The organism is Saprospiraceae bacterium, assembly GCA_016710235.1.
GTDB lineage: Bacteria > Bacteroidota > Bacteroidia > Chitinophagales > Saprospiraceae > Vicinibacter.
The window spans coordinates 2,796,685-2,854,355 of the sequence record JADJLG010000001.1 but is presented as its reverse complement, the minus strand read 5'-3'; the positions used below and the strand labels follow the sequence as shown (position 1 = coordinate 2,854,355).

General features: G+C 36.6%; 43 protein-coding genes (2 of these 43 only partly in view). 22 read left to right on the top strand and 21 right to left on the bottom strand.

From position 1 onward, the window contains the following. A protein-coding gene (locus tag IPI99_11265) for a fibronectin type III domain-containing protein (GenBank protein MBK7341098.1) crosses the window boundary here: on the bottom strand, nt 1-839 show its start. The gene continues 1,765 nt to the left of window position 1, outside the view; the window shows 839 of its 2,604 coding nt (coding positions 1-839); it begins with the start codon at nt 837-839; the stop codon falls past the left edge of the window. Nucleotides 840-1,152: 313 nt separating this feature from the next. Here IPI99_11265 and IPI99_11260 point away from each other — a divergent pair, with 313 nt between their 5' ends. Both IPI99_11260 and IPI99_11255 read left to right on the top strand, forming a co-directional pair. Further along, on the top strand, nt 1,153-2,127 hold the full coding sequence (locus tag IPI99_11260; protein ID MBK7341097.1) for a zinc-binding dehydrogenase: 975 nt from the start codon (nt 1,153-1,155) through the stop codon (nt 2,125-2,127). Beyond that, on the top strand, nt 2,120-2,674 hold the full coding sequence (locus tag IPI99_11255; GenBank protein MBK7341096.1) for a metallophosphoesterase family protein: 555 nt from the start codon (nt 2,120-2,122) through the stop codon (nt 2,672-2,674). Before IPI99_11260 ends, IPI99_11255 begins: the two co-directional genes overlap by 8 nt. Before the next feature lie 306 nt (nt 2,675-2,980). Here IPI99_11255 and IPI99_11250 read toward each other — a convergent pair whose 3' ends face one another. The 4 genes from IPI99_11250 to IPI99_11235 all read right to left on the bottom strand — a co-directional run bounded on the left by IPI99_11250 (nt 2,981) and on the right by IPI99_11235 (nt 8,436). Beyond that, nucleotides 2,981-4,750, bottom strand: coding sequence for a sensor histidine kinase (locus IPI99_11250; protein MBK7341095.1), 1,770 nt, complete (start codon nt 4,748-4,750; stop codon nt 2,981-2,983). A gap of 26 nt (nt 4,751-4,776) precedes the next feature. After that, nucleotides 4,777-5,430 carry a response regulator transcription factor gene (locus IPI99_11245; protein ID MBK7341094.1) on the bottom strand — a complete coding sequence of 218 codons (654 nt, stop codon included), beginning with the start codon at nt 5,428-5,430 and terminating at the stop codon, nt 4,777-4,779. 277 nt (nt 5,431-5,707) lie between these two features. Then, nucleotides 5,708-6,424 (bottom strand): RluA family pseudouridine synthase, encoded by a 717-nt coding sequence (locus IPI99_11240; protein MBK7341093.1) that lies wholly within the window; start codon nt 6,422-6,424, stop codon nt 5,708-5,710. Next, the gene (locus IPI99_11235) at nt 6,424-8,436 is read right to left on the bottom strand and encodes a bifunctional riboflavin kinase/FAD synthetase (protein MBK7341092.1); all 2,013 of its coding nucleotides are present in this window, start codon (nt 8,434-8,436) and stop codon (nt 6,424-6,426) included. The genes IPI99_11240 and IPI99_11235 overlap by 1 nt, the downstream gene beginning before the upstream one ends. Nucleotides 8,437-8,512: 76 nt before the next feature. Between IPI99_11235 and IPI99_11230 the strand changes: the two genes are divergently transcribed. Together IPI99_11230 and pyrF are read left to right on the top strand one after the other, a co-directional pair. Beyond that, entirely contained in the window at nt 8,513-9,601 is a 1,089-nt protein-coding gene (locus tag IPI99_11230) for an Mrp/NBP35 family ATP-binding protein (protein ID MBK7341091.1), read from the top strand. Nucleotides 9,602-9,616: 15 nt separating this feature from the next. Further along, nucleotides 9,617-10,435 carry an orotidine-5'-phosphate decarboxylase gene (gene pyrF, locus IPI99_11225; protein ID MBK7341090.1) on the top strand — a complete coding sequence of 273 codons (819 nt, stop codon included), beginning with the start codon at nt 9,617-9,619 and terminating at the stop codon, nt 10,433-10,435. Here the strand turns inward: pyrF and IPI99_11220 are convergent. Further along, complete coding sequence (locus IPI99_11220; protein ID MBK7341089.1) at nt 10,425-11,834, bottom strand: GIY-YIG nuclease family protein; 1,410 nt, start codon at nt 11,832-11,834, stop codon at nt 10,425-10,427. The genes pyrF and IPI99_11220 overlap by 11 nt on opposite strands. Nucleotides 11,835-11,853: 19 nt before the next feature. On the opposite strand from IPI99_11220, the gene IPI99_11215 reads away from it, so the two are divergent. Both IPI99_11215 and IPI99_11210 read left to right on the top strand, forming a co-directional pair. Then, the gene (locus IPI99_11215) at nt 11,854-13,089 is read left to right on the top strand and encodes a DUF1343 domain-containing protein (GenBank protein MBK7341088.1); all 1,236 of its coding nucleotides are present in this window, start codon (nt 11,854-11,856) and stop codon (nt 13,087-13,089) included. A gap of 443 nt (nt 13,090-13,532) precedes the next feature. Continuing rightward, nucleotides 13,533-18,686 carry a T9SS type A sorting domain-containing protein gene (locus IPI99_11210; GenBank protein ID MBK7341087.1) on the top strand — a complete coding sequence of 1,718 codons (5,154 nt, stop codon included), beginning with the start codon at nt 13,533-13,535 and terminating at the stop codon, nt 18,684-18,686. Between the two features lie 138 nt (nt 18,687-18,824). On the opposite strand, the gene IPI99_11205 is transcribed toward IPI99_11210, so the two are convergent. Beyond that, on the bottom strand, nt 18,825-19,337 hold the full coding sequence (locus IPI99_11205) for a hypothetical protein (GenBank protein MBK7341086.1): 513 nt from the start codon (nt 19,335-19,337) through the stop codon (nt 18,825-18,827). After that, nucleotides 19,338-20,426, bottom strand: a complete 1,089-nt coding sequence (gene ychF / locus IPI99_11200; GenBank protein ID MBK7341085.1) for a redox-regulated ATPase YchF — start codon at nt 20,424-20,426, stop codon at nt 19,338-19,340. A 195-nt stretch (nt 20,427-20,621) separates the two neighbouring features. Between ychF and IPI99_11195 the strand changes: the two genes are divergently transcribed. Further along, nucleotides 20,622-21,134, top strand: a complete 513-nt coding sequence (locus tag IPI99_11195; protein ID MBK7341084.1) for a DUF479 domain-containing protein — start codon at nt 20,622-20,624, stop codon at nt 21,132-21,134. Here IPI99_11195 and IPI99_11190 read toward each other — a convergent pair. After that, the gene (locus IPI99_11190; protein ID MBK7341083.1) at nt 21,112-21,768 is read right to left on the bottom strand and encodes an outer membrane beta-barrel protein; all 657 of its coding nucleotides are present in this window, start codon (nt 21,766-21,768) and stop codon (nt 21,112-21,114) included. The genes IPI99_11195 and IPI99_11190 overlap by 23 nt on opposite strands. A gap of 32 nt (nt 21,769-21,800) precedes the next feature. Continuing rightward, the gene (gene ubiE, locus IPI99_11185; protein ID MBK7341082.1) at nt 21,801-22,532 is read right to left on the bottom strand and encodes a bifunctional demethylmenaquinone methyltransferase/2-methoxy-6-polyprenyl-1,4-benzoquinol methylase UbiE; all 732 of its coding nucleotides are present in this window, start codon (nt 22,530-22,532) and stop codon (nt 21,801-21,803) included. Between the two features lie 179 nt (nt 22,533-22,711). Here ubiE and gyrA point away from each other — a divergent pair, with 179 nt between their 5' ends. From gyrA to IPI99_11170, 3 genes are all read left to right on the top strand, one after another. Continuing rightward, nucleotides 22,712-25,216, top strand: coding sequence for a DNA gyrase subunit A (gyrA, locus tag IPI99_11180; protein ID MBK7341081.1), 2,505 nt, complete (start codon nt 22,712-22,714; stop codon nt 25,214-25,216). Between the two features lie 84 nt (nt 25,217-25,300). Further along, entirely contained in the window at nt 25,301-26,614 is a 1,314-nt protein-coding gene (locus IPI99_11175) for a tetratricopeptide repeat protein (GenBank protein ID MBK7341080.1), read from the top strand. A gap of 55 nt (nt 26,615-26,669) precedes the next feature. Continuing rightward, nucleotides 26,670-27,155: a nucleoside triphosphate pyrophosphohydrolase family protein gene (locus IPI99_11170; protein MBK7341079.1), complete on the top strand. Its 486-nt coding sequence runs from the start codon at nt 26,670-26,672 to the stop codon at nt 27,153-27,155. A gap of 75 nt (nt 27,156-27,230) precedes the next feature. Here IPI99_11170 and IPI99_11165 read toward each other — a convergent pair whose 3' ends face one another. Next, a complete protein-coding gene (locus IPI99_11165; GenBank protein ID MBK7341078.1) occupies nt 27,231-27,809 on the bottom strand; it encodes a hypothetical protein in 579 nt (192 codons plus the stop codon). Between the two features lie 26 nt (nt 27,810-27,835). After that, nucleotides 27,836-28,462 (bottom strand): hypothetical protein, encoded by a 627-nt coding sequence (locus IPI99_11160; GenBank protein MBK7341077.1) that lies wholly within the window; start codon nt 28,460-28,462, stop codon nt 27,836-27,838. Between the two features lie 179 nt (nt 28,463-28,641). On the opposite strand from IPI99_11160, the gene IPI99_11155 reads away from it, so the two are divergent. Continuing rightward, nucleotides 28,642-29,424, top strand: a complete 783-nt coding sequence (locus IPI99_11155; GenBank protein ID MBK7341076.1) for a hypothetical protein — start codon at nt 28,642-28,644, stop codon at nt 29,422-29,424. A 433-nt stretch (nt 29,425-29,857) separates the two neighbouring features. Here the strand turns inward: IPI99_11155 and IPI99_11150 are convergent, their stop codons facing one another. Beyond that, nucleotides 29,858-32,887, bottom strand: a complete 3,030-nt coding sequence (locus IPI99_11150) for a PKD domain-containing protein (protein MBK7341075.1) — start codon at nt 32,885-32,887, stop codon at nt 29,858-29,860. 115 nt (nt 32,888-33,002) lie between these two features. On the opposite strand from IPI99_11150, the gene IPI99_11145 reads away from it, so the two are divergent. Continuing rightward, nucleotides 33,003-33,656: a hypothetical protein gene (locus IPI99_11145; protein ID MBK7341074.1), complete on the top strand. Its 654-nt coding sequence runs from the start codon at nt 33,003-33,005 to the stop codon at nt 33,654-33,656. A 20-nt stretch (nt 33,657-33,676) separates the two neighbouring features. Here IPI99_11145 and IPI99_11140 read toward each other — a convergent pair whose 3' ends face one another. Both IPI99_11140 and IPI99_11135 read right to left on the bottom strand, forming a co-directional pair. Continuing rightward, the gene (locus tag IPI99_11140) at nt 33,677-36,118 is read right to left on the bottom strand and encodes a TonB-dependent receptor (protein MBK7341073.1); all 2,442 of its coding nucleotides are present in this window, start codon (nt 36,116-36,118) and stop codon (nt 33,677-33,679) included. A gap of 122 nt (nt 36,119-36,240) precedes the next feature. Next, nucleotides 36,241-36,765 carry an ATP-binding protein gene (locus tag IPI99_11135; protein MBK7341072.1) on the bottom strand — a complete coding sequence of 175 codons (525 nt, stop codon included), beginning with the start codon at nt 36,763-36,765 and terminating at the stop codon, nt 36,241-36,243. Nucleotides 36,766-36,769: 4 nt separating this feature from the next. On the opposite strand from IPI99_11135, the gene IPI99_11130 reads away from it, so the two are divergent. Genes IPI99_11130 through IPI99_11100 form a run of 7 tightly spaced genes read left to right on the top strand, consistent with a single transcriptional unit; the run spans nt 36,770 to nt 44,277 of the window. Continuing rightward, entirely contained in the window at nt 36,770-37,327 is a 558-nt protein-coding gene (locus IPI99_11130) for a hypothetical protein (protein MBK7341071.1), read from the top strand. Between the two features lie 38 nt (nt 37,328-37,365). Then, nucleotides 37,366-38,253: a GTPase Era gene (gene era, locus IPI99_11125; protein MBK7341070.1), complete on the top strand. Its 888-nt coding sequence runs from the start codon at nt 37,366-37,368 to the stop codon at nt 38,251-38,253. Next, a complete protein-coding gene (der, locus tag IPI99_11120; GenBank protein MBK7341069.1) occupies nt 38,250-39,551 on the top strand; it encodes a ribosome biogenesis GTPase Der in 1,302 nt (433 codons plus the stop codon). Before era ends, der begins: the two co-directional genes overlap by 4 nt. A 4-nt stretch (nt 39,552-39,555) precedes the next feature. Then, nucleotides 39,556-40,089: a dTDP-4-dehydrorhamnose 3,5-epimerase gene (gene rfbC / locus IPI99_11115; GenBank protein ID MBK7341068.1), complete on the top strand. Its 534-nt coding sequence runs from the start codon at nt 39,556-39,558 to the stop codon at nt 40,087-40,089. Further along, the gene (gene rfbD, locus IPI99_11110) at nt 40,086-40,964 is read left to right on the top strand and encodes a dTDP-4-dehydrorhamnose reductase (GenBank protein ID MBK7341067.1); all 879 of its coding nucleotides are present in this window, start codon (nt 40,086-40,088) and stop codon (nt 40,962-40,964) included. The genes rfbC and rfbD overlap by 4 nt, the downstream gene beginning before the upstream one ends. Next, nucleotides 40,961-43,669: a gliding motility-associated C-terminal domain-containing protein gene (locus IPI99_11105; GenBank protein ID MBK7341066.1), complete on the top strand. Its 2,709-nt coding sequence runs from the start codon at nt 40,961-40,963 to the stop codon at nt 43,667-43,669. Before rfbD ends, IPI99_11105 begins: the two co-directional genes overlap by 4 nt. Before the next feature lie 5 nt (nt 43,670-43,674). Beyond that, on the top strand, nt 43,675-44,277 hold the full coding sequence (locus IPI99_11100) for a riboflavin synthase (GenBank protein MBK7341065.1): 603 nt from the start codon (nt 43,675-43,677) through the stop codon (nt 44,275-44,277). Nucleotides 44,278-44,285: 8 nt separating this feature from the next. On the opposite strand, the gene IPI99_11095 is transcribed toward IPI99_11100, so the two are convergent. The 6 genes from IPI99_11095 to IPI99_11070 all read right to left on the bottom strand — a co-directional run bounded on the left by IPI99_11095 (nt 44,286) and on the right by IPI99_11070 (nt 51,395). Further along, nucleotides 44,286-45,428, bottom strand: a complete 1,143-nt coding sequence (locus tag IPI99_11095) for a hypothetical protein (GenBank protein MBK7341064.1) — start codon at nt 45,426-45,428, stop codon at nt 44,286-44,288. Nucleotides 45,429-45,438: 10 nt separating this feature from the next. Continuing rightward, nucleotides 45,439-47,253, bottom strand: coding sequence for an ABC transporter ATP-binding protein (locus IPI99_11090; GenBank protein ID MBK7341063.1), 1,815 nt, complete (start codon nt 47,251-47,253; stop codon nt 45,439-45,441). Nucleotides 47,254-47,277: 24 nt separating this feature from the next. Further along, nucleotides 47,278-48,621, bottom strand: coding sequence for an acetyl-CoA carboxylase biotin carboxylase subunit (gene accC / locus IPI99_11085; protein MBK7341062.1), 1,344 nt, complete (start codon nt 48,619-48,621; stop codon nt 47,278-47,280). A 19-nt stretch (nt 48,622-48,640) separates the two neighbouring features. Continuing rightward, a complete protein-coding gene (accB, locus tag IPI99_11080) occupies nt 48,641-49,156 on the bottom strand; it encodes an acetyl-CoA carboxylase biotin carboxyl carrier protein (protein MBK7341061.1) in 516 nt (171 codons plus the stop codon). A gap of 4 nt (nt 49,157-49,160) precedes the next feature. Then, nucleotides 49,161-49,727 carry an elongation factor P gene (gene efp, locus IPI99_11075; GenBank protein MBK7341060.1) on the bottom strand — a complete coding sequence of 189 codons (567 nt, stop codon included), beginning with the start codon at nt 49,725-49,727 and terminating at the stop codon, nt 49,161-49,163. A gap of 141 nt (nt 49,728-49,868) precedes the next feature. Continuing rightward, on the bottom strand, nt 49,869-51,395 hold the full coding sequence (locus IPI99_11070; GenBank protein ID MBK7341059.1) for an OmpA family protein: 1,527 nt from the start codon (nt 51,393-51,395) through the stop codon (nt 49,869-49,871). Between the two features lie 372 nt (nt 51,396-51,767). Here IPI99_11070 and IPI99_11065 point away from each other — a divergent pair, with 372 nt between their 5' ends. From IPI99_11065 to IPI99_11055, 3 genes are all read left to right on the top strand, one after another. Continuing rightward, nucleotides 51,768-55,205: a T9SS type A sorting domain-containing protein gene (locus tag IPI99_11065; GenBank protein ID MBK7341058.1), complete on the top strand. Its 3,438-nt coding sequence runs from the start codon at nt 51,768-51,770 to the stop codon at nt 55,203-55,205. Then, complete coding sequence (locus tag IPI99_11060) at nt 55,205-57,427, top strand: S46 family peptidase (GenBank protein ID MBK7341057.1); 2,223 nt, start codon at nt 55,205-55,207, stop codon at nt 57,425-57,427. The genes IPI99_11065 and IPI99_11060 overlap by 1 nt, the downstream gene beginning before the upstream one ends. Nucleotides 57,428-57,625: 198 nt before the next feature. Beyond that, a protein-coding gene (locus IPI99_11055) for a DUF2116 family Zn-ribbon domain-containing protein (GenBank protein ID MBK7341056.1) crosses the window boundary here: on the top strand, nt 57,626-57,671 show its beginning. It continues 335 nt past the right edge of the window; only the first 46 of its 381 coding nucleotides appear in the window; the start codon lies at nt 57,626-57,628; its stop codon lies off the right edge, out of view.

The following is a 57,671-nucleotide window of genomic DNA, read 5'->3' as shown; positions in this document are numbered from 1 at the left end:
CAAACATAGATTTCAGAGATTGTGGTGTTGATGCTCTCGTTAGCATAAAGTGTCGCTACATTATTGTAAACTGCTGTAATCCAGTTAACAGTGGCATTGACAGAGCCTTTATTTGTATAAAGAGCATAGTCACATTCTATATAGACTTTTACGCAGTCACCTGCAGCACGCCCTTGTATCTCATTGTCTTCTGGATCAAAATCATTGCCTGACAATTTTTCTGTTTCACATACAAAATCCGGTTTCTTAGTGGCATCGCGATCATTATACATAATGAATTTTCCGGGATGTAGCTCCGAATTTTGAACCACTATATTGCCAAAATCTAAACTCAACATGCCAAATACCTGACCTTCAAAAAAACTAAAAGCAGCTATAGATTCCGGTTGTCCTTGGACTATACCTCTATAGTATCTTGATGCTTTAGAGGCCACTGGTTTATTGTTCCCGGTGGTCACTCTGAATCCGTCGGCTATTAATTCATACTGCTTGAGTTCTAGCACAATCTTTTTACCGTCCCAAGACGGAAGTACCAATTCAATGTTTGTCAGATTTTGTGATAAAATATAGGAAAGTGAATTCATCCTGTCTTCACACAGAGTCCACTTGTTCATACCATCGACCGGACTCATTTGGACTTGGGAATCAGAAAACAATTCAACCGAAATGAAACTATGCTGATTCAGCCGATCTGCATAAATTTCTTTAGCAATAGGAGATAGGAGGTCTATTTCATTGATATTGTGGTGAAAAATTTGGGCATTCAAGGATAGATGACCTGCCCAAATCATCGTGGAAAACATAAAAACAACAATAAAACGAATAGAAAATCTGTACATATAAATAATTTTGAGGTTGAAAATTCTGAAATTATGTACGGATATGCTTGGGAGCGAAATACAGTGCAAGATTAGGCCATTATTGTGAATTATCAATAAGGGTAAACACTCATTTTGATAAAATCCGTATTTCTCTGGATAAATTTCAATAGGTAGAGAATTGATTATATATTTATATTTAATACATATTAATTATTTAATTATATAGGATGTTCAAATTTTAAATCATGTAAATGAATACTTAGGTTTATATGAGCTTTATTTACATTACAATCGGATTTTATCCTATCTTGGAAAAAATTAAAATAAGTAAATGAAAGCGGCCATATTGCACGGGATAAAACAAAAGTTGAATGTTGAAGAGACTGAATTTGGTCTTGTGAATTCAGATCATGTAGCAGTTCAGGTTTTGTGCGCCTCCCTCAACCACCGTGATTACTGGATTCAGCAGGGAAAATATGCAGGTTTAAAATTTCCAATCATTTTAGGTTCAGATCTTTGTGGTGTATATAATGGAAAACGCGTTATAGTGAATCCGTCCCAAAACTGGGGATCAAATGAACATTTTCAAAGCAGCCAGTTTAGGATTTTGGGCTTACCTGATTCAGGAAGCTTGGCAGAATATGTATCTGTACCGAAGAATACAATACACGAGACTCCTGCACATTTGAACGACGAAGAGTGTGCAGCATTGCCACTCGCTTCCCTCACTGCCTTCAGGGCATTATTTACAAAAGCTAAATTGGAAAAAACGGATTCTGTCCTAATCACAGGGATCGGTGGAGGAGTATCTCTGGCAGCTCTCCAATTGGCACTACCTTTAGACTGTAATATTTTTGTAAGTTCTTCTTCTAATTATAAAATTGATCAAGCAATAATTCTTGGATCTAAAGGTGGTGTAAATTACAATGAAGAAAATTGGGACAAACAGTTGATTGAGATGTCAAATGGGGGAGTGGATGTCATCATTGACGGAGCTGCTGGTAATAATATCACAAAGCTGTTGAAAATCGCAAAACCTGGAGCGAGATTGGTCATTTATGGCGGAACTGCAGGAGTCCTAAATGATATTTCTCCACAGATCATTTTTTGGAAACAAATTCAGATTCTTGGCACCACCATGGGCAGTGATGAGGATTTTGAATTATTGATGGCACATATCAACAGATATAAAGTAAAACCAATAGTGGACCGTATTTTCGAACTAAATAGCATCAATTCTGCATTTGAAAGGATGGCTGCGGGAGAACAATTTGGTAAGATTGTCATCAAAGTTGCCAATGCCTAAAATTGGTGTACTTTCAGATACACACGGGTACCTGGATCCTCAGGTTTTTAGTTTCTTCAAAGATTGTGATGAAATATGGCACGCGGGAGATATAGGATCTTTAGAATTAATTGATTCACTAATAGCATTCAAATCTTTGAGAATTGTTCACGGGAACATTGATGATCATATCATTCAACGTGAAACCAACAGAGATCTCCTTTTTAATTGTGGAGGGCATCTGGTATTCATGACGCATATTGCAGGTCCATTTGGCTCATACAATGCACATACTAGAAAATACGTCATGGAAAATAATCCACGCATACTGATATGTGGCCATTCGCATTTATTGAAAATAGCATATGATCAAAAATATCAATTACTGTATATCAATCCAGGAGCTTGCGGATTTAAAGGTGTGCACCAAGTTCGAACTTTAGTTCGTTTTCAAATCAATAATAAAGATATTTCAGGAATGGAAATCTATGAGTTTGCCAATCGATTTCCAAATATGGCAAATCGCGAAGATGAACATATCGATACAAAAAAGAAAAGCCGTCGATAAGACAGCTTTTCCAATATGTAATAAACCTATTTCTTCTCTTTTTGTGAGGGAAAAAACACCAGGAAAGAGCTATCTGGACATTGTAAGAATATTATAATTCAAAATTCACCCTGTAAAACAACCAAAAACCATTCTTTGAACCGATAGCTCTATTCCTTGGATCCCATTTTCAATATTCAAATCAAGCTTGCGATGTGATTAACGTTTTAACCAAGGATCGCAATGCAAATGTCTGAAAACATCCATTTGGATACTTCCATGAAAACACCCAAAATAATAAATCAGTGTTTTCCCGCATTTAAAAACTCAAGATTTGGCGATCGCAGAATAGTTGGGAACGACGATTAACACAGAAGTTCCTTTGTCATGTCGGCTGTCAATATGCATCTCGCCACTAATATAGTTTACTCTCGATTGGATATTGTCTAGTCCCGATCCTAGAGATACATGCAGAAGGTCATATCCCTTGCCATCATCTTCAACCGTGACTTGAAGTTCTTTGTCTGTAAGGGACAGTTGAACAAGAATTTCTGAACTATTAGCATGTTTTACCGCATTGTTTACCAATTCCTGTACAATCCTGTAGAGTTGTAGAGCGACATTTGGATCGATTTGGTTCCAGTCCGCAATGCCATAATGTTGAAGAATTATTTCTGGCCCATCGTCAGATATAAACCGATTGAGCATGTCTCGAATAGCTTCTTTTAGTCCAAGATTTTCAAGTGCTCCAGGTCGAAGATTGTGCGAGATGTTTCGGATTTCAGTACAAGCAACATCCACTAAATTGTGTATTTTAGACATCTCCGGAGAGCTGTCAATAATTTTATTAGAAGGGAGATTGTCCATCCTCAAACGAATGGTTGATAATAAGCCACCTAAACTATCATGCAGATCTTTTGCTATCCTTTCTCTTTCGTATTCCTGGCCTGATATCATGGATTTCATTTTCTCAATTCGGGTAGCGCTTTCTAATTCTTTTATCTTCTGATTGTTGATTTGCTCGGACTGGGCATGAATGATATTGCTAGTTTCTAGTCTTTGTTGATAAAACAATACCACAAAAAATGCTGCCACTAAAATAGCTCCTATCGTAAACAAAAGACTAGTGAACTTGAAGTTAGTTCTTCTAGCTTTAAGTTCCATCAACCTCTTTGTTTGTTCAAGGTCTATTTTCTCATCTCTGATTTCCTTCTTTTCAAAACGGAGGATCTCTCTGTTTCTATCCATATCAGATCTGAATCTCTCTGAAGTATCCCGGTACTTGGTATATTGAAGTAAGCAATCTGAAGCTTTTTTATATTCATTCAATTGAGATAGGCATACAAATAAATTTCTATAATTTTCAGAAGTCATAGCAATGTGCCTTTCTGCCAAACTCAATTTTAAACTTTTCTCAAAAGCCAATAAAGCAAGATTAAAATTACTGTCTATAAGATGGGTCTTTCCTATTAAGGCATAAGCATACATTTGTAAGTCAGATGCTCCTGCATTTTTTGCATAGCTTATAGTTGTCACCATATTCCTCCTAATAGTCGATGAAGGAATTGTAGTGTCAGTCACAGATTCATAAAGTAAGTGCTCATACTTACAGAAGGGATCATTTGCATCCTTTTTCTCCAAATCGCATTGACTTAAAAAATATCTCGCTGATGTGTGGTCTCCAATATTATAATAAAGGAATGCGAGATGATGGAGCGTTTTAGAGAGATACAAATCCTCTCCAGCCTGGCGAAAGTAAACTTGACAAAATTCGGCTTGGGCTATTGACTTAGGGTACCAGTCAAAAATGGAATAAATTTTTGACAGGAGAAATCGCAAAGAACTTGATTTGGTATAGTTTTCTTGGATGATATGCCTCTCAATACATTTGAGAAGCAATGGGAAAGCCTGTTCGTAATGCTTTTGCTTAATGAGAGCATGCATTTCATTCTCAATACTATCAACATAGGACATATTCAATTCCAGGCTGTCCTTCAAGTAAACTATATTTGGATTATCCTGAGCAGATAAAATGTTGTTGTTAAAACACAAGTAAAATTGTATGCTAAAAGACATTACAATCAATACAAAATTCATTTTTGGAGTTTTAAAATTCATCGATGTTATTTGTCCTCCAATAATCTCAGTTCTAATGTAGCCCGAACCAATCCTGCTGTGTTTCTTACATTAAGTTTAGAGATCAAACTACTGCGATGTGACTCGACAGTTTTCAAACTGATAAATAATTTATCCGCAATCTCTTGAGTAGTATACTCTCTTACGATCAGTTCTAGAACCTCTTTTTCTCTGCGAGATATCTTAGGAGTTAAAAAATTATTGCCCTTCTTGGTCGGGGTCTTTTTAAGTAGTGAGCCCATAATTGTCTCGGTCACTTCTTTTGAAAAGTAAGTTTGACCTGTAGAAACTGTTTCGATTGCTTTCACCAACTCAGCCCGTCCAGTATTTTTTAAGATATACCCCATTGCTCCAGCTTTCAATATTTCTGATACAAAACTCTCTTCATTGTACATGGAGAGTGCCACAATTTTTATTTGAGGATGCGTCTTGTTCATTCTTGATGCCACTTCGATGCCATTCAGCTCGGGAAGATTGATGTCTAAAAGCAGTACATCGGGTTTTACGGTTTTTAGTTTATCAAAAACTTCATTTCCCGTGTAACATTTCTCAACAACTACAATATTCTTTTCATTTTTTAATAATGACTCTAAGCCATCAACAAACATGGCGTGGTCATCCGCAATCATTACTTTTATCATGATTTTTTTCTTCTGGTAATGGGTAAAAATAAGCTAAAATCGATCTATCGCAGGATTATGTTTTAGTCATCTTAAAAACACAATTTTCGCCAACTGGTTAGTCCGCAATCATAGCAATCTATGGATTGAGATGAAAGCAGATTCAGAGAATACAATTGAACTTACATTGAAACTATATGAAAATAAATAAAAAGAAAATGGGAAACGATAACGCAAATATAATCAAATTATTAGGATTCAAAACTCAATTCCAGGTAGTAAAAGGATTTTTAACCTTTCATGCTTTTTGCCATTTATTCAATTGGTTAATCGCAGCCTTCATATCTCGGGGGAGGTCAGCCATAAATTTGTAGTCTTTGGCTAAATAATGAAAGGAGAGCAAATCGGAATGAAGTGCGACTCGCGAGATCAAAAACGAGGAAGATTCTTCCTTAGTCTTCAATCTGTTTTTTTTGATATCGTCTATTTTCAGGCCTGAGGTACCTCCATAGGCCAGGTCACCTACGATAGGACATCCAATAGAAGCAAGATGGACACGAATCTGATGTGTCCTTCCAGTAAGGGGTTTGACTCTAAGCAAACAGAATTCTCTCCATTGAGCTTCAACTTTATATAAGGTTTGGGATGGCTTACCCTTTGGATGAACGCGCATTAGGCCGGGTTTTTGTAGATGGTGTGCGAGCGCTAAATCAATTTGCCCTTCCTCGATTTCGGGTTTGCCGTGGCATATTGCCAGGTAATTTTTTTCGACCATCCTCTCTTCAAACAGCAAGCTAATCGCACGATGTGCGGCTGGGTTTTGAGCAAAACAAAGAACACCTGAAGTTTCCTTATCCAATCTATGAACAGGTAACAAATTACGACCTCGAACGGAAAACTCATTTAAGGCACAAGGCTTTAAAGGATCAAATCTATCTTGAATGGACAATAGACCGGAAGGCTTATTGACAGCAAGGACTTGTTCGTCTTCAAATAGGATATAATCTTCTTTCACTACCTGACAAAGTTTGTGGGATTGATTTTCCTAACGGTTTTGTTTCCAAATAGAAAATATTGTGCAATGATCGAACTTCTAAGTAATCCTACATTATTCCAATATCCTAATTTATTTCTTTGAATAAGGGCGTAAGTTTTTTCTTTTTTATGGATTAAAAATGGAGTACTGATGATAGAAAAAATATATGCTTCAATTATATACCACCCATGCAAGACTTTACCAGTAAGGATATATTTAAGAGCTATTACAATATCAAGTACCGTCCTGATAGGTAGAATGTAGATTAACTTATACCAAGGGATATTTTTAAATATTGTAGTGATATTATTACGAAAATTGAGATATAGTTTATAAGGTTTTTCATAATCCAAGGTACCTCCACCTAGGTGAAATACCCGTGAGGCAGTATTGACCATGACTTTACCGCCAGCTCTCTTCATCCGCCAACACAAATCAATCTCTTCCTGGTGTGCAAAATACTCGCTATCAAATCCTCCTAGCTGATGAAAGGCTTTGGCATTGACCAATAAAGCTGCACCAGAACCCCAAAATACTTCCGAGATACCATCATATTGCTGCTCGTCCTTCTCAATTGTTTGCATTATCCTCCCTTTGCAGAAAGGATATCCTAATGCATCAATTAATCCACCTGCTGCACCAGCATATTCAAACATTACAGGTTCAAGTAATGACAATATTTTAGGTTGTACAGCAAGTATAAATGGGTCTGATTGGATAGTTTTAACCAAAGGTGTCAGCCAGTCATCATTTACTAATACATCTGAATTCAATAAAGCAAAATAATCTGCTTTTATTTGGGCTAAGCCTTTATTGTATCCTTCTGCAAAACCATAATTTTTCTTGAGGTTGATAATTTTCACCATAGGAAATTGTGACCTTACAAAGCCTACAGAATCATCAGATGAAGCATTGTCGATCACATAAATATCTGCCAAGTGAGAACTGTGCTCTACCAATGGTGATAAATATTTCTTAAGATATTCAATGCCGTTGAAATTGAGTACTGCAACGGCTATTTTAGGCTTGGAAAGAGTTGCCGCATCCAATATACTATATTTGAAAATTGATTTCCTGATAAAATACTCATCAGCTTGAATTTGTGACCTCAATTCTTCAAGACTATCAAATTTAATATCTGCTCTGATGAAATCTATTATCTCAATGGTAATATTTCTTCCATATATTTCATCATTAAAATCAAAAAAATGAATCTCAATGTTTTGGCCTAATCCATCAGCAATACTAGGTCTATTGCCAATATATAACATCCCGGAATAACTGCGATCATTGACTTTGCCTTTTGCTGCATAAACTCCTGAAGAAGGAAGCAATTTGAGCTTATCTGAAACTTCAACATTTGCCGTTGGGTAGCCTAAACTTGTACCAATATGATCACCTGAAATTACTTTTCCTGAAAATCGATAATTTCTTAACAAAAATTGACGAACCTTATCCCATTCGTTTTTCTTAATACTATTTCTTATTGCAGAAGAACTAATTAAATTTCCTTGAAAAGATCTTGCATGAACCTGGATTAATTGAAAAGCACCAACTTGTTCGTATTCTCTCAATAAATGTGCATCGCCCGATCCATAGATCCCATATCTGTGGTCATGGCCGATTACAACTATGGCCGGATTGAAATTTTTCAACAAAAAACTTTCGATATAGTCCCCAGGCTGTAGTTGAGAAAATTCATGTGTAAATGGTACAATGACAAAATAATCAACTCCGAGTTCTTCAAGCAAACTGATTTTCTCCTCCTGTGTAGTCAGCAAACCAATATTTCCCTCCGAAGGGTCCAAAAAAATACGGGGATGAGGTTCAAAACTGATAGCTATGCAAGGGCTGGCAAGGTTCTTTGCTTCTTGAACAGCTCTTTTAATGAGTTCCTGATGTCCTGCGTGGACTCCATCAAAAGATCCAATGGTGACCACTGTCTTTTGAAAATCAGGCAACTGCTCTTTAGAAAACCGAATTAATCTCATGGAAAGCGCAAAAATATTAAATCCAAGACGTTAAACCAAACGCAATGACACAGGGTTTAGTTTTAAATGAAAACTTATGCAGCCAGAGACAGATCAGCTTTTGGATATTTTCAGGTCTATCAAAGAGCCTGAGACAGGTAAAGATATATTGAGTCTCCAAATGGTCAGGGATCTAAAAATTGATCAAAAAAGCATTAATTTCAGTATTCATTTACCTTCTGCAAAATACCCTCACAAAGATGTATTGTACAGGAGCTTACATGAAACCCTGAAGAAAGAATTTCCGGATTATGAGCCCAACGCCCATTTTGTAGCCTATCAACCTCACTCAGAAGCTCCGAATACTGTAGTTCCTCAAATAAGGAATTTTATAGCAGTTGCGTCAGGGAAGGGCGGAGTAGGTAAATCAACCATATCAGCTAATTTGGCAATCAGTCTTGCCAAATTGGGATTTAAAGCCGGAATATTGGATACGGATTTATACGGACCTTCGATGCCTACAATTTTTGGCATAAAGAATAAAAGGCCTCAGGTGGTCCAAAAAGATGGTAAAAACCTATTAGTACCGATAGATGTCAACGGAATACCTGTAATATCACTCGGCAATATAATCGAACCGGAACAAGCGGTGGTCCTACGTGGACCTCGTTTGGGTGCCATTATCAAGCAGTTTTTTCTAGACACAGTTTGGCCGGAGCTAGATTACCTCATCATCGATTTGCCTCCTGGGACAGGAGATATTCAGCTCACGCTTGTACAGACTATTCCAATAACAGGTGTCGTACTTGTCACCACTCCACAGGAAGTAGCCGTAGCAGATGCTATCAAAGCGGCAAATATGTTCATGCTGGACCAGATTTCTGTTCCAATACTTGGTGTAATTGAAAATATGTCTTATTTTAGTCCTCCTGACATGCAAGACAAAAAATATTATATCTTCGGAAAGGGTGGCGGCCAAAGACTTTCCGATTTTACAAAATCTGTCATTTTAGGTAAAATTCCGATTCATGAGTCGATCAGACAAAGAGCAGATCATGAATTATCTATATTTGATCAGGATGAATCCTCTGTGGAGTTTGCACAAATTGCAGATAAGCTGGTAGAAAGAGTAAAACATAGAAATCAGACCAATACACCAACAAAAATTGTACAACTCACTCAGTAATAAATATTTGAAGCAATGAGGAGAATTTTTGATGCTAACTCCATCTATGAACAGATTCGTCTGAAGAAGACTTTTCTATGTGTTGGACTAGATCCGGATTTGAATAAAATGGATCCTAGATATCTTCAACGCAAGTTTCCATTGTTTGATTTTTGCAGAGATATCATTCATTGGACCTCAGATCAAGCGGTTGCCTATAAAATTAATGTCGCTTTTTTTGAAAATCATGGACCACATGGTTGGATTCAGCTGGAAATGTTGGTCAAAGAAATTCCTTCAGATTGTTTTTTTATCATAGACGCTAAAAGAGCCGATATCGGTAATACATCGCAGAAATATGCAGAGTACTATTTTCAAAAATTGGATGCGGACGCAATCACATTACACCCGTACATGGGAGTGGATAGTCTGCAGTCATTTATCGATTACGAAGGTAAATGGTCTATCGTATTAGGTTTGACATCAAATCCCGGAGCAGCCGATTTTGAACTAATGCCTTTAGGCACTGGTCAAAAATTGTATGAATTAATCATTCAGAAATTTTCTACCACGGTTAACTATAATCAGCTAATGTTTGTCATTGGTGCAACTCGAGCTGATCAGATCAGTCATGCGCGGAATTTATGTCCCGAACATTTTTTTCTAGTTCCAGGTGTAGGTGAGCAAGGTGGTGATTTAGAAAGAACGATAATTTCCGGGATGAACCAGCTGGGAGGATTACTCATCAACGTATCAAGGAGTATAAGTTATCCCAATTCTGAAGTTGTATTGGAGAATTACGTGCGACAACAGGTAGCTGGACTGGCTGCACGAATGAAACCCTTTATTTCATAGGCAGCTCAGAAATCTTCAAACAAATTGATTGTTTGTTTTTCTCCAGATAAGATTTAATCATACGGTTTGATTCGTAAGTCCCTCGATATGGTAATGAATTTTTTTCCAATTCGGCAATGCTAGGAATAGCATTGTGATTTGTGAGAAATCCAAGAGCTTTGCAAAAGCCACTCTCGATCAGAACAAATGACTTTTCATCTGCATGTCTTCCTGTATCCAATATTACCAAATCTTCCCCAAAAATATTCCATTCACAAACGATCATTTCATTAAAACGCAAATTATAGGATTCTATTGATTCTTTGCCCGCACATACGCCATGACATTTTTGGACAACATAAAGTTCGCAGGGTGATTGGAATAGTTGTTTGGATTTTGCAAGTCCTGAACACAATTCATATTTTTCTTCTAAGAATCTGATAAATGATTTAGCACGTATCACAGTAGTAAACATGCCGAAAACTGGAATTTCATTTTTTACCCATTCCTTCTGTTTAACCTCTAAAAATTTCAATCCGTCAGATCGTTCAGAAACGATTACAAAGTATTTTTCATTCTTGCTTTTCAATGCTCGATTTATTGGAGGAGTAAATTGTTTTATTTGCTCAGCTTCCATCAATATGGCTACAAGCTCACTTCCTGTAACTATAGTTTCAATAGAATGCACATTTCGGATCATTTTAGATGTTTTGGTAGTCACATCATTGAAATGTTGGATAATCCTTTCTCTGATATTCAAGCTTTTTCCGATATACAAAATGCTATCAGTTAGGTCTTTCATTTTATAGATTCCACACATTTCCGGTAACATACGAATATCTTTATAAGTCAAGGAAGCCGGAAGTTTATTTTCTCGAAGTACGTTTTTTAGTGCTTGGTTATAATTTTCACTTCCGAAATTTTGTCTATTGATATGTATAAATACTTCCACTGTAGCACAAACGTCATCATAAGCTCTATGCCGGGCGTTTACACGGATTTGAAAATGTCTTATTAAGTTCTCCAAGCTATAAGATCTAAGTCCTGGAAAAAATTTACGGGCAAGTCGTACAGTGCATAACCTTTTCATGTTAAAAGAATAACCAAGCAAGGAATATTCATTTCTGATAAAGGAATAATCAAACTGAACATTGTGGGCAACAAATATGCAATCTTGCATACATAGGATAATATCGCGAGCGATTTCAAAAAACTGAGGTGCAACCGCTACCATTTGATTATTGATTCCTGTAATTCTTGTAATTTCTGGTGGAATCGAACGATTTGGATTCACCAGCGATTGAAACTCTCTGATTTTGATTCCATTCTCCAAGACTACTATGGCAATTTCAGTAATACGATCAGAACCGAAGTGTCCTCCGGTTGTTTCTATATCAACGATTGCATACTTTTGAGCCATAAAATGCAGTTAAATTAACATGTATTATCTGACTTTGTTTGTCATTTGCATTTGTGGACTTTTTTGCAGGTCCGCTCAAGTTCATGTACAAGATCAACGGAACATCCAAGATCATCAAAAATCTAAATCATACAAAGGATTAGACAGCATATTGTGTGGAGCTGAAAACCTGGAGTCCTATAATTCTGCATTAAAAGGTAAGCGAGTAGCAGTTTTCTGCAATCATACCAGTTTATGTTATGGTAAACACCTGGTGGACACTCTCTTAAACTCAGGTGTTCATATTGTCAAGTTGTTTGCGCCAGAGCATGGGATCAGAGGAGTTCAAAGCGCAGGAGAGCATATAGATGACCAAAAAGATAGCCGTACCGGATTGCCTATCATTTCTCTATATGGTTCAAAAAAGATAAAGCCAAATGCTCAGGATTTATCCAATGTAGATATATTCCTCTTTGATATTCAAGACGTTGGCGTAAGATTTTACACTTACATTTCCAGTCTGCATTATATCATGGAAGCCTGTGCAGAAAACTCAATTCCTCTATATGTTTTGGATAGACCAAATCCCAATATTCACTACGTAGATGGCCCGGTGCTAGACACCAACCTCAGGTCGTTTGTCGGAGTAGATCCTATACCAATCATTTATGGTCTTAGCATTGGTGAACTTGCTAGAATGATTAAAGGGGAAAATTGGATCGCAAACTCATCAAAATTAGACCTATACGTAGTACCTTGTTTACAATATACTAGACAGGACCACTATAAATTGAATTCTAAACCATCTCCCAATTTAAAAAATATGGATGGTATATTGCTTTACCCATCTTTATGTCTATTTGAGGGTACTGATATTAGCCTTGGCAGAGGTACTGATCGCCCTTTTGAAATTTATGGACATCCTTCGTTTAAATCCAGAGGGGAAGTTGAATTTGTGCCTTATGATGTGGAGGGAGCAATGGATCCTCCACATGAAGGGATGAAATGTTATGGATTTCTAGTGAAGAAAGCTTCTTTAAGTCAATATTATAATAAATCAAAATTAGATTTATCTTATTTGATGCACGCATATGAATTATATCCGGACAAGGATCATTTCTTCAAAGAAGATTTTTTCAATAAGCTTGCTGGTAATACTATACTAATCCAGCAAATTAGATCAGGGATAACAGAAAATGAAATTCGCAGATCTTGGGAACCGGCATTAAGAAACTTTATGATTAAAAGGAATAATTACTTGATTTATCCACAATAGATAATAGCTATGCTAAGTTAAATTCTTAGTTTATATGTAGATAAAACTAATATAAATAAGAACAAATTTTGATATACAGTTAAGTATAATTGACCTATTGGCTGCACCTTTGCAGAGAATATGAACGTGAATCTACAAGTAAATTGAAATGAAATGACAAATGCTCTATGATAGAATGAAATTTGTCAGGTAGGTGTAAAATTCTTTAATTGTAATTATTATGTATTGTAGATATTCATAAATTAATAAAAGTATTTATGGATGAAAAAAATATGTTTACAATTTGAGCTTAAAATTGGACCTGTGATTTAGCTTTGCCCTTGAGAAATTCTTCGATAGTGAAGGATTCGAAATATTTATAACTTTAACTCGAAGCGTTTTTTAATAACCCCCCACTCAAAACGGTATAAATAGTTATATCTCTCTTGCTAAATACCGTTCGTATGAAAAAACGCAGCAGTTTTGTGCGCAATCATGTATTGCGTACATTTATGATCATTTTTTGTTTAATTATATCAGTTAAATCTGAAGCCGGGATTGTTTTTGATGGCAGTCCAGGTACCAACGCTCCTCCTGGATCTCTTGGCGGGTTTCCAATGATACCATTTAGTCCGGATACAAGACCCTTAGACGGCCTGGTAAACTTTGTACCCGTTGGTGGCGCTTGTCCTGCCGAGATTCGATTTGACGTTGATTTTCATCACGTACGCATAGGTCAGGGTTGGTTGACATGGTCGCATGGATATACCGGGGATGTTTATTATACATCCACAGCTGTTAGGGCAATTACATTGCCTGCGGGCACCAGAGCATTCTATTTGTATGTAGAGCCCAAGCGATTTGATGTTTTTAATATTCAAGCTATAGCAAATGATGGAACGAGTTCCGGTATCATTCCGGTCAGTGGTACTTCAGGTGCTAAATATTTTGGATTTTATACAACAAACCCAAGTTGCTTACTCACGACTATTAGAGTATATTCTCCAGTATCAGCGAATGGAATGGCTTTTGGAGAGTTTGGTATATATGTGGATCTCCCCAATGGTGAATTGGCATGTGATGACCTAGTGCAAGTAAGTCTTGATGAAAACTGTGTTGCTAGCGTTCTACCAGATATGATTCTGGAAGACGATTATTCGCAAGGATGTTCTCCTGGAGATTTTATAGTGGAAGTTCGTGACTGGAAAACCAATCAACTGATTGATATCGATCCTATGACAGCTTGGCCTCAGCTTGGAGTTGATCAAGTCGGAAAAAATTTTATGGTAACTATTTTAGATCCGGCAACAGGAAATAGTTGTTGGGGATCCATTAGTGTTGAAGATAAGTTTGCTCCTGTATTAAGCTGTCCATCTGACATCACATTAAATTTTGGCTGCTTAGCTCAGACTTTACCCATATTCACTGGTACTCCTTTAGTAAGAGAAAATTGTTCCACTTTTACTTTAGTTTATAAGGATAGATCTACCTTGGGATCATGCAATTTGGGCTACAGCGAAATCATAGAAAGAGAATGGATAGCAAGTGACCAATTTGGAAATAAATCATCATGTACACAGAGAATATTTGTAGGTCTTGGTAATGTTGGAGATATTGCAATTCCTCTAAATTTTGATGGATTGGAACTTAATCCCCAACCACTCAATTGTGATGAAGGATTGCACAATAATTTTAATTTTAGCAGTCATTTATTAGATTACCCTTTGTGTGTTGACGGTTATTTATTAGATTCTGCTGTTTGGGTTGGAACTGGTGGAATTCCGGGAAATGATTTGAGTGGTCAACGACAACCCCGTGTATTAGGTTGGAATATTATTGGCTTTGGCTCGTTTGCTGGTCATCCGAGTCCGGACGATGTATATTATCCGGTTCATCCAGATGCAGAATGTTGGAGTACTGCAAATACCTGGGTTATGTGGCGAGGAACAGGTAAGCCAAATATTGGATCTTGCAGAAATATCAATATCAGCTTTTCGGATACAGAGATACCGTTAAGTACCACAAATTGTACTGCTGAAGAACCACCTTGTTATAAAATAATTAGAGAATGGATAATGGTAGATTGGTGCAGCTCTACCATTCGAAGAGAGAATCAACTGATCAAAGTGATGGACACAAAAGGTCCGTCAATATTGTATCCTTCAAGCATAACTGTATCGACTGACATATGGGAATGTAAGGGTAAAATAAAACTACCAGAACCTTGGCTGGCAGACAATTGCTCAAAAGAATTGCATTATACTGTTGAATTAGAATCAGGCGATATCATTGGTAGCGATAGTGCTGGATATATACTTTTCAATCTACCATTTGGATTCCAGACAGCATATATTGTAGCTGAAGATTGTTGTGGAAATATATCAAGGAAGGAATTTTTACTTGACGTTGTTGATGATGTACCACCGGTGGCAGTATGCGAAAAAAGGACAACAGTGAGTCTCACCAATGCAATCGTTCCAGGCACAAATTATGTCAAAATCAATGTATCTTCTTTTGATGATGGATCTTTTGACAACTGTTCTCCACACGTATATTTCAAAGCTATCCGTATGGATGAATTGCTTGGAACAAATAACGGTAGCTCGGATGACAATTTACTCAATTGCGATGGTGTGAATGGCGATGATGATCTCACTGAAAAGGGCAATCAAATTTATTTTGATGATTATGTCAAGTTCTGTTGTGATGACGTTGGCAAAACAATTATGGTTGTCTTCAGGGTTTTTGATGTAAGTACTCTGTCAGGTCCGGTGAAACCTTCAGATATGGAACAAGGTGGATACTTATTTGGACATTTTAGCGATTGCATGATTGAAGTAGAAGTTCAGAACAAGGCGGTTCCTACTATTGTGCCTCCAGCAGATGTGGTGGTGAGTTGTGAGTTTTGGTTTGATTTGAAAGAATTGGAAAATCCAAATAATACAACTTTTGGTAAGATTGTAACAGATTTATCGAAAAGAACAAAGCTGAGCACAAAGGATATCGTATGTTCGAACTTTTGTGTCGAAAATCCATATACTGGTTATCCAGGATATATCTCCGGAATACCTCCACATTTAAATCCTGCATCAAATATAGCTTGCGAAGCGTATAATAATTTGTATGATGTCAACCATCCAGATAATAAATATGATATTGTTTGGGGGTATGATGGCTATTCAATAGCAGCCTGTGAAATCATGCCTAGCATAGAAGTTGAGGATAGAAGACAATGTGGAGAAGGCAAAGTACTGAGACATTTTCTGGTACGGGGTCCAAATAATATTTTAATCAAATCTACTCAGACCATATGGGTAGTAAATTGTGATCCGTTTTTTGTAAATGGAAATGATTATTGTGATACAGAAGATGATTTGATATGGGATTGCGACCTCAACGAAGTGATACTCCAAGGATGTGGCGCAAATCTAAGTCCTGATAATCCTGTTCTTGGTAGGCCTTCAGTAGATCCAAGATCACACAGTGCTTGTGCTTTGATTTCTATTGATTATTCAGATGAAAAATTTGACATAGCTGAAAATGCATGTTTCAAAATCCTACGTACTTGGAAAATAGTGGATTGGTGTCAGTATGATCCATTGGTAGACACAGAAAAGGGTAGGTGGGAAATTGTGCAAGTCATTAAAGTACGAGATACCATATCTCCTGATGGCCATGTTGTTTTGGGAGATTGCGAACCAGCGTTCAAACAGAATGGGAGATCAACTTGTTCGGGACATCTTACCATAAATGTTGATGCTTCAGATACATGCACTGTGACTGGAGATATTTTTTATGAATACAAACTTGATTTGTATAACGATGGTATTTTTGAATACGGAGTTGGTACTTTATCAAGAAATCAATACAACAGAGGTTATCATGCAAATCACTCCAACAACCCTTATGCTGATGATGCTGATAAAGCTTTTGATGCGAGCGGAACGTACCCAATAGGCAAACACCGAATCCAATTCTTTTTGGAAGATGGTTGTGGAAATATCCGTAAAATCGATACTGTATTTCAAGTTAAAGATTGCAAAGCTCCAACACCATATTGTCTGAATGGCATCATTACTGTTCCGATGCCGACAACAGGCTGTGTTGATATTTGGGCAAAAGATCTGGACAGAGGTAGTTATGACAACTGTACTCCAAATGAAAATCTTAGATTTTATTTCAATGGTGATACGTTAAAACCATTTATCCGTTTGTGTTGTGAGGATTTTATAAAGGCAAAAGCAGCAAACAATATTTATGTTGATGTTGAAGTCTATGTTATGGATTTGGAAGGAAATAGCGATTTTTGCAAAACTGTAATTAATGTCCAAGACAATAATGATATATGTCCAGATCCAACTTCCAATAACGTAGTTATAACCGGATTTACCAAAACACAAAGCGATGCAAGCATCCATCCGGTTCAATTGGAATTGTATGAAAACAGTAATTTGTTGCAAAGTATAATTAACAAAAAACAGGGAGACTATGCTTTTACAGCACTAAATTATTCAGACAATTACTATGTCAAGGCTAATAAAAATGATGACCCTTTAAATGGGGTAACTACAGCTGATATTGTCAAGATACAGAAACACATTCTTGGTAAGGAATCACTGAATTCTCCATACTTACTTATTGCCGCGGATGTCAATAACACAAAGACAATTACAGCAAGTGACTTGAGTGAAATTAGGAAATTGATATTGGGAGCAATTCCACAATTTCAGAAGTCTCCATCTTGGAAATTTATGCCTGAGAAAACTGACTTTCCTGATCCCACTAACCCATATGATTTTGTTTCTGAACAAAAAGTCAATTTAATTAATTTTCAAGGAGATGCCAAATTCAGAGGAATAAAAATGGGCGACTTGAACTATTCTGCACTGCCAAATGGATTCACAAATGCATACTCCAGAAGTATAGTTGGACTGAAAATGGGGATAGAAAATGTGAGTTTAGCAAGCGGCTCTGCCCATCAAATTCCTGTTTATGCCGTAGGTAATGCCACTCTTAATTCTGTTCAATTTACTTTAGAATGGGACAATCAAGTTATTGATGTAAAGAGTTTCATTGGTGAAAAATTTGAACTTCAAGAGCAAAATATCAATCTTGAATTTCATAGCTCTGGTTTGGCTACAATGAGTTGGAATTCAGTCGAACCATTAAAGCTCAAGAGTGGAGATATCTTGTTTTATATAGATATGCAATCAAAAATTTCAGGAGATCTCATCTCAGCCGGATTAAATGCTAGTGACAAGATAACATTGAGAGAGACAAGTGACGAAAACAACGAAATTGGATCTGTTCAAATAAATTATTTGTTTGACAATCAGGATGGAAAAAATATAGATTTCAGCTTGAAGCAGAACATACCAAACCCATTTGATCAGTCTACCCAAATAGAATTTATTATCTCAATTGAGACAACTGCATTATTAGAGGTTTATAACTCCACAGGTCAGATAGTATTCAGAAAACCAATCGAAGCTGTCAAAGGAAGTAATATAGTAAATCTTGATAAAGACCTTTTTGCAAGTGTCGGGCTGTATTATTATAGACTTCAGGTAGGGGAGAAGAGTAAATCAAGAAGTATGATTTATAGTCCTGCAAAGTAAACTTAGTCGGAGATTTTTTTTCCTCCTATTTTCAACTTGCAGAAAGTTTGCCTGATTATTGAAACGAATGAAAAAACGAACGCAATGGAAAGCTTGTTTTACAGGCTTTCCTTTTTTTTTTTAACTTAAAATTGAAGTTTATTCAAATTTAAACTTTTTCCAATTCCATTTTTTTTTGTTCGCTTTGATCAGAATATATCTGAGGCTCAATCCGGTTTGCAAGCTGAGATAATCACTGCTCGCATGCAGTGGAATTTCAGGAACAACATCATACGAAATTAATAATCGACCTAGTTTCAGTTCAAGACCGCCTATTCCTGACGCACCAATTGTTTTGGCGAAATCTACTTCTGATTTTCCAAGCCTAAAATTTAGACCGGCACCCAAATATAAGTTGAATCTTCGTGTAATGAGAGGTAGATGGTGTCTGATCAGCAAATTGGACTTAACAAAGTCTTCTACTGGATCAGGTTGAAGTAACATTTCTGCGGTCCAGCGCTTTGTCAAGATTTGAACAATAGAAACTCCCCAGTTATCACTGATCCGAATCCCGGCAGCAGACTTAAAATACTGCGAATATGCTTTAAAGTTAAAGCAAGAAAATAAAGCTAAAAATAAAAGAATAAAAAGCCTATTTATTGAAATTGTCATCTACACATTGAAAAGGAAATGCATGATATCGCCATCCTTGACTACATACTCTTTACCTTCAGTTGATAATTTTCCGGCAGAACGACAAGCTGATTCTGATTTATAATGTATAAAATCATGGTACTGTATTACCTCTGCACGAATAAAACCCTTCTCAAAATCAGTATGAATCACTCCTGCTGCTTGTGGAGCCTTATGACCTTTCTCAATAGTCCAGGCTCTCACTTCTTTTTCACCAACCGTAAAATAAGTAATCAAGTTCAATAACTCATAAGCTGCTCTTGTTATTTTATGCGTACCTGGTTCTTTTAGTCCCATCTCAACAAAAAAATCACTTCTCTCTGCCTCGGGTAATTCAGAAATCTCCGCTTCAATCCCCGCACAGATTAAAATAATTTTTGCATTTTCATTCTTAACAGCATTCTCAAAATTTCTTGTATGATCATTGCCAGTATTCACTGATTGTTCATCAACATTACAAACATATACGATTGGTTTGCCGGTGAGCAGCTGTGCTGATTGAATAAATTTGTTCGATTCATCGTCTACTATAAATGTTCTGGCCGGAACACCAGTTTCCATTTTTACCTTCAGAGAATCCAAGAAGTCGATTTCACGAAGGATTTCTTTATCACCTCCTTTTGCTTGTTTTCTCAACTTGTCGAGCTTTTTATCCAGAGATTCCAAATCCTTGAGTAGCAGCTCCATATCTACAATTTCCTTGTCGCGAATGGGATCCACAGAGCCATCCACATGAATCACATTGTCATTATCAAAAGCTCTTACAACGTGGATGATTGCATCCACTTCTCGAATATTAGCCAAAAATTGATTTCCCAGGCCTTCCCCTTTAGATGCTCCTTTGATTAGACCGGCTATATCGACGATATCAACAGTTGTAGGGACTACTCTCTGTGGCAGCGCAATAGCTGCTAACTCTTGCAAGCGATAATCAGGCACTAGAATTACTCCAACATTTGGATCTTTGGTCGCAAATGGGTAATTGGCAGCTAAAGCACCAGCTGATGTTAACGCATTAAACAAAGTTGATTTACCGACATTTGGCAAGCCCACGATTCCACATTGCAAACCCATATTTTAAATTTTGGGCAAAGGTAAACTTCAAATTATTCTTTTTTGTTAGAGAATTGCAAATATTAAACAAGACGCATAATTTATTTTGGCTTCATCAAGAAAATAATATTGAATTACCTGGGTCACATTTCTCTAACATTTCCGGCTACAAGCATAACTCTAGGAAATCTAACAGCAGATCTACTCTCGTTGAAACAGATAGATGCACTGGATCAGGATATTAAAGCCGGAGTAGTTTTTCACAGAAAATTGGATGCATTTTGTGATGCGCATGAATCTTACAAAACTATGCTACCCATTTTCAAACCGGCTGTGGGTAGATATGCACCTGTCGCTTTAGATATTATTCTGGATTATTTTCTGGCAAAAAACTGGTCACATTTTTACACTATACCTTATGAGATATTTAGTGATCTAGTTTATAAAATGCTAAAACAAAATGCCAGCAAACTTCCAGATTCAATTCAATTGTTCATTTTAAAAATTGTTGAAGACAGGTGGCTCAGGAGATATTCAAATTTGGATGAGATGAAATTCGTATTGGATCGAATGAACCGGAAAGCAAAGTTCGATGTGGATTTCACAAAAACAATACCGGAAATTATACTTCATTCTGAATTTCTGAATGAAGAGTTCATTAAATTATTTGAGGCAATTGTAAAGGAAAAAGAAAACTGGCTTAACCCTCAAAATGGAAACTGAAAGTAATTATTTTTGAAAATAATTTTTCGATAATCGTTGATTCAACAAGGTTTTTGTCATAAATCAAGAGATTTCCAAGCCCGTGAGAAAACTTGAATTCAGGAGAGAAAATAAAGAACGGCATATAGAATTGCATTCCTATTCCAACCTCTACTTGAAAGTCATGGGGAGAAATCCTTATTATTTCAAACTTGTTTTTATCAGATCGACTATTTGAAGAAAAATCATATGAATATTTTACTCCGGCCAACACATAAAACCGCTTGTCTTTATATGGGGCGCTAGTGAAACGAATTAACATAGGTAATTCCCCAAATACTGATTCAATCAGGTCTGTTTTTTGCTCTCCTGATGCGATAAAGGTATAATTTATTTTACGGTATGAAAGCGAAACTGATGGCAATAATCTGAAGTCAAAATAATCTCCAATTTTAAAATTATTGACCATGCTTAATGTTAATCCAGGATTACTGATGCCTTCATTAATTTTGTAAACCGGGTTTTGGATAAATCGTTTTGAGTGTTCAATTTTGAAGCCGCTTTGATTGTAAGCAACCGTCAACCCAAAATAGTGGTTTTTTTTCTTAAATCCCAAATAATTGTAACTTTTGTAGCTCGACTGCGCAGACAGCATGGAAGTGATACAGATGGTCAGTAAAAAAACAATTATTTGGTTCCTGTATATAAACAACATATTCCAAAGGTCAATGATTGAAATCGGCAATTTTTAAAGCCCGCTTGAGCCATAGTGTCTACGAAACGGTCAAAATCAGGAAACTGTTGCACAGATTGAAATAAATATTGGTAAGCTGCAGGATCCTTTGACAATATTCTTCCAATTAGAGGGAGGATATTTTGAAAATAAAATCCAAAAAGAGGTTTGATAGGCCATGTGCGGGGTTTAGAAAATTCAAGCACTACACATTTCGCTCCTGGCTTTAATACGCGGTACATTTCCATTAGGCCTTTATCCAGATTTTCAAAATTTCTCACTCCAAAAGCAACCATCGTGCGATCGAAAGTATTCGCCTCAAAAGGTAAATTCAATGAATCCGCCTTTAAAAACTTGAGGTTTGAATCAAGTCCGGATTTTGTAGATCTTACCCTGCCAACGTCCAACATTTTGTCGGCGATGTCAATGCCTGTGATCTGCGCCTTCGGGTAAGATTTCAATGTTTGAAAACTTAGAACTCCAGTACCTGTTGCTACGTCTAAGATATTTAAATTATCCGTTACAGGAGCTAATTCTCGGATTGCCCTTTTCCTCCAATAATGATCAATACCTACGCTGAGCAAGGAGTTTAGGAAATCATAAGTAGGCGCAATGCGATCGAACATACGTTCCACCTGTTCAGATTTTGAATCTGTAGAATCCTTATATGGTCTTACAGTTTGCATACCTTTTATGGCTCAAAGATAATATTTCGGATGTGGAAATGGTTTTTCGTTGCTATTATTAAGAAATCATTATAAAACACAGAAAATCAATCAAATATTTATAGATTTTCATGGCTATATTTTACCAGATTCGGGTACTTTTTTGTATTTTTGTGAGCTTTTTAGAAAAGGATGATTTTATGCAAGATCGCATTATACCTGTTCAGATTGAAGACCAGTTAAAGACGTCATATATTGACTATTCCATGTCCGTCATTGTGGCAAGAGCATTGCCCGATGTGAGAGATGGATTAAAGCCTGTACACCGAAGAGTTCTTTATGGAATGAGCGAGCTTGGGCTTGCTTATAACAGACCATACAAGAAGTCTGCTAGAATCGTAGGGGAGGTACTTGGAAAGTATCATCCTCATGGGGATTCATCAGTTTATGATGCTATGGTTAGAATGGCTCAAGATTGGTCCATGCGCTATAAACTCGTAGATGGTCAGGGTAACTTTGGATCAATGGATGGAGATTCGCCTGCAGCCATGCGATATACCGAAGTAAGACTTTCACGACTTTCAGATGAACTTATGGATGATATCGACAAAGATACTGTCGATTTTAGATTCAATTTTGACGATTCGTTAGAGGAGCCCACTGTATTGCCTGCCAAATTGCCCAATTTGCTGATCAATGGATCTACAGGAATTGCTGTAGGTATGGCTACAAATATGTTGCCTCATAATCTTAGCGAAGTATGCGGTGCTGTGATAGCAAGCTTGGCTAATGAAGACATAACAGTAGACGAATTGATGGAATTTATTCCCGCCCCTGACTTTCCAACTGGAGGAATTATTTATGGCACATCAGGAATAAAAGAAGCCTATCATACAGGTAGAGGAAAATGTATCGTCAGGGCGAGGGCTGAAATCGTTACTGAATCCAATCGCGAATCGATTATCGTTTCTGAGATTCCATTTCAGGTCAATAAAGCAATTCTCATAGAGAAAATTGCCGAGTTAGTCAATGAAGACAAAATTACAGGAATCTCTGACGTCAGAGACGAATCTGACCGGACAGGCGTAAGAATAGTGATCGAACTCAAGAAAGATGCAATTGGCTCTGTTGTACTCAGCAACTTATTCAAATATACCTCGTTGCAAACATCGTACGGGATCAACAATATTGCGTTGGTCAAGGGTCGTCCTAAAACATTGGGACTTAAAGATCTGATTACTGAATTTATACAGTTTAGGTTAGAAGTCATCGTACGTCGGACTAACTATTTGCTCAAGCAAGCCCAAGATAAAGCACATATCCTTGAAGGCCTCCTGAAGGCTCTTGACTTTCTGGATGAGATCATAGCACTTATTCGTGCATCACGCACAGTTGAAGATGCAAAAGAAGGCCTTGTTTCTAAATTTGAGTTTTCGGAAATTCAAGCAAAAGCAATCTTAGACATGCGATTGCAAAAACTAACAGGCCTGGAAAGAGAAAAACTGAAAGAAGAGTATGATGAATTAATAGCTGAAATCAAACGATTGGAAGAAATTCTTGGTGATAGAAACATTCAAAAAGATATCATCAAAACAGAACTTCAAACCATTATTGACAAATTTGGCGATGCGAGAAAGACTGAAATTACACATGTCGATGGAGATATTAATATTGAGGATATTATTGCGAATGACGAGGTTGTTGTGACTATCTCACACCAAGGATATATCAAACGAACAAAAACTAGTGAATACCGTATCCAAAGTAGAGGAGGTAGAGGTTCGGCAGGAAGTAAAACAAAAGATGAAGACTTTATCGAACATATGTTCATTGCTTCCAATCACAATTATTTGCTTTTATTTACAGAACTAGGCAAATGTTATTGGTTGCGTGTCTTTGAAATACCTGAAGCGGCAAAAACTTCATTAGGTCGTGCCATTCAAAATCTTGTTAACCTTCCAAAAGAGGATAGAGTCAGAGCATATATCAATATCAAAAACCTAGAAGATAAGGAGTTTCTGGATAATCATTATGTCGTATTTTGTACAAAAAGAGGAATTATTAAAAAATCATCCTTGGAAGATTTTAGCCGCCCGAGAGCAAATGGTATCATTGCCATCTCAATTAATGAAGGAGATCAGCTCATGGAGGTCAAACTTACTAATGGAAATAATGAAATTCTGATTGCCAATAAATTTGGCCGGGCGATTCGCTTTCCAGAATCAACAGTCAGACCTATGGGTAGGAGTGCAGCAGGCGTCAAGGGAATTCAACTGAATTCTAGTATTGATGATTGCGTTATTGGGCTTGTATGTGTCGATCCTGAAGACAAGGACATTTCAATTCTTGTAGTCTCTGAAAAAGGAAATGGTAAAAAATCGCTTCTTGATGACTATCGCGTCACGAATAGAGGAGGCAAGGGTGTTAAAACAATAAACATCACTGACAAAACCGGACAATTGGTTGCCATCAAATCAGTGCATGATACTGATGATCTAATGATCACCACAACCAATGGGGTAATGATCAGAATGGCATTAGACACACTTCGCATAATGGGACGGGCAACACAAGGCGTTCGATTGATAAGACTGGATGAAGGTGACAATATAGGCGATGTGGCTGTCGTTAAAAGGGATGAAGACGATCCAAAGGCAGATCAATTTGAAATTATTGAAGGTGAAATCGAAGATTCTGAAGAATAATTAAAATTATTTTAACCAAAATTCAAATTCCTTTTTGAATTTTTTCCCCAGAACAAAAGTTTTAAACTATCATAATCATACAGAATGAAAAATACTTTTTTAGTCAGTTTAATCATGTTTCTTGGCTTATCAATAGCCTTCGCTCAAGAACCAGAAAAAGATGTCAAGAAAGCAGACAAGCTCTATGGTTTATACCAGTTAGATCAAGTCAATAGTGCTGGAAAACTCAGCGAAGCTCAAAAAATCATCGATGCAGTATATATGGACCCTGCAGTGACCACACAACATAAAACATGGATGGTGCGTGGCAATGTCTACAATGCATTAAGTGCTATCGAAAACGCTTCTATGCAAACACTACAAAACAAGTATAAATTAAAAGATCCTCTAGCTGCTTGGAAGGCATATCAATCATTCATCAAAGCAAAAGAAACGGCAGTAAAAGGTTTCGAAACTAAAGATGCCTTGAAAGCATTACAAGAGACTTCAGCGTATTTACAAAGTTTTGGATACAATAATTTTTCCAACGGTAAAAACGAGAACGGCTACGAAAATGCATTCAACTGTTTTGAAGCGGTTTTAAAAATAGACAAAATGTTACAAGACAATGGTATGAAATCGGTGTTTAACCAAGCAGATGATTACCAGAATCAATTGTATATCACGGCACTTGCAGGCATGAATATCAGCAACCGAGCTGCTTCAGTCCCATATTTGGAAGAGTTGAAAAAAAGAAATTTCAATGATAAAAATGGTTCAGGAGCAACCATTTATCAGGGATTATTCGAATATTATCAATCCACAAAGGAAGACACAAAAGCAGAAGAAGTTTTAGCTGAGGGAAGAACAAAGTTTCCTAACGACAACAATCTACTATTTTCTGAAATCAATCTTTTCCTTCAGAAAGGAAAACTTACTGAATTGATTGATAAGCTGAAAAAAGCTAAAGAGATCGAACCAAACAATGTATCGATTTATAATACATTAGGAAACGTTTATGACAATCTTTGTCAGAAAGCTTGGGAGGCAAATGATGCAGCTAAAGCGAATGAGTATATGGCTGAAGCAATAAATCATTATAACGATGCATTGACCAAAGAACCGAATAATTTTATTGCTGTATATAGTTTAGGTGCACTCCATTACAACAAAGCTGCACAAGTTGGGAAAGAAGTAAATAAGCTATCTTCAGATTATACTGCTGAAGGTACTAAAAAGTATAAAGAGAAAGTTGCAGAAATGGGTGCTATTTTTGATCAAGCTTTACCTTATCTTGAGAAAGCTGAAAAAATAGATCCGTCAGACAAGAATACAATAATTGCATTGAAAGAAATTTATGCTAGAAAAGGCAATTTTGAAAAGTCCAATCTTTACAAAGCTCGCTTAGAAAAAATGTAAACTAAATTCAAAATACTAAAGCCACATTTTTTTTTGTGGCTTTTTTTTATTAATTATGAATGAAATAATTTTTGCTGAAGCACAAGCACTTAATAGTGTTGCGGATTTTCATCATTTATTTGATTTACCTGTGCAAACTACTCCTCAAATTCCGGATGTAAAAAGATGTGAGCTGAGGGTCTCATTGCTCCAGGAAGAACTGAATGAATTGAAAGAAGCGATTCAAGCGAATGATATTGTTGCAGCGGCAGATGCATTTTGCGATTTGCAGTATGTACTTTCGGGTGCCATTCTGGAATTTGGTTTGGGAGAAAAATTTGCTGAAATGTTTACTGAAGTTCAAAGATCAAACATGAGCAAGGCATGTCCAGATCAAAAAGATGCAGAGGCAAGTCTCAGCTGGTACAAGATCGAAAAAAATACAGATGGTTATTTAAAACCAAAAGAAGGGAAATTTATATTATATCGAACAGAAGATAACAAGGTGTTGAAATCAATCAGTTACTCTCCTGCAAATCTCCAAAGTATCCTCACAAAATAATAAAAGTAAGCTCAAAAATAAAATGTCAAGCAATCATTGAGCTTACTTTAGTGAATTAAAATTTAACTCAAAATATTATGAATTAGAATCCGTTTTGGATTCCTCGTTGTTTTGAGATTTTGCAGATTCCTCGTCAGCAACATCTGAGAATTTATCTTTCACATTATCCATAAGTTGAGTGGATTTTTCTTTTATGGAGTCAGTAACCTGATTCATCTTTTCTTCAGCAGAAGAAACAAATTCTTTACCCTCGTTTACAATATTTGCACCCATTTGAGAAGCCGAATCTACTGCTTTATCCACATATCCTGAGGCTTTTTTGTAAATATCGGATTGCTGAACCTTATCCACTGTCTCACTTGTAGTTTCTTTAACCTCTTCGACTGCTTCCTTGGTCCATTCTTTAGCTTTGTTGTAACCTTCCATGGTTTTGTCTTTCAATTCATTTCCGGTTTCTTTCACTTCCTCAACTGCTTCCTTTGTCCAGTCTTTGGCTTTGTTATAACCTTCAATTGTTTTTTCTTTCAGCTCAGCGCTTGTTTCTTTTATTTCTTCAGCAGCCTTGTCAGCCATTTCTTCGGCTTTGTCAACTACAGTAGAAGCAGTTTCCTTTGCTTTTCCAAATAAACCGCTAAAAAAATTCTTAATACCCATTATTGTTAATTTTGATTTTGAACAGATTATTCTTTAGGTAATTCCAATCGATCTTGAGCCTGAGTCTTTGTATTGTCGATTTTTTCAGGAGTAGCTTCATGATTTTTAATAAACTTCTCAGCCTTGTCAAAAAAATCACTGTGCTTTTCGCTTAACTTGTCTCCAAAATTTATTGGTTTATCTGCAAATCCATCTTTATCTATATCTTTCTCAGCTTCTTTGGCATCCATTTCTTTGCCTTTTTCGATGGTTTTATCAATGAAATCATCTACTTTTTCAACTACCTCATTAGCTTTTGCTTTGGCCTGATTTCTAAAATCTTGAGTGCTTTCGTCTAACTGGTCTAATTTATCCTTTGCCAAACCAAATAAATATTCTCCTTGTTCTTTGACTTCTTTGCCGGTTTCAGTCACAAAGTTTTTCACTTTTTCAACCGCTTCTTTACCGTTGAACCCTGACTCCGATACTTTCTCTGATTCCAGTGAGAATTCTTTTGTATAGAAACTATCAGCTTTTGAATCGAAAGTACGCACAGGGGTAGGGGACTGCTCCTCTTTCACCTGTGTACGCTTTACCGGATTGCTGCCTAAATCAGGGACATAATCAGTGTTTTTACTACTAAATAAATTTTTAATCGAATTCCAGATTCCCATCCCTGTATAGATTTACGCAAAAATACGCACTAATTCATTAGTAATCAACGCAAATCATATTTAATTTAATTTATGTCTAAAGATGAGTTACATATTTTAGAAATTTATAATATATTTGTCGAATAATTCAGCATTATATGTCAATAAAACCGACTCTTTTATTTCCAAATGAATTGCCAATGCCGATTGTAACTACCATCCAACGGAATAAAAAATGTACTTATGACATGCCGGACAAAGGCTCTATGGATCATAAAAGAATTGAAAATATTGATTCTCAAACACTTATGAATTTAAAACAAAAGTGGAGATCTCCAAATTATCACGTTGAGCCATTGGAAATAATTTACTCCGAAAAACAAATGTCAACATCGCAGTTGACTGACATACTTCAACTATGTCTATATTATCGACATCCTGTAATCCTGGAAGTAAAATCGATGATATCTACCTCAATTATAGATTGTATTTCTGCTTTACAACTAAAAAAGCTCATTGCAGTTAGAATTCAAATTTGCTCTCTTAAAGAGACAACTCGTAAGATGATTTCAAAAGAAATGCTCCCTGTTCAGGCTGTCCTTAAGATGATTTATTCTCTTTCCACAAAGGGAATTCCTGTCATTGCCGAAATAGGTCCAATAATACACCAGATTAATGATTTTGAATTAGAGCCGCTTGTAAAACATGTTGCCGATCTTGGCGTTAAAAAAATCACATATTATGTTAATCAAAATTTTGACAGTTTTGAATCACCAAATCAGAATGAAATTATCTACCTCCACCATTGTGCCAAGTCGTCAAGTGTTATCTTTCCTTTACAAATTAGTACGCAGCAATGGGAAATACAAATTTCCGAAATTTTTAAAGAGGCATTGACCAAGTACCATCATCTGACTTTGCTTAAATTAAATTTAAACGATTTTCCAGGCTTGACGAAAAAATCATTTCTGTTTGAACACTAATATTATATAAACCAGCGGTCCTGCTGTCTGGTAAGCAGAATTTGATCAGTAAATGTAAAAACTGCTATAATGGCCTATTCATATCTGAATTTACAGGCACTTTAAATTACAGGCCTTGCTATTGTCCTATAATTTATATTATGTTAACCAGTATTTTTATTTTGCAGATGATAAAAAAGCCAATATCTCTTGTGCAGCCTAAAAAAAAAAGGAGTCCGCAATTGGACTCCTCTTTTTGTATTTCCTAGACTATTTTTTTATTTCTGAACAAAGACTTTATGGATACTGACTTCAGAACCATGTTTAATTTTTAGCAGATAAGTGCCTCCAGAAAGTTGCTCCTGATCAATTGATACCTGATTTTGATCTGAAATTTGGTTTTTATACACCAACTTTCCAAACAAATCATATATTTCAAATTCGACATTTCCTTTTACAGAAGCTTCAGAACTAATATTAAAATTTCCGAAATTTGGATTTGGTACAATCGACCAGCGGTTAGATAGAACTTCCCTTGGTTTAGCATCAACAATTGGATCTCCATCAACATCACCAGATTCTTTATACTCAGAAGAGTATTCTGGGCAACGAATTGGAGATAGAACTTTGATGTAGTTGGTTTTGTAACTGAATTTGTTCCGTTTGAATTTTTTACAGCAAGTTTAACTGTGTACAAACCGGCTTTCCAGTAAGTGACACTTGGATTTTTTTCGGTTGACAATGCAGGTACGCCACCACCAAACTGCCAAGACCAATCCACTACATCTCTGGAAGATTTATCATTAAACTGAACTTCTTTTCCAGCACATACGCTAATAGTATTAGAAGAGAAATCAACTTTTGGCACGAGATAAACGGCCACAATCTCGTTGTAAGTATGTGTACCGCATTCATTTGTTACTTTAAGAGAAACCTGATACTCTCCTTCTGCACCGTACTCATGTGTAGGATTTGCTAAATTGCTAAAGGTTTGGTCTCCAAAAGCCCACTCATATGAACTAGCACCAGTGGATAAGTCATTGAAGCTAACTTTATAAGCTTTCACTGAAAAGTTGAACGATGATACAGGAGAAGCTTTAATTTTTACAAAATCTTGTTGGGCAGACAATTTCGAATCCACACCATCGCTCACTTCTAAAGAAACATTATAATTGCCTGCATTTTGGTATAGAATAGTAGGATTTGGATCGGTACTGCTGGAAGGAATTCCTCCTGGGAATGTCCATTTGAAAGCAGTAGCACCTGGGGATTTGTTAGTAAAATGTACAGTAGCAGGAGCACATGAATTATTGTCGTTGGACTCAAACACAGAATATAAACCATTAGTCACTGTGACATTTTGATAACTTGTATCACTTCCACAAGAATTTGCGGTAATCAAGCGTACACGATAAGTCCCGGAAGCAGAATAAGTATAGTCTGGGTTCTTTAAAATTGATGTACCACCATCACCAAAATCCCATTTATAATTCTTGCCGCGCTTTCCATTCTCAATAAAATTAACATTCAAGCCGGTAGGGTTAAAGTCAAATGCCGACTTCGGTATTGTATCTACATATATATAATTTTTACGATACTTACTTACGGTATAATTCGTATTGACTACAGTCAACTTTACAGAGAATGAATCAGAATATTTATAGGTTATTACGGGATTTTGTAAGGTAGAAAAATTTGGTTCTCCTCCAGGAAAATCCCACTCGTATCTTGTTACATTGTTTGAAGAGAGATTTTTAAATCTAATTGTCAGAGGTGTGCAACCATAAATAGTATCTGCTTCAAAATCAGGCACCGGTGGTGTCACGATGATAATTTTTTTCACATACTCTTTGGTACCACAAAAATTAGTTACCTTAAGTTTAACTGTGTATGTACCGTCTTTGAGGTAATCATGTACCGGATGCTCTTCATTAGAATAAGTGTTATCGCCAAACTCCCATCTGTATGTGTCTCCAAACAAAGATTGATTATTGAAATAAACCGTCCTACCATCGATAGTTTCTTCAAAATAAGGAACTACTGCATCATAAACTTGAATGTAATCAGTAAAAGTAGTCTCATCATCTCCATATCCATTAGTCACTTTTAAAGTTACACTGTATAATCCACCTGTGGAGTAAGTAACAACAGGATTTTGAGCAGTTGAAGTTGCAGGAGATCCACCGTCAAATGTCCACAACCAGCTAGTTGGAGCGCCAATAGATAAATCTCTGAAAGTTACTTTCAAAGGTGCACATCCGATCTTTGGATCAGCTGAAAAACCAGCCGTTGGAGGTGTCCCTGAGCTGCAAGGGTCCAAGCACCACCTGCTATTAATGTGATTATCAATATCTGTAATTGAAGCTGAAGACCAGGTACTAGAACCGTTTACTGCAGGAGCCATTATATATGGGCTACCACTTGCGTCGTGTCCAGCTCCAAAATTATGGCCAACTTCATGAGCTTGAAGTTGACGTAAAGTGCCTGAAGCCGTAGTGTATGCACTGCATACATTATATCGATTCGAAGTACAAACGACTGCTACCCAAGCCAAACCAACAGCTCCGGAAGTATACTTTCTTGTCCATGCAGTTGCAAAATCATAGCTTGCCCCACCATATCCTCCACCGTTTGCCCAACTGAGATGAGTGTTCAGGTGCGTATTTATATTATTCACAGAATTCCAAGGGTCAGACCCAGAACTAGTAGCTACATAAATAGCAGAAACTGACATTTCTACATCAGTAGAAAATTCTGTATCATAATTCGTCTCCACCAAAGCCAGAATACCTGAACACCAGTTCTCCACATTTGTAGAATTATTTCCTTGCCATGTAAAAATGGTCATGTCATTCGCAAGTGCTGCTTCCACACTAACACATCCAGCTCTTCTCCCAGCATGTTCATCACCAAAATCACGATGCTTGTCCATTTCTGACTTGTACATGTCATAGGCGCAAGACACATTTTCATGAGGAATAACCATTTCCTCAGAATAAACTAAAAATTGATTATCCTCGGCACTCCCAGCAGTATAACGAGCTGGCTCGATCAAATATAATTTTCCTTCATGTCTAACGGAGCCTAATAAGAAACCATTTGAAACAGCTATGAAAGCTACACCATTGTCAGAACTTCTATTGTAACCTCTGTAAAATTTCAAATTAGGATCTTTCTTCCTAACATCTACTCCCCCATCCTTGCCAATAAGCAACTTATAATCGGAAGACATCATGTCAAATTCAAATAAATCCAAATCCCATACCAGCCCATCAAAATCTAGATGAAGTTTCTGCTGATTTCCCCTTCTTTGTAAACTTTTCTGGATATCAGAAACGTTAATAGAGAACATTTTTGCACCTCTGAAAACTTTATCAACTTCAACCTGGGATTGTGTCATTGGTGGAAGTGGAAAAAACTTCTGGGCATTCAATTGAACTCCCAAGAGGATCAGAAATAATAGAAAAAAGGAACTTTTGTGCATAAAGATTTTTGTTAATTTTCTGAAATAAAGTTAGCAAATGCGAAAATACTCAATTTTTGAAAATTAAATTTGCATTCATTTTTATTTTAAGATTATTTAAATTTATAATTTTTTTATGTTATTGATTATCAGGCATTTACATATCAATAAAATATTTAGGGTAGCAATTCTTATTGCAGGCGTAAGTATTTTATTCTGTCTACCTGCAAATGCGCAGAAAAGTAAGAAGCAATTGAGCAAAGAAAAGTCAAAATCCAAAAGCTTTGATTGGCAGGAAAAAGTATGGTTCGGAGGAGGCCTGGGATTGAGTTTTAGCAGTGCATACCTTTCGAATAATGCACCAGGTCAAGTGTTTAATATATCTCTTTCTCCAATGGCAGGTTATAAGATTAAATCCTTTTGGTCTGTAGGTCCCAGGATTTCTTATTCATATACCAATGCAAGATTTGATAATGGCGAAATATTGAAACTTTCGATTCATGACGTTGGAGCAGGACTTTTTACCCGCCTAAAATTCTTCAAACTTTTCTTTGTTCATGGAGAATACGAGTCTGCATGGACACGAGAACTGACCGGCTACCTTACCTCAAACAACAAGCTCGAAACAATCGGAGTAAGAAAAGACCATATCTATGGAGGCTTAGGTTATAACAGTTCCGGAGATTCGGATTTCGGATACGAAATCTATATCCTGTACGATTTCTTAGCTGAAGACAATACAATTCAATTACCGATAACGTTTAGAGCAGGATTGACCTATAGATTTTAGCTTAGCTCTGAAATTACGGTTCATTGTATTAACCAATGTAGACTTAGATTCCAATGGCGCAAAGCTTGTGGATAAATTGCTTTTGCTATGTGCAAAAAATCAGCATCTTTTTGTATGATATAAGGATCATTGTCCTTGATAGGATTGACTGTACCGTATGTATATGTCCAACCATTTGAAGAGTATTTTTGATCCCAAAGATTGTTCAACACAAATTTTAAAGACAATGGATTTTTAAACCATTTGGAACCATCTACCAAAATAAAGAAATTTCCATAATTGAAAGAAGGTATTAGAACTGAATTTCGGCCTGAATTATCAAGATATTGCTGTCCGACAAATTTGTGTTCATATCCAATACTGAAATCGGTCTTCCATGATTTTAATCCTTTCCATTTTAAATTTTGTGAGAAAAACATCATGGTTTCCGGTGAATATGCTAAAGGTGCATTTTTAACTTCAATTTCCTGGTTCCTGATGACATTGAAATCGTCATCATATACTGGGTATGAAAACAAATACTCTCGAGTTCGATGAATGCTTTTCTGAAAAGAAAAATAGCTTTCACCCCATCTTGGTTTATAAGTTAAATCACATTCTACGCCTGACCTCAGTGCATTTTGCAAATTAATCCGTATTGGTTCACCCACTTGATTGAGTTTACCGGAATATCCTAAAAGATCAAAATAGTTCATCCCAAAAAAGTTTACACTCCACTTTATTGTGGAACGCTCCCCTACTACTCCAAGTTCGATGTCCAACAACTCTTCATTTCGAACACCGGGATTATTTAATAAATCATCCCGAAAGGGTTCCTTTTGGTAATAAGCCATACTTCCGCTTAGCGTCATATGTTTGCCAATATTAAAGTGAATAAAACCCAGAGGATTCAAGTAACTTGTATTATATAGTAAAGTTATATTGCCATAATCGTCATGACTACCCCGTGTTGAATAAGAAACTGTCTTGAACAATAGTTCAGCGCCAAAAATCCAATTCTTGTCTTTAGAAAATTTCTGTATTTTGAAGAAACTGCTCACTTCATGTTTCAGTCCGTTATTATCATAGTATAAATCCTTAAGATATTCAGGCTCAGAAACAAATACTGTCGGCACAATTCCAAAGTGCTTTCCATAATAAATTGAACCTGTTAAACCTATGGAATAATCGATGGTTTTCGTGAATGAATTTCTATATTCTAATTGTGTAAATCCAAAAATATTCTCCAACCATTTTTGTCTAATTAAATCAGCAGATGCAGAATCCTTATGATAAATTTTATAATCACTTAAATTTTGTCCTTGTTTATAATTTTCATAAAATCCTCTACCATAAGTGATGTTATATGTAAAATTGAACTGTCCTTTTTTTCTGACCTTTCGGTTGAAGAAAAACTGTAAATGGCTTTGTTTATATTGATCTATATCATGATAAGGATCATTAGGAGCTTCTGTGCCTGCAAAATTGAAAGTAATTTTTTTCTTGTCCTCTAGGAAACTTTCTGGAACCCCAAACCATGCTTGCCCTGTAGTTTCTTTGCCATGCAAGAGGTTTATCCGCCAGGAATAAACAGGATGTATTCTTGCAACACTGAGATAAAATGACCTCAATCTAGAGTCGGATCTTTGAATAAAACCGTCTGAATTTTGAAGACTCACACGACCTTCCAGTTCGTATTTGTTTTCTAATAAACCAGAATTAGCCACCAAGCTCAGTTTTTGACTATTGTATGATCCTATACCGACTTTCACAGCTAAAAATGGCTTCAAGTGCAGTTTATTGATGTTGAGCTGAATTGCAGGTCCAAATGCTCCCGGACCGGACCTCAATGGCGCGTTTCCTTTGAAAATCTGAATTTGCTCAGCGCTCGACATGATATCACTAAAATCCACATAATAGTTTAATGAGGATTCGGCATCAGTGATCGGTATACCGTTAATATTAAGTTGCAAATGACTAGGATCAATACCGCGAATTCTGATTTGACTATAGCCTATACCATTCCCTGCATCTGAGCTCAAAAGCACTGAAGACAAATGATTCATGTTGTATATAAATTCTTTGTCTGCATCTCGTTGGATCAAGCTTTCAGAATCCAGTACTACCCTATTGGCGCTACGCTCAGCACCCCAATTGATGGCACTAATTTGAACTTCATCGAACTGAACCCTGCGTTCTAAAATATAATCTTCTGAAACATTGCTACCATCAACCACCAATGTCCTATACTCTACATCATATTGATAATCAATTGCTAAAGCGTATTTTCCGTTTGGAATGTTTTCAAAATAAAAATACCCTTTCTCATCTGTATGGCTGCTAAGCTGTAGTTGAGTCAGATTGACTTCGAGGCCAATAAAGGGCTTTTGATCAGAATCTATGACGTGACCAATGATTTTATATTGGCCAAATGACACAAAGTCCGAAATTAAAAATGAAATAATAAATAAATACCTCTGCATAATTCGTCAAAAGGAGTGTTTTGACGCATCTCTCTTTCCTCTGCAAAATTACTTGCCCAGGTTCTGAGGGTATATTCTCAGCCGGTGAAAATCACTTATACGGCACCCCTTTGATCACAAAGTTACAAAAATTTGCTCTTCTGAATCATAGTCCATATACATTGATTGATACGTTTGGCTCCGAAGCCTTCTATAATAGTAAATGGAAGTTGACGAAATTGTAAAGTTTTTATAAAATATTTGAAAATTTCTGCGCGATCGAATGGATTTTCTCTCAGAGAATCGAATTCCCAAGGCAAATCAGCTTGAAGTAATAAATGATGTGTTGGTGGTTGTTTTCTGTAACAAGCTTCAATTTTCGAAGAAACTTTTCCATATTTGAGCTCACTCCATACCAAGATATTGAGTAAATCTGTATCCAATATTAAAGGTTTCCCTGTACTTTGTTCATGCGCTCTCAATATCATTTCCAGCTGGCCATCTGCAATGTTATCCAAATCATCTGGTGCATAAGAACGCCTTAATTGGTTGAGATAGCTTCGGGAATATTCTGGAATCCATGTACCTTTGCATAAGGTAGCCAGTCTCATGGACAAATATGTTTTTCCGGTTGATTCCGGACCTGAAATTGTAAAATTACCTGCCATATTTATGCATGATATAGAACCATTTTACATTTGGATGGATTTGTACAACAGTACTGAAGATGAAAGATCCCCATTCTTCGGTCAAACATACAATGAATTCGAATATGAAAAAAAGGTTTATAATTATTTTATTCATCCTCATTGGGATGAATTCGGAGCTGAGAATTTATTTTTAAAAATAATATATTCAGATTATGAAGAAGGTTTTGCCATTATAGAATTCATAGGAGAATGGAATGATGCATTGGGAAATGACATTATGTTTTTAAAAAGAGATGTTATAGAAAAATTAATGAATCAAGGAATATTTAAATTTATCACTTTAATGGAACATGTGCTCAACTTTCATGCTTCAGATGATTCATACTATGAAGAGTGGAATGAAGAAGTAGCTGAAGAAAATGGATGGATTTGCTTTATAAATACTCTGGATCATGTTTCAGATGAAATGAAAACAGTTGGATTACAAAGACACATTCATTTTGGGAAAAAATGGAATGACCTCAATTGGAGAAAAATGAATCCAAATGCTTTATACGATTGGGTTCTTCAAAGAATTTAGTCTTTGTATTAATTTTTTTTATGATTGAAAAGAATAAAATGAAATCAGGATTTATAAATATAATTGGCTCCCCAAACGCTGGCAAATCAACATTGCTCAATGCTTTAATGCAGGACAAATGGGCCATCACGAGTCCAAAGCCGCAAACGACCCGGCAAAGATTGTTGGTGGTAAGAAATGAGGGGGACAATCAGTTTATATTTTCTGACAGTCCGGGATATATTGCAAGTGCCAGTTACAAACTACATCATGCAATGAATAATGAAATTGAAGGTATGAAAAATGATGCCGATGTTTTTCTGCTTGTCATTGATCCGACAGATAAACACGGTATCCACCCCTATTTGGTCAACATGCTAAAAAAAAGTGAAGTTCCAGCTATTATAATTATCAATAAAATCGATATCGCAAATTCTGAACAAATCCAGAATTTGAAACAGGAATTGCAGAAATTGGAGCTTGGAGACAATGTCTATGAAATGTCTGCACTCAGTCAGGAAGCTATAGAACCCTTATTACAAAAATTATCTGATTTCTTACCGGAACATCCATTCTACTTTGATAGCGAGACAAGTAGTGATAAATCAGTGCGCTTTTTTATTGCAGAGCTAATTCGCGAAAAAATATTTCAATTATTCAGCGACGAGATACCTTATAGTGTAATAGTTTCAGTTGATAGTTGCAAAGGAGTGGATGACAATAGTGAGATGGCAAAAATTGAAGCTCGTATTTTTGTGAATAAATCTTCTCAACTTGCAATCATAGTTGGAAAAAATGGAGCAAAAATTAAAGAACTAGGAATTCAAAGCCGGCTGGAAATTGAAAAATTCCTGAGACAAAAAGTTCATTTAGGCTTGACTGCCAAACTAAAAGAAAATTGGCGTGAAGATCAATCGTTTATTACTAAAATTGGCATGAAACCATGAGTTATACATTTGCAATCGTCGGAAGACCAAATGTCGGGAAATCGACTTTATTCAATAGACTAACAGGTAGCAATCAAGCGATTGTGGATGATGTGAGTGGAGTCACCAGAGATCGAATTTATGGGAGTTCTCACTGGAATGGAAAAGAGTTTTTGGTTGTGGATACAGGAGGTATCGTAGAGCGTTCACATGATATTTTTGAAAAAAACATTAAAAAACAGGTAGATTTTGCGGTTGAAGAATCCTCTGCAATCATATTTGTTGTTGACGCGAGTACGGGAATGACTGATGCGGATGAATATATCGCGCGTATGCTGAGATCCTCACAAAAAAAAGTATTTCTTACCGTTAACAAAGTTGACAACCACGAAAGACTTTTGATGTCTCACGAATTTTGGTCACTTGGATTTGATGAGTTGTTTCCGATAGCAAGCGTTTCAGGTAGTGGTACAGGAGAATTACTTGATGCCATAACATCCATCATTCCTGCTTCTGAAATACTGCCTGAGGACATTCCAAAGTTTGCTATCATCGGTCAGCCAAATGTAGGAAAATCTTCCCTCGTCAATGCTTTTCTAGGAGAAGATAGAAACATTGTTACTGAAATTGCAGGCACAACGCGAGATCCGGTTCATTCCAGATATACGAAGTTTGGTAAAGATTTTATTTTAATAGATACTGCAGGTATTCGCAAGAAAAATAAAGTGACTGAAGATCTGGAATTTTATTCGGTCTTAAGAGCCATCAGGGCAATTGAAGAAGCTGATGTATGCTTTTTAGTGATTGATGCTACTCTGGGGATCGAAGCTCAAGATATGGAACTTTTTTCTTTAGTCGTAAAGCGGAACAAAGGCATAATCATCTTGGTTAACAAATGGGATCTGGTTGAAAAAGATACAAATACTGCAGTTCAGTTTGAAAGAACAATTAAACTGAAATTGGCGCCCTTTACAGACGTTCCCATTTTATTCATCAGTGCACTGGAAAAGCAACGTATTTTTCAGTCAATTGAGTTAGGAATTAAGGTTTATCACTTAAGACAGCAGAAAATTAAAACATCAGAATTAAACGACAAAGTTCTGGAGGCAATCCAAAAATTTCCACCGGCTTCCTACCGCAATCATTTGATAAAAATCAAGTACGTCACACAAATAGATAAAGAGTATCCGGTGTTTGCGTTCTTTTCGAATTATCCAGATCAGATAAAAGGAAGTTACAAACAATTTTTAGAGAACCAAATGAGATCATTATTTGAACTTACCGGTGTACCAATCAGATTGGTTTTCAAAGAAAAATAATCTTATGCTATTCGAAAAAACAAGAATAAATGGAATTATCATCATTCGACCAAAAGTTTTTCAAGATGAACGAGGATATTTTGTTGAAACGTTTAATCAAGAGAAATGCCCGGATGATTTGAAAAATATAAACTTTGTGCAGGATAATGAATCTTGCTCCAATTATGGGGTTATAAGGGGATTACACTTCCAGGAAGGGACTTATGCTCAAGCGAAATTGGTCAGAGTCATCAAAGGAAGAGTGCTTGATGTCGTACTGGATCTTAGAATAGATAGTGAGACTTATGGTCAAACTTTTAGCATTGAACTTTCGGGTGAAAACAAAACTCAAATGTTTATACCAAGAGGATTTGCACATGGGTATTCAGTATTGCAAGACGATAGCATATTCGCTTACAAATGCGATAATTATTACCGCAAGGAAACAGAAAAAGGTATAAATCCAATGGACTCATCACTCCAAATCGATTGGAGAATTCCTAGAGAACATCATATCATCTCTGAAAAAGACAGAGCCTGGCCAGTTTTAATCAAATGAGTAGAATTTTAATAAGCGGATCAAATGGCCAGTTAGGACAGGAATTTGGACGATTGGTGCCAAATACTCCTGAACATGATTTTTTCCTAATGGATAGTACTCATTGGGATATTACCAACAGTGTCCAATCAAAACAAATATTCGAAATAATACAACCCCAATTTCTCATCAACTGTGCCGCTTATACAAAGGTAGATTTAGCAGAGTCGGAGAAAGATAAGTGTTTTGAAATTAATCATATGGCTGTGGAATCTCTTGCCTTGCTGTCTAAAGAGCACAACACACAGATGGTACATATATCTACGGATTATGTATTTCACTCTGAAACGCATCGTGTGGATGGAATGTTAGAAACAGACCTATGCAAGCCAAAAACAGTTTATGGTCAATCCAAATTGTCAGGCGAAATCGCGTTGAAAGAATTATGGGAAAAACATTATATCATTCGATCGTCCTGGATTTACTCGGAGTTTGGACATAACTTCGTAAAAACAATGCTCAGACTTGCTCAAAGTAAACCGGAGATTCATGTTGTTAGTGATCAAATGGGTTCACCGACGTATGCGCTTGAACTCGCGAAAGGGATCATTCATCTCATTTCTACTGTAAATTCAGAAGGCCATGATCTATTCGGCACATATCATTTCGCAAATCAAGGGTCGAGTACATGGTTTGATTTTGCAAAGGAAATATTTAAAATACAGAACTTACAAACTAATGTTTTGCCAATCACGACAGCAGATTTTAACGCTGCAGCAAGTCGTCCACATTATAGTGTTTTAAATTGTGATAAATTTACATCTACATTTGATTATAAAATACCGCAATGGGAAGATTCATTGAAACAATGCTTGTATAAAATGCCAAATAAATGAAACACCTGAATCTTACAATATTATGTATAAATTTAATAATCAGTACTTCTGCTTTAGCAACCCACAATAGGGCTGGTGAGATACGAGTAAAACAGCTCTCAGATTATACGCTGGAGGCCACAGTAATCACTTTTACAAAAGAATCAAGTTTCGCGGCGGATAGAGATAGTATAGTCATTGATTGGGGTGATGGCACATTTTCCAAAGTTGTCAGATCAAATCAATTTGGTGAATCTTTGGGAAATGATGTTAAAAAAAATACCTACGTGGCGACACATAACTATGCTGGACGTGGAACATACATAATTGGTTTTTTTGACCCAAACAGAATTTCTGATATTGTTAATCTAGATCCACCCAATTCAGTAAATATTCCGTTTTATGTTCAGACCGTTTTTACAATTTTGAATCCAGCATTTCAAGGATACAATCAAACGGTTGAGTTGGTGCAATACCCGATTGATTTCGCTTGTCTGAATCAAGTATTTGTTCATAATCCCGCAGCTAATGATCCTGATAGTGATAGTTTAACGTTTGTTTTAAGCACTCCTTTGATGGATAAAAACAGCCCAGCACCCAATTACTCTTTGCCTTCTCAAATTAGACCCGGTCTTGATAACCAGTTGAGTCTTGATCCAAAAACCGGTACTATCATTTGGAATTCGCCAAAACAACCCGGTGAGTATAATCTGAGTTTCATTGTGCAAGAGTGGAGAGCTGGAGTGTTGATAGCATCAACAATTCGAGATATGCAAATACTGGTTAAAGACGATTGCAAAAATAACCAACCACCAACGATTGCTGGCGTTACTGATACTTGTATACTCGTCGGAACTCCGATAGATATCAAATTTAGAATATCGGATCCTGACACCGCGATAGGTTCCAAAAGGGTTAAATTGGTTTACTCAGGCTCTGCTTTTGGTTTAAATAATCCGCCTATGATCACAGCCCCATCTTCTTATCAGGATACTTCATTTGTCGCCAGATTTCAATGGACACCAGATTGTAATCATGTAAGCAACAATTACTATGTATTTGTTCTAAAGGCTACAGATAACTTTCTAGATAGCACTGGCGCTGTAGATATCCATACTTTCAGGGTAAAAGTGATAGCCCCTTCTCCTGATAACTTGTCTTTGAACAGTGAGCAGGGTCGTAATATTTTAACTTGGAATTTTCCTTATTTATGTGACCAAGCAACTGATTTTAGAGGATTTTCAATTTGGCGCTCAGATCGGTCTACAAATATTCTCCAAGATACTTGCAACGCCGATCTCAGTGTTTTCTCTTACAAGCAAATCGCCTATTCAGTCGAAGAAATATCAGGTTCTACTTATGTCTATAAGGACACTAGTATCACTTCCACATCAACATATTGTTATCGGATCCAGGCAGAGTATTCGAAATTGAGTACACAGAATTTCCCATATAATTTCACTCATTCATTAAGTTCAAATGAGGTCTGTTATTTTCAAAATGAAAATTCACCTTCGATCACAATGGTGGATATAGACAAGACTAACTCATTGACTGGTGAAATCATAATTCAATGGAAGAACTATTTCTTATCCTCTCTTGACACAAGCAATTTTGAAGCACCATATGAACAATCCATTGAAGAAAAATATCCGAATCAGCAGTGGATGCAAGTACCCGGTTCATTAAAACTATACAACAGTAGAAATGAAATTTGGGACAGCAGTTTTGTATTAAACAATACAAATACATTATCATTACAACATGAGTTTAGGGTAAGTGTAAAAGATCAAAATTCGAAAACGGTTTATTCAAATCCGGCCCAATCCATTTTTTTAACTGCAATCACAGGGGATTCAAACATCAATTTACATTGGAAAGAATTAGTACCTTGGCAAAATATTTCTTATGAAGTTTTTAGAAAAGACCCCGGATCAAGTATTTTTAAAAAAATTTCAGAAACCAACAAACAAAACTATATTGACAATAATGTGACATTGGACAGTCAGTATTGTTACTATATTAGGACAACGGGTATATTTCGAATTTCAAATATTCAAGATTCTACTTTTAATCGATCCAATATAAATTGTGTTTATGCCAAAGACAACAGACCTCCATGTTGTGCACAACTAAAGCTATCCGAGCCCTGTGATGAGATAGATGAACACAAGCCTTCATTTGTGGTAAAGTTGGATTGGGACAATCCAAATAATTCTTGTCCAAAAAAATCTGCATCACTCATTAGACTTTACAAAGTAGATATTCTTAGCGCACAACTAATAGATTCTATGGATTTCGACATCTCACATACAGGCGGATATATTGATCCAATCAACACAACTCGCCCAGCATGTTATAAGATAGCATCATTTGATGCAAATGGGATGAAATGCACACAAGAATCAGCATTATGTCCTGACTTGTGTTTTAAGTATGAACTTCCGAATAGCTTTACACCAAATGGAGATCATTATAATGACATGTTTGTGCCGACACAAAATTTGTTTGTTCAATCTGTTGATTTTAAGGTGCTCAATCAATGGGGTGGATTAGTTTTTGAAACACAGGATCCAGAAATTAACTGGGATGGAAAAAACAAAAATGGTAAACTATTGGCTTCAGGAACTTACTATTACACTTGTCGCATAGATCCATATTACAATGTTTCAACTAGTAAGCAAAAATTGAATTTGTCAGGATTTATTGAACTGTTACACCAATAATTTATATGTTTACAGGAATAATTACTTTACAGGCAAAAATTCTAGAGCTAAAGAAATCAGGTACGAATCTTCAATTTACATTATCTGCCGATTTACCGAAAGAAATCGGTGTCAATGATTCAATAGCTCATGATGGCGTATGTCTAACCCTTATCCAACGCAGGGGACGTACTTATAAAGTTGAAGCTATCCAAGAGACATTAAAGATTTCTACTTTAAGTGAAAAGAATGTAGGTGATGTTCTAAATCTTGAAGTCCCGCTGAAAATGAACCAATATCTTCATGGACATACAGTGCAAGGTCATGTAGATGGGAAGATAAAATTACAAAAAATTATCACAAATGAGGGAAGTCACAACTTACGGTTCGGGTTTCAGAAAAAAGCAATACCATTTATCTTGCATAAGGGATCTATTTGCATTAATGGAGTCAGTTTGACGGTCTCTAAAGTTAACTATAATAAGAGGTATTTTGAGGTAAGCATCATTCCCCACACCTGGACTAAAACCAATTTGTCAAAACTGACTCTACAAGAGAAAGCAAATGTAGAATATGACTTGATGCTAAAATACTTACATCAAATGCAAAAAATTAATATTAAAAATTAATTTGTTCCTTACCTTCCAATTAGCATCAATGGTAGGTTGTAAACTTGGTTGTTGGATGATTTACATTGGATAATATAGGCTGAACTTACTTCTCCAGTCCAATTTAACTCAACAGGTTCTTTACTGGATATAGTTATTTCCGGAAACACTCTTAATACACTTCCATTTAAGTCCATTATACTCACCACACCTTTCCAAATATCGACATCTCCCTGATTGAGAGAGATCTTTGGTTTTTGTCCAATATACAATGGATTATTTAATAACGAAAAAGAAACTCTTCCGAAATTAAGGTCTTCCGATGAAACAGCAAATGGATCACCTTTATACTGTATCGAAAGCATGTTGCCAGTAGAATCAGCGGAAATGGAAAGCACCGGTCCCTTTGCCTCATCACTCCAAAATCTATAATTATAAGTTGTTCCTATATCTAACAGTCCTTGCAAAAGAGGTTCCGCGAGCGTAGTTACATCTACCCAACCTATGAAGCCTATCAAAACTTCAACTGTATTTTTGTTTTGTGTAACAACTTTCTCCCTCAAGACACTCCAAGTTCTACGCGGCAATTTTACTTTACCCCAAGCATCAACGGTGTGTTCAATAGACTGAACATTTTTAATTCTAAAAGAATCAAATTTCAATGGAAGCATATTCAATAAACTATCAGGCAGTAAATTGCTTGGTAGAGTGATCAAATTTGGAATGTCTCCTGTATAAGTGTCCCCATAATTAAGTGGAAGTTTTAGAACTTTTACAATTGTCGGATAAATGTTTGCGCCGCCAAAACCAGGTATTGGGCCTCCACTTTGAGTATAAGTTCCTAATTCGTTCAGACCAGAAGAACTAGAAATATAATACCTTTCTTGTCCGTTTGACCTCAACATCAGATTCGACATTGGAAAACTTGCGCTCCCCTGTCCTTGTGAGGGTTCTCGATAAATATCCTTTCTATATGTGATTACACCTAATGAACTAAAGTCCCAAAATTGATCAATACCTGCAGGCGTGACTTTTACTGAGCTAAAATTTGTATCAACGACAAATGTGATGGTGTCCCCCGGAATAGGTAAAATCCGAGCTGTCACAGTGGTTTGAGCAAATGAAATGCTACTTATTGCTAAACAAACTGCTATTAATTTATAAATTTTCATAATACTACATTTACATGGTTTGCAATTCAACAAATTTACGATATTCTCCATTCTTGTCCAATAATTCAGCATGGTTGCCTGATTCCACGATTCTGCCATCTGACATCACATATATCCTGTCCACTTTTTGGATTGTAGATAATCTATGTGCAATCACAATAGCAGTACGGTCCTTCAGCATTCCATCCATAGCATCTTGTACAAACTTTTCGGATGCAGAATCTAATGCAGATGTAGCTTCATCCAAAATAAGTATTTCCGCATTTTTGTAAATGGCTCTTGCTAATGTCAACCTTTGTCTTTGGCCTCCACTGAGTTTGGTACCTCTGTCACCAATATTAAAATCTAAACCTTTTCCCTCTTCTGTGATAAATTCGAATGAATGTGACAATTTCATAGCACTTTCCAAATCTGCTTTATTCCTCTGTTGGCCAAATAAAATATTATCCTCAATTGTATCATTAAAAAGTATAGCCTCCTGAGTGACCATACCTATAATTTTGCGTAAGGATTCTATTTTAATATTTTTGAGCGCAATTCCGTCTATCAGAATATCTCCTTCCTGAATGTCATGAAATCGGGACAGCACATCCACCAATGTAGTTTTCCCGGACCCTGAAGAACCTACCAGGGCAATTTTTTCGCCTTTCCCAATTTTCAAATTTATATTCTTCAGTACATATTCTTGGGTACCCGGATACTTAAAACTCACATTCCTGAATTCTATATCATAATCAAATGTTTCCTTGGGCTGAGCGTCGTCTTGATCCCTGATGGTTTCTTCAACTTTCAAAACAGCTTGAATTCTCTGGAGCGCTGCCATCCCTTTTTGAACATTAAAATAAGACGCTGACAGGGTTTTTGAAGGTTCGATCACATTAAAGAATGCGTAAATGAACGCTAAAAATGACGAAGCCTCCAATTTACTTGAAAACACTAAGCTGGCACCATACCATAATAATATACTCACGATCACTATCCCGAGAAATTCGGATAGAGGTGGTGCAAGTTCTCTTCGTCTGTGAATCTTCACAACAAGATCCCGATATTTTTTTAAAATCCGTTCAAATCTACCAATGATATAGGATTCACTTCCAAATGCTTTGATTATCCGAATTCCACCAAGACTTTCTTCTTGTACTGAAATCAACTCCCCAAATTCCTCCTGTGCCAGCACTGCATTCTTCTTCAATGATCTGGATATTCCTCCAATCACAAAAGCTGTAATAAACAACAGAACTAAGACAAAAAGTGTCAGGGGCAAACTGATGTATGTCATAAAAGCAATACTGCCAATTATTATCAGTGGATCTTTCACCCAAGACTCCAAAGTAGAAAGTAATGTCCATTCTACATCCTGGACATCAGCTGTCATGCGCGCAATCAAATCGCCCTTTCTTTCTTCGGAAAAATAAGCAAGTGGCAAATTGACAAATTTTCTAAATAATTCAGATCTAGTATCCCTAATTAATCCAGCTTTGATTGGCGCAACTATATATATTGCAGAGTATCTGAATAAATTTTTTAAAAAAAATATCCCACAGATCAGCAAACAAATGATGGTGAGTGCATCTTTCTTGGGCATGCCGTTGACCCAAACTGAAAACTGATATTTGAGCGATTGAATAAAAGTCATTACAGAATTAATCTCTTGAGGTTTTTCCACCGCATTCGTTGCCTGAAAAAACAACATCTCAAATAGTGGTATAATAGCAGGTATACTGACCACAGTGAATATTGCAGTGAATAAATAGCAAATCAAATACAAAACCACTGAAGATTTGTAATTTTTGAGTTTGCTGAGGTAGTTTAAAAATTCCTTCATTACCAGACAGACAACAATCGTCTGCTATTCCTTTTCCAGTTTGAAAGTATTTAGAAATCCAGTATTAAAATTTCCTTTACGAAATTCCTCATTCTTCATGAGCTGTTTATGAAACGGCAAAGTAGTCTTGATTCCTTCTATTATAAATTCATCTAATGCTCTTTCCATTTTTGTGATACATTCTTCCCGAGTTTGAGCTTTGCAAATCAACTTTGCTATCATGGAATCATAATAAGGTGGCACTGAGTAACCAGCGTAAACATGAGTGTCTACTCGAACACCATGGCCTTTGGAAGTATGCAACGATGTTATTTTACCCGGACTTGGTCTAAAATCTGCATAAACGTCCTCCGCATTGATCCTAACTTCAATAGCATGCATGTTTGGATAATAATTCTTTCCGCTGATTGGTATGCCTGCTGCTACTTTAATCTGTTCTTTAATCAAGTCATGATCGATGACTTCTTCTGTTACGGGATGCTCCACTTGAATTCTGGTATTCATCTCCATAAAATAAAAATTACGATGTTTATCCACCAGAAATTCCACAGTGCCCACACCTTCATAACGTATGGATTGACCTGCTTTCACTGCGGCCTCCCCCATTTTCTCTCTGAGCTCATCTGTCATAAATGGAGATGGACTCTCTTCAACCAATTTTTGATGTCTTCTTTGTATTGAACAATCTCTCTCTGAAAGATGAACTACTCTACCGAACTGATCACCTACTATCTGAAATTCTATGTGTCGCGGCTCTTCTACAAATTTTTCCATGTAGATTCCATCATTGGCAAATGCAGCTTTAGCTTCCTGCCGCGCAATGTTCCACATGTCTTCGAAGTCTTCTTCTTTCCAAACAATCCGCATCCCTCTACCTCCACCTCCTGCAGTTGCCTTCAGGATGATGGGATAACCTATTTCAATAGCAAGCTTTTTACCTTGTTTGACATCTTTCAAAAGACCATCTGAACCCGGCACAACAGGCACGCCTGCCTTTATCATTGTTTCTTTTGCAGTGATTTTGTCACCCATTTTTCTGATTTGCTCAGGGGTTGGTCCTATAAATTTGATACCATACTCTTTACAAATTTCAGCAAACTCAGCATTTTCAGCTAAAAATCCATAACCTGGGTGAACTGCGTCAGCGTTGGTAATTTCTACCGCAGCCATAATTTTAGGTATGCTTAGATAGGATTGAGAACTCGCAGGCGGACCTATACATACCGCTTCATCAGCAAATCTCACATGGAGACTTTCGCGATCTGCCGTAGAATAGATGGCAACTGTTTTAATTCCCATCTCTTTACAGGTTCGTATAATTCGCAAGGCAATCTCACCGCGATTGGCGATCAGGATTTTTTGAAACATCTGAGTATTAATTTAAAAATTAAGGTTCAACTAGGAACAAAATTTGATCGAATTCGACCGGAGTAGCGTCTTCAACCAATATTTTAACAATTGTACCTTTAACTTCACTTTCTATTTCATTGAAAAGCTTCATCGCTTCGATAATGCACACAGTACTTCCAACATCTACTTTGTCACCAACTTTTACAAATTGCGGTTTATCAGGCGAAGGTGATCTATAGAAAGTGCCCACCATAGGTGATTTAATCTGTAACAACTTTGATGTATCTTCAGATGCCTTAGGAGGATTGGAAGATGGCGCAATTTTCTCAATCACTTGACTATTCGTTTCAGTGGCAGCTGGCGCAGAGATTACGGTTGCCGGAGGTGACAAAACAACCTGAGGCTGTGTATACGAAACCACGTTTCCTTCAGTACGCGTTTCTCCTTTACCAGTTTTGATTTTAATTTCGAAATCTGCGTTTTTGTACTTGAAATATGAAATTTCAGACTTGTTGAGTTGACGGATCAGTTCTTGAATTTCTTTAAAGTTCATTGGTTTATTGTTTTGATCTCTCTAAATATTCACCTGTACGGGTATCAATTTTTAACATGTCCCCTTCCTCGATGAACAGTGGTACTTTCACTTGAGCACCTGTCTCAAGTGTAGCAAACTTCATTGCATTGGTTGCTGTATTCCCTTTTGCACCTGGTTCGGTATATGTTACTTCTAATATGACGTGTGGTGGTAATTCTGCCGTAAGTGCTTGTTCCTTTGCTGCATGAAATATGACTTCTATTTCCATTCCATCTTTCAGGAACTGACCATTCTCGATCATACTTTCAGGTAAACTTATTTGATCAAAAGTTTCAGTATTCATAAAGTTGAATCCGCTTTCATCTTTATAAAGATATTGAAATTTTCGTCTTTCTACTCTTACTTCGTTTAAAGTATGTCCTGCAACCCATGTATTCTCCACTACTTTGCCACTGGTCATACTTTTTAGCTTGGTACGAACAAAAGCATTGCCTTTACCTGGTTTGACATGCTGGAATTCGACTATGGTATAAATGTCATTATTGTAATCTATACACATGCCATTCCTGATATCTGATGTATTTGCCATAAAATTTTAAATAATTGCTTCTTTTCGGCAAAGATAAAGATTTCGTTCTTCTTCAGGCAAATTCCGATAGATTCCGCTGTTCGGGAAATGGATTTTTCAGTTCCATGACCTTCAGGTAGTTAAGATCAATTCCGAAGAGAATTACTTTCTCGGAATGAGATTGAACTCGGTCCTCCTATTCAGAAAACGGCCTGATTCTGTCTTATTATCAGCTATTGGCTTATTCGAGCCAGAACCGGCATAACTCATTCGAGAAGATGAAATACCTCTTTTGATCAAATATTCATAGCAAATCTTGGCTCTTTTTTCAGAAAGGTCCAGATTAAACTGAGCGCTTCCTGTATTATCTGTGTGTCCTCCGATTGCCAAATTGTACGCATCATATTTATCCATGATTTTAGCCACTTTATCGAGTATTTTGAAAGACTCCGGTTTCAAAGTCGATTTACCAAGATCAAATTGAACTGCCCTCATTGCAAACTCAAGAACTTCCTTATCTTCTTTTTCAATCACAGGGCATCCATTATTCGAAGCCGGGCCGGCATTATTAGGACAGGCATCAAGCTTGTCCTGTATTCCATCACCATCAGTATCTGGGCATCCTTTGAATTGAGCTAAACCGGCAGTAAACGGGCAGTCATCCATTTCGTCATCGATTCCATCATTATCTGCATCTTTCTTTGAGTCAGGACAACCACCTTTGGATTTTAGACCTGGAACTGTTGGGCAGCGATCGTCTTTGTCAGACACGCCATCGCCATCACTGTCCGGACAACCAAACAAGGCAACAATACCTGCTTTATCAGGACAATGATCATTTTTGTCTGGAACTCCATCACCATCAATGTCTGAATCCGGGCAACCATTATTAGAGGCCGTACCTTTGAGCTGCGGACATTCATCCACATTATCTGTAATACCATCTCCATCAGAGTCAGGGCATCCATTAAGTTCGATTTTTCCTGCTAGTTCTGGGCATTGGTCTTTCGTGTCTTCTAAACCATCTCCGTCGGTATCAGGGCATCCAAGAAATTTTGGCAAGCCTGATACACTAGGGCATACATCCAGTTCGTCAGGTACACCGTCTCCGTCAGAATCCAGTTTTTCAGGCATTACAGTTTGAGGTTTTGTCATTTTTCTATTTCCAAGTAGGTAAACAAAGCCAAACTGGTGCTGTAAATGATTCTCCCAATTGGCTATCGACAGACGAAAATCACTTTGCCATTGGAGATAAGCCTGTGGATGAAACATAAAATTAAATCCTATCCCGATTGGCGCTTCCAGACCGAAATCTCTGCCCTTAGGTAAATTAGCATTGATACCAGCCACGATAAAAGGATTGATCCACTTGCAATTTTTGAAAAAGTGAAATTGGCCTTGAACTCCAAAATTAATGTAAGGCAACTTTATATCTTCTAGCAATGTATCTTTCAAAATACCTGCACCAAAGGGCACAGTTAAGCTGATTTTTGATCCGAAATTACGGATATACCCAAGCTCAAACCCATTTTGGTAAGTATTTAATGCAGAAGAAGTCTTATCCTGAAATGTGTTAAAATCCATGAAAGTCTTTCGGACAACCAATCCGTTCTTAAAGTCAAAATACTGGGCACTTGCTTCATAGCCAGCGATAAGTATTACCAGGAGACAGAGTAATATATTTTTCATTAGATCTACTATCGGTTAACACGCAAAACTATGTATAATTTCCGAAATCTTCAAATGATTGTCAAAAACTTATACATTTTGCTTTTTTGCTATGCGAATATCTCATGCCTACAAACTTTTAATACTAATTCGCAGCTCATGATCCATTCTTTGAAATATTCAATCGTGGATATCCTGATTAGAATCCTCATTTTATTTAAAAATATCAACGATTACAAATAATGCTAATGAGTTTAAATGCAAAATCTAACTATTAAATGAATTACTTTCGCATTAAAATCAAAAGCTATTATGCGGATCTGTATCATCTTTTTGATATTCATTTTTTACTCAGCTCATTCTTTCAGTCAAAATCACAAGCTGAAGGAAATCATGAATAGCTCTTCTAATTTTAATGAAATCTGCAAAAAAGCAGACAAACTTTTATCCAGGCATGAGTTGGAAAATCTTGGATTCAGGAGGCTTTTTCATCTTGGCAAAAGAAAAAAAACAAATTTAGACAATGCCAGGATGAGATATGAAAGATGGAAATGGTACTGGAGGGATCGCTTGGATGAAAATGGAAATTTTCCTGATCTGCAGAGATTGTCAAGCATCTATGATGAAGCTCTTTCAAACGCTCAACGCTCAGGTCACTTCCGCTCAGCTCCGAATTGGAAGCATGAAGGACCTGTCAGGAACACCGGTGGATATTGGGGCATGGGCAGGACAACTCATATAGCGTTTCACCCATATGAACCAAACACTTTCTTCGTGGCTTCTCCTAATGGCGGCTTGTGGAAAACAGTAGATGGTGGAAAAAATTATTCCTCCATCACCGAAAATATACCGTATCAGCCGGTGGGAATTGTAGTCATTGATCCTAACCAGACTAATACAATGTACATCACCTTGGGTGAGAAAGAGGGCTGGTGGCAATATGGTCTGGGAGTTTACAAGACCACAAATGGTGGTCAGACTTGGACAACTACGGGCTTAAATTGGAAGTTGACAGACTCCAGGGTAATTTTCGCGCTAGAGATGAATCCCTTGAACAGCAAATCTCTGATCGCTGCCACGAGTGCTGGGCTATACCGTACTTACAATGGTGGCACCAATTGGACGAGAATCAGAACGGAAAATTTCAGCGATGTCAAATTTAAAATTGGTGATACTACTACGATTTATGCAGCAATCAATGATTATTGGGGTTCTTGCGAGATATTAAAATCTACTAATGCAGGCAATAGCTGGAGTCAAATTTCAATTTTTAATCAACAAAAAGCTTTTCTCAAACTGTATACAACTCCCGCAGATCCTGAATACTTAGCGATCAATCAAAGTGTAGATGGAAAGCGCAATTTTTTGCTGTCTAAGAATAGTGGAGCCAATATTTCATTTGTTTCGGAAATGCCTGAAAATCTTACTTTCTTAATCTCTCCTACAAATAAAAATATTTTGTACTGTGGATACGTAGTGTTATACAGGTCCGATGATGGAGGAAAAAATTGGAATCAAATATCAAACTGGTATGGTGGCACAGGATTACCCGAAGTGCATGCAGATCATCACTATGCCGCGTTCCATCCACTTCAAAAAAATAATCTTTTTTTCTGTTGTGATGGAGGTGTATACAGATATGCAGAATCTGCTAATTCATTTACTGAATTGTGTAATGGATTGCCAATTTCTCAATTTTACAAAATGGCAATATCAAGTGGTACCCCACCACTCATGGTCATGGGAAGTCAAGATAATGGTGGATTCGTCCGTCGAACAAATGGATCTTGGGGCAATACTAATGGTGGAGATGCAATGTGGCAATTGATTGATCCTAATAATTCAAATGTGGGATACACAGAGTATTGGGGAGGTACCGCGGTTTATCGAACTACCAATGGATTTAATTCATTGACGGAAATATCACAAAATATACCCGGAACCCCACAAGGAGATTGGGTTACTCCCTTTGCCTTTAATCCCAAAAACACAAAAGCTTTTTTTATTGGTTATGAAGATATTTTTGTGAGTTATGATCGCGGTGATCATTTTACAAAGTTGACAAACAACCTTACCGGTGCCGTTGACAAAGAATTATCAAATCTTGAATTGAATGCTGCTGATTCCAATTGGATTTTAGCCGCTCATAGCAATATCCTCTATTCTTCAAAAGACTATGGCAAAACCTGGACAAATACGAATTTATCAAGTGGAGAAAGAATCAGCGATATCGAAATGCATCCTTCGCAGTCTACGAGAGCTTGGGTAACACGAAGTGGCTTATCACAGGCTAATAAAATCTTTACTACTTCAGACAAAGGAAAAACCTGGTTAAATATTACCGGGAACTTTATAAATACACCAGTACTTTCTATCACTTTTGATGAACCTACAAATACATTATTCACAGGCACGGATGTCGGTGTTTTCTATACCGATGCTGACTTGATTAATTGGCAGATATATGGAAACAATATGCCTAAAACATCCATCACTGATTTAGATATCCATGCAGGTACTCGATCCTTGTATGCATCAACTTTTGGAAGGGGAGTATATTCCATTAATTTACCAGATTGCTACCCGACAGAAATACAACTTTCTTGTTCAATAAACAAAGCTAACTTTGTCCAAATAGACAGTCAAAAGGTTTGCATTGGTGATACTATCAGATTTAAGACAATTCAAAACTATATTGATGGTCAATATAAATGGACGGGTCCTTCAAAGCTTGATACAACCTTATTAGGCACTCAATTTTCACCGGAGTTGGCGATCAAATCATTGTCACAAACGGGACTTTACATTTTGCAATTTACGTCAAAAGATGCTTGTGTAAAAACCGACACAATATTCCTTAAAGTATATTCCAAACCAATTGTTAAAATAATTCCATCGCATTTGTATTTTGATTGCAACCACAAGTCCATTACTCTTTCAGCCGGTAAAGATTCAATTTATACCTACAACTGGAATTATGGAGGAATTACTGATACACAACACCAAATATCAGTAAATGACACCGGCACTTATAATCTAAAAATTAAGCATGATCTCAGTGGTTGCATTGTATCTGATTCTATTCACTTATCGAGTGTGAAAGACCCTACCACAGAGTATGAAACTACAGATGTAAACTGCTATGGAGACAAAACAGGTAGCCTTTCAATCTCTGTAAAGGATGGTCAGGCACCTTACAAAATCATGTGCTCGAATGGTGACAGCACCAACCTTATTCAAAATTTGGAAGCTGGAGATTATTTTATAATAGTAACAGACGCCAATAAGTGCATGGTCCAAGATACGCTATCCATTCATCAACCGGATTCGATCTCAGTAAATATTTCACTTTCAGAAATATCTACCGGTGTATATGAGCTCAGATTACAAGTTATCGGCGGCACCGCGCCATACACCTATTTAATTGAAAAATCAATTACGCACGAGTTTATAGGAAATGATTCCATTTTGGTTAATCTTTTACCAGATATTTATAATATTGAAATTAGAGATCATAATAACTGCATTTGGAAACTCGAAGGATTTATTATCAAAGAGCCCAACTCTAATATAGAAGTAAGTAAAAATGCGCTGTATTTGTATCCTAACCCGGCAAAAGAGCTGCTAAATGTTGAAGCAATGTTTTTACGGAATAAAAACGTCCAAATTGAAGTTTTAAATTATGATGGTAAATCAATACTCAAAAAGACCATGGAAAATTTTACAGGAAAATATAGTATAAAACTTGATGGAATCAACCAGGGACAATATCTCCTAGAAATTACTTCAGACAAATATAGATCAGACAAAACTTTTAAAATCATTCGATAATGGCAATTCAAAAATGTAGGTTGTATTTTACTCAAGCAATTGTATACGTTTTCATATTTATTCAAAGCCCGTGGTTGTGGGCAGGAGAAGGAATGTGGCTTCCTCTGCTTCTCAAGTCTTTGAATGAGAAAGAAATGCAAAATATGGGAATGAAAATGTCAGCAGATGATATTTATAATGTGAATAAAGGATCATTAAAAGATGCGATAGTTCATTTTGGTGGAGGATGCACTTCAGAAATTATATCATCACAAGGATTGCTTCTGACAAATCATCATTGCGGATATGGTTACATCACAGGACATAGTTCAGTTGAAAAAAATTACTTGAAAGATGGCTTTTGGGCTGCAACTCATGCACAGGAATTGAGGTGTGCAGGTCTCACCGCGACACTTCTGGTGAGAATGGAGGATATCACATCATCTATATTAAAAGACGTCTCACCAACAAGTTCAGAAGAAAATCGCAAATCGAAGATTGATGAAAATATATCAGTCTTTAGAAAATCATTCAAACTCAACCAATTTGAGGAATTGTTGATTCGACAATATTATAATGGCAACCAATATTTTGCACTAGTGACAACTACCTACCAGGATGTTAGATTGGTAGGTTCACCGCCTGAAAGCATCGGCAAGTTTGGTGCTGATACCGACAATTGGGTTTGGCCTAGACATACAGGAGATTTCTCTTTGTTCAGGATCTATGCTGGAGGTGACAATATGCCGGCTGAGTATAGTGAAGATAACAAACCCTATATTCCAAAACATTTTCTACCTATTTCATTAGACGGTATACAAGAAGGTGATTTTACAATGGTATTTGGTTATCCTGGAAGAACTAACGAGTATCTCACACAAGAGGGAATGCGCCAAATCGTAGAAGTCCAAAACCCGATTCGGATTTCATGTAGAGATAAAATTTTGCAGACTATGGACAAGTATATGAGAACGGATGCAAGCGTTAAAATACAGTATGCAGCCCAGTATGCTTCCATTGCTAACGCTTGGAAAAAGTGGATCGGAGAAAATCAGGGAATAAAATTCACAAAAGGCTTGGAGAAAAAACTCAAATTTGATAATGATTTCCAATCCAAAATAAATTCGCAAACCTTAGAAGGCATTCCAAGTGATATTCTACAGAAGTTGAAAGAACAATACTTGCTGAACGAACCTTACTTGAGAGCAAAAGAATCATATGCAGAAGCATTTCAAAGGAGCTCACGAATTTATGAAAACTATTCCAACTTTCAAGAGATTCTGGCAGAAGACGAAAAGCATGGCAAGGACTCTGCTGAAAAATTAAAATCAAATCTTGCAGTAAGTATTTCACAAACGTATTCAGGTTTCAATCCACAAATTGAGAAGGAGATTTTTGCATTGATGTTAGCAGAGGTCCAAAAAAATTGTCCAAGTCAATTTATCTTCCCGGCATTGAGGACTATTTCTCAGGAAAATTTCAACAATTATACTCAAATCACAGACAAATTAGTAACTAAAAGTGCGCTTTTTTCAGCTAATGAAGCAACGCGCTTATTAAATCTACCATTTGATTCATTTCATGCAGCTTTAAAGCTTGATCCATTGTACCAGTTTTATGACGAGTTAAATTATTTTGTAGTCAGTGATATAATTAAAAACAGTACAGAATACGAAAACAACATATCGATTCTAAGACGACAACATATGGATGCTTTAATGCGTCTCTTCCCAGAAAAGAGATTTTATCCTGATGCAAATTCCACCCTCAGAGTCACCTATGGAAATGTAAGTGGATTTTATCCAAGAGATGGAGCATGCTACCAGGCGCAAACTTATCTCGATGGTGTTGTAGAAAAATATATTCCAGGAGACTACGAGTTTGATGTCCATCCAAAATTATTAGATCTTTATAAGAAAAAAGATTACGGCATTTATGGTGAAAACGGGAAAATGCCACTTGCCTTTATTGCATCAAATCATACAACAGGTGGCAATTCTGGAAGTCCGGCAATTGATGCTTATGGAAATTTGATTGGTTTGAATTTTGACAGAGTTTGGGAAGGCACCATGAGTGACATCAATTACGATCAATCAATATGTAGAAATATAATGGTGGACGCACGTTACATATTATTTATTATAGATAAATTCGCCGGAGCGGGGCAGTTGATCCAGGAAATGAAACTAACCCATCCAAAATCGGATCTTAGCAAAAAATCCAGATCGAAGAATAAAAGATAATGATATTTCTTTTAGCAAATAAAGGATAGAGCTTCATTAGCTTATTTATAAATTAAATAACAATCAAAAATAATTCAAGTTGATTAGTAAAAAATTATAAAAGTTTCATGTGATATATTATCAATCTTAGTTGCTATTACTATTTTTAATGCAATAAAATGAAATTGTAACACTTCGCAATTATAAAACATTCACTCTATGTTAAAGTCAGAAAAGAAAAAATGCATAGTTTGCTCGTCAGATA

Coding starts and splice junctions, on each gene's coding strand:
- IPI99_11190 (MBK7341083.1), bottom strand. CDS start 21,768: ATGCTGTCTGCGCAGTCGAGCTACAAAAGTTACAATTATTTGGGATTT.
- accB (MBK7341061.1), bottom strand. CDS start 49,156: ATGAACTTTAAAGAAATTCAAGAACTGATCCGTCAACTCAACAAGTCT.
- IPI99_11235 (MBK7341092.1), bottom strand. CDS start 8,436: ATGAGATTAATTCGGTTTTCTAAAGAGCAGTTGCCTGATTTTCAAAAG.
- IPI99_11060 (MBK7341057.1), top strand. CDS start 55,205: ATGGCAATTCAAAAATGTAGGTTGTATTTTACTCAAGCAATTGTATAC.
- efp (MBK7341060.1), bottom strand. CDS start 49,727: ATGGCAAATACATCAGATATCAGGAATGGCATGTGTATAGATTACAAT.
- accC (MBK7341062.1), bottom strand. CDS start 48,621: ATGTTTCAAAAAATCCTGATCGCCAATCGCGGTGAGATTGCCTTGCGA.
- IPI99_11260 (MBK7341097.1), top strand. CDS start 1,153: ATGAAAGCGGCCATATTGCACGGGATAAAACAAAAGTTGAATGTTGAA.
- IPI99_11220 (MBK7341089.1), bottom strand. CDS start 11,834: ATGGCTCAAAAGTATGCAATCGTTGATATAGAAACAACCGGAGGACAC.
- IPI99_11145 (MBK7341074.1), top strand. CDS start 33,003: ATGTTATTGATTATCAGGCATTTACATATCAATAAAATATTTAGGGTA.
- IPI99_11100 (MBK7341065.1), top strand. CDS start 43,675: ATGTTTACAGGAATAATTACTTTACAGGCAAAAATTCTAGAGCTAAAG.
- IPI99_11135 (MBK7341072.1), bottom strand. CDS start 36,765: ATGGCAGGTAATTTTACAATTTCAGGTCCGGAATCAACCGGAAAAACA.
- IPI99_11065 (MBK7341058.1), top strand. CDS start 51,768: ATGAATAGCTCTTCTAATTTTAATGAAATCTGCAAAAAAGCAGACAAA.
- IPI99_11105 (MBK7341066.1), top strand. CDS start 40,961: ATGAAACACCTGAATCTTACAATATTATGTATAAATTTAATAATCAGT.
- ubiE (MBK7341082.1), bottom strand. CDS start 22,532: ATGCAAACTGTAAGACCATATAAGGATTCTACAGATTCAAAATCTGAA.
- IPI99_11250 (MBK7341095.1), bottom strand. CDS start 4,750: ATGAATTTTGTATTGATTGTAATGTCTTTTAGCATACAATTTTACTTG.
- gyrA (MBK7341081.1), top strand. CDS start 22,712: ATGCAAGATCGCATTATACCTGTTCAGATTGAAGACCAGTTAAAGACG.
- IPI99_11245 (MBK7341094.1), bottom strand. CDS start 5,430: ATGATAAAAGTAATGATTGCGGATGACCACGCCATGTTTGTTGATGGC.
- IPI99_11170 (MBK7341079.1), top strand. CDS start 26,670: ATGAATGAAATAATTTTTGCTGAAGCACAAGCACTTAATAGTGTTGCG.
- IPI99_11205 (MBK7341086.1), bottom strand. CDS start 19,337: ATGACAATTTCAATAAATAGGCTTTTTATTCTTTTATTTTTAGCTTTA.
- IPI99_11175 (MBK7341080.1), top strand. CDS start 25,301: ATGAAAAATACTTTTTTAGTCAGTTTAATCATGTTTCTTGGCTTATCA.
- IPI99_11210 (MBK7341087.1), top strand. CDS start 13,533: ATGAAAAAACGCAGCAGTTTTGTGCGCAATCATGTATTGCGTACATTT.
- IPI99_11165 (MBK7341078.1), bottom strand. CDS start 27,809: ATGGGTATTAAGAATTTTTTTAGCGGTTTATTTGGAAAAGCAAAGGAA.
- pyrF (MBK7341090.1), top strand. CDS start 9,617: ATGAGGAGAATTTTTGATGCTAACTCCATCTATGAACAGATTCGTCTG.
- IPI99_11230 (MBK7341091.1), top strand. CDS start 8,513: ATGCAGCCAGAGACAGATCAGCTTTTGGATATTTTCAGGTCTATCAAA.
- IPI99_11095 (MBK7341064.1), bottom strand. CDS start 45,428: ATGAAAATTTATAAATTAATAGCAGTTTGTTTAGCAATAAGTAGCATT.
- rfbC (MBK7341068.1), top strand. CDS start 39,556: ATGCTATTCGAAAAAACAAGAATAAATGGAATTATCATCATTCGACCA.
- IPI99_11215 (MBK7341088.1), top strand. CDS start 11,854: ATGTATTATCTGACTTTGTTTGTCATTTGCATTTGTGGACTTTTTTGC.
- era (MBK7341070.1), top strand. CDS start 37,366: ATGAAATCAGGATTTATAAATATAATTGGCTCCCCAAACGCTGGCAAA.
- IPI99_11130 (MBK7341071.1), top strand. CDS start 36,770: ATGCATGATATAGAACCATTTTACATTTGGATGGATTTGTACAACAGT.
- IPI99_11070 (MBK7341059.1), bottom strand. CDS start 51,395: ATGAAAAATATATTACTCTGTCTCCTGGTAATACTTATCGCTGGCTAT.
- IPI99_11160 (MBK7341077.1), bottom strand. CDS start 28,462: ATGGGAATCTGGAATTCGATTAAAAATTTATTTAGTAGTAAAAACACT.
- der (MBK7341069.1), top strand. CDS start 38,250: ATGAGTTATACATTTGCAATCGTCGGAAGACCAAATGTCGGGAAATCG.
- IPI99_11255 (MBK7341096.1), top strand. CDS start 2,120: ATGCCTAAAATTGGTGTACTTTCAGATACACACGGGTACCTGGATCCT.
- IPI99_11090 (MBK7341063.1), bottom strand. CDS start 47,253: ATGAAGGAATTTTTAAACTACCTCAGCAAACTCAAAAATTACAAATCT.
- IPI99_11155 (MBK7341076.1), top strand. CDS start 28,642: ATGCCGATTGTAACTACCATCCAACGGAATAAAAAATGTACTTATGAC.
- IPI99_11140 (MBK7341073.1), bottom strand. CDS start 36,118: ATGCAGAGGTATTTATTTATTATTTCATTTTTAATTTCGGACTTTGTG.
- rfbD (MBK7341067.1), top strand. CDS start 40,086: ATGAGTAGAATTTTAATAAGCGGATCAAATGGCCAGTTAGGACAGGAA.
- IPI99_11150 (MBK7341075.1), bottom strand. CDS start 32,887: ATGCACAAAAGTTCCTTTTTTCTATTATTTCTGATCCTCTTGGGAGTT.